This is a genomic window from Collinsella sp. HCP28S3_E12, from assembly GCF_052065595.1.
Taxonomy (GTDB): domain Bacteria; phylum Actinomycetota; class Coriobacteriia; order Coriobacteriales; family Coriobacteriaceae; genus Collinsella.
The window spans coordinates 1-57,671 of sequence record NZ_JBQHTS010000004.1 but is presented as its reverse complement, the minus strand read 5'-3'; the positions used below and the strand labels follow the sequence as shown (position 1 = coordinate 57,671).

At 60.3% G+C, this 57,671-nt stretch carries 44 protein-coding genes and 1 tRNA gene (1 of these 45 running past the window's edge); 32 read left to right on the top strand and 13 right to left on the bottom strand.

Annotated elements, in window-relative coordinates; all coding sequences use genetic code 11:
- Positions 1–714: the 3' portion of a class B sortase gene (locus ACTNBY_RS02540; protein WP_441048758.1), read on the top strand. The gene continues 291 nt to the left of window position 1, outside the view; the window shows 714 of its 1,005 coding nt (coding positions 292–1,005); its start codon lies beyond the left edge, outside the window; its stop codon occupies positions 712–714.
- 142 nt (positions 715–856) lie between these two features.
- Positions 857–1,273 carry a molybdenum cofactor biosynthesis protein MoaE gene (locus tag ACTNBY_RS02535; protein WP_441048757.1) on the top strand — a complete coding sequence of 139 codons (417 nt, stop codon included), beginning with the start codon at positions 857–859 and terminating at the stop codon, positions 1,271–1,273.
- Positions 1,274–1,379: 106 nt separating this feature from the next.
- On the opposite strand, the gene ACTNBY_RS02530 is transcribed toward ACTNBY_RS02535, so the two are convergent.
- On the bottom strand, positions 1,380–2,609 hold the full coding sequence (locus tag ACTNBY_RS02530) for a putative ABC transporter permease (protein ID WP_441048756.1): 1,230 nt from the start codon (positions 2,607–2,609) through the stop codon (positions 1,380–1,382).
- A 297-nt stretch (positions 2,610–2,906) separates the two neighbouring features.
- Between ACTNBY_RS02530 and ACTNBY_RS02525 the strand changes: the two genes are divergently transcribed.
- The 13 genes from ACTNBY_RS02525 to ACTNBY_RS02465 all read left to right on the top strand — a co-directional run bounded on the left by ACTNBY_RS02525 (position 2,907) and on the right by ACTNBY_RS02465 (position 14,053).
- Positions 2,907–4,577, top strand: a complete 1,671-nt coding sequence (locus tag ACTNBY_RS02525) for an amidophosphoribosyltransferase (protein WP_441048755.1) — start codon at positions 2,907–2,909, stop codon at positions 4,575–4,577.
- 156 nt (positions 4,578–4,733) lie between these two features.
- A complete protein-coding gene (gene purM, locus ACTNBY_RS02520; protein WP_441063242.1) occupies positions 4,734–5,837 on the top strand; it encodes a phosphoribosylformylglycinamidine cyclo-ligase in 1,104 nt (367 codons plus the stop codon).
- Positions 5,827–6,534, top strand: coding sequence for a phosphoribosylglycinamide formyltransferase (gene purN, locus ACTNBY_RS02515; RefSeq protein WP_441063241.1), 708 nt, complete (start codon positions 5,827–5,829; stop codon positions 6,532–6,534). The genes purM and purN overlap by 11 nt, the downstream gene beginning before the upstream one ends.
- Before the next feature lie 233 nt (positions 6,535–6,767).
- Entirely contained in the window at positions 6,768–7,112 is a 345-nt protein-coding gene (locus ACTNBY_RS02510; RefSeq protein ID WP_427747588.1) for a type II toxin-antitoxin system RelB/DinJ family antitoxin, read from the top strand.
- Positions 7,109–7,576, top strand: coding sequence for a PIN domain-containing protein (locus ACTNBY_RS02505; RefSeq protein ID WP_427793750.1), 468 nt, complete (start codon positions 7,109–7,111; stop codon positions 7,574–7,576). The genes ACTNBY_RS02510 and ACTNBY_RS02505 overlap by 4 nt, the downstream gene beginning before the upstream one ends.
- A gap of 65 nt (positions 7,577–7,641) precedes the next feature.
- Complete coding sequence (locus ACTNBY_RS02500) at positions 7,642–8,109, top strand: PTS sugar transporter subunit IIA (RefSeq protein WP_427717974.1); 468 nt, start codon at positions 7,642–7,644, stop codon at positions 8,107–8,109.
- 119 nt (positions 8,110–8,228) lie between these two features.
- Positions 8,229–9,452, top strand: a complete 1,224-nt coding sequence (locus ACTNBY_RS02495; protein ID WP_441063240.1) for a peptidylprolyl isomerase — start codon at positions 8,229–8,231, stop codon at positions 9,450–9,452.
- A 54-nt stretch (positions 9,453–9,506) separates the two neighbouring features.
- Positions 9,507–9,950: a GatB/YqeY domain-containing protein gene (locus ACTNBY_RS02490; protein ID WP_427717979.1), complete on the top strand. Its 444-nt coding sequence runs from the start codon at positions 9,507–9,509 to the stop codon at positions 9,948–9,950.
- A 276-nt stretch (positions 9,951–10,226) separates the two neighbouring features.
- The gene (locus tag ACTNBY_RS02485; RefSeq protein ID WP_441063239.1) at positions 10,227–10,958 is read left to right on the top strand and encodes an amino acid ABC transporter ATP-binding protein; all 732 of its coding nucleotides are present in this window, start codon (positions 10,227–10,229) and stop codon (positions 10,956–10,958) included.
- A gap of 8 nt (positions 10,959–10,966) precedes the next feature.
- Positions 10,967–11,842 (top strand): transporter substrate-binding domain-containing protein, encoded by an 876-nt coding sequence (locus ACTNBY_RS02480; protein ID WP_441063238.1) that lies wholly within the window; start codon positions 10,967–10,969, stop codon positions 11,840–11,842.
- A 25-nt stretch (positions 11,843–11,867) separates the two neighbouring features.
- Positions 11,868–12,614, top strand: a complete 747-nt coding sequence (locus ACTNBY_RS02475; protein ID WP_154516699.1) for an amino acid ABC transporter permease — start codon at positions 11,868–11,870, stop codon at positions 12,612–12,614.
- A 3-nt stretch (positions 12,615–12,617) separates the two neighbouring features.
- Positions 12,618–13,256 carry an amino acid ABC transporter permease gene (locus ACTNBY_RS02470; RefSeq protein ID WP_055285379.1) on the top strand — a complete coding sequence of 213 codons (639 nt, stop codon included), beginning with the start codon at positions 12,618–12,620 and terminating at the stop codon, positions 13,254–13,256.
- Positions 13,257–13,429: 173 nt separating this feature from the next.
- A complete protein-coding gene (locus tag ACTNBY_RS02465; protein WP_427717988.1) occupies positions 13,430–14,053 on the top strand; it encodes an AAA family ATPase in 624 nt (207 codons plus the stop codon).
- A gap of 52 nt (positions 14,054–14,105) precedes the next feature.
- Here ACTNBY_RS02465 and ACTNBY_RS02460 read toward each other — a convergent pair whose 3' ends face one another.
- Positions 14,106–15,509, bottom strand: a complete 1,404-nt coding sequence (locus tag ACTNBY_RS02460) for a helix-turn-helix transcriptional regulator (RefSeq protein WP_441063236.1) — start codon at positions 15,507–15,509, stop codon at positions 14,106–14,108.
- 226 nt (positions 15,510–15,735) lie between these two features.
- Here ACTNBY_RS02460 and ACTNBY_RS02455 point away from each other — a divergent pair, with 226 nt between their 5' ends.
- Both ACTNBY_RS02455 and ACTNBY_RS02450 read left to right on the top strand, forming a co-directional pair.
- Positions 15,736–17,748, top strand: a complete 2,013-nt coding sequence (locus ACTNBY_RS02455; RefSeq protein ID WP_441063235.1) for a hypothetical protein — start codon at positions 15,736–15,738, stop codon at positions 17,746–17,748.
- 337 nt (positions 17,749–18,085) lie between these two features.
- On the top strand, positions 18,086–24,694 hold the full coding sequence (locus tag ACTNBY_RS02450; protein WP_441063234.1) for a leucine-rich repeat protein: 6,609 nt from the start codon (positions 18,086–18,088) through the stop codon (positions 24,692–24,694).
- Positions 24,695–25,019: 325 nt separating this feature from the next.
- On the opposite strand, the gene gltA is transcribed toward ACTNBY_RS02450, so the two are convergent.
- The 6 genes from gltA to glmU all read right to left on the bottom strand — a co-directional run bounded on the left by gltA (position 25,020) and on the right by glmU (position 32,773).
- Positions 25,020–26,429, bottom strand: a complete 1,410-nt coding sequence (gltA, locus tag ACTNBY_RS02445; RefSeq protein ID WP_154516684.1) for an NADPH-dependent glutamate synthase — start codon at positions 26,427–26,429, stop codon at positions 25,020–25,022.
- A complete protein-coding gene (locus ACTNBY_RS02440; RefSeq protein WP_006235793.1) occupies positions 26,420–27,259 on the bottom strand; it encodes a sulfide/dihydroorotate dehydrogenase-like FAD/NAD-binding protein in 840 nt (279 codons plus the stop codon). The genes gltA and ACTNBY_RS02440 overlap by 10 nt, the downstream gene beginning before the upstream one ends.
- 359 nt (positions 27,260–27,618) lie before the next feature.
- The gene (gene pth, locus ACTNBY_RS02435) at positions 27,619–28,248 is read right to left on the bottom strand and encodes an aminoacyl-tRNA hydrolase (protein ID WP_441063233.1); all 630 of its coding nucleotides are present in this window, start codon (positions 28,246–28,248) and stop codon (positions 27,619–27,621) included.
- Between the two features lie 348 nt (positions 28,249–28,596).
- On the bottom strand, positions 28,597–29,433 hold the full coding sequence (locus tag ACTNBY_RS02430; protein ID WP_441063232.1) for a hypothetical protein: 837 nt from the start codon (positions 29,431–29,433) through the stop codon (positions 28,597–28,599).
- Between the two features lie 747 nt (positions 29,434–30,180).
- On the bottom strand, positions 30,181–31,167 hold the full coding sequence (locus ACTNBY_RS02425; protein ID WP_441063231.1) for a ribose-phosphate diphosphokinase: 987 nt from the start codon (positions 31,165–31,167) through the stop codon (positions 30,181–30,183).
- 193 nt (positions 31,168–31,360) lie between these two features.
- Positions 31,361–32,773 (bottom strand): bifunctional UDP-N-acetylglucosamine diphosphorylase/glucosamine-1-phosphate N-acetyltransferase GlmU, encoded by a 1,413-nt coding sequence (gene glmU, locus ACTNBY_RS02420; RefSeq protein ID WP_441063230.1) that lies wholly within the window; start codon positions 32,771–32,773, stop codon positions 31,361–31,363.
- Between the two features lie 205 nt (positions 32,774–32,978).
- Here glmU and ACTNBY_RS02415 point away from each other — a divergent pair, with 205 nt between their 5' ends.
- From ACTNBY_RS02415 to ACTNBY_RS02405, 3 genes are read left to right on the top strand one after another with little or no spacing between them, the layout of a single operon-like run.
- On the top strand, positions 32,979–33,857 hold the full coding sequence (locus ACTNBY_RS02415) for an energy-coupling factor transporter transmembrane component T family protein (protein ID WP_427718158.1): 879 nt from the start codon (positions 32,979–32,981) through the stop codon (positions 33,855–33,857).
- Positions 33,858–33,880: 23 nt separating this feature from the next.
- Positions 33,881–35,500 carry an ABC transporter ATP-binding protein gene (locus ACTNBY_RS02410; protein WP_441063228.1) on the top strand — a complete coding sequence of 540 codons (1,620 nt, stop codon included), beginning with the start codon at positions 33,881–33,883 and terminating at the stop codon, positions 35,498–35,500.
- Between the two features lie 4 nt (positions 35,501–35,504).
- The gene (locus tag ACTNBY_RS02405) at positions 35,505–36,218 is read left to right on the top strand and encodes a DUF6580 family putative transport protein (RefSeq protein ID WP_441063227.1); all 714 of its coding nucleotides are present in this window, start codon (positions 35,505–35,507) and stop codon (positions 36,216–36,218) included.
- A gap of 535 nt (positions 36,219–36,753) precedes the next feature.
- On the opposite strand, the gene ACTNBY_RS02400 is transcribed toward ACTNBY_RS02405, so the two are convergent.
- On the bottom strand, positions 36,754–37,572 hold the full coding sequence (locus ACTNBY_RS02400; protein WP_154516667.1) for an exodeoxyribonuclease III: 819 nt from the start codon (positions 37,570–37,572) through the stop codon (positions 36,754–36,756).
- A 136-nt stretch (positions 37,573–37,708) separates the two neighbouring features.
- Between ACTNBY_RS02400 and ACTNBY_RS02395 the strand changes: the two genes are divergently transcribed.
- The 4 genes from ACTNBY_RS02395 to ACTNBY_RS02380 all read left to right on the top strand — a co-directional run bounded on the left by ACTNBY_RS02395 (position 37,709) and on the right by ACTNBY_RS02380 (position 42,445).
- Positions 37,709–38,461, top strand: coding sequence for an NAD-dependent protein deacylase (locus ACTNBY_RS02395; RefSeq protein WP_441063225.1), 753 nt, complete (start codon positions 37,709–37,711; stop codon positions 38,459–38,461).
- Between the two features lie 94 nt (positions 38,462–38,555).
- On the top strand, positions 38,556–40,283 hold the full coding sequence (gene folP, locus ACTNBY_RS02390; protein ID WP_441063223.1) for a dihydropteroate synthase: 1,728 nt from the start codon (positions 38,556–38,558) through the stop codon (positions 40,281–40,283).
- Entirely contained in the window at positions 40,284–40,985 is a 702-nt protein-coding gene (locus tag ACTNBY_RS02385; protein ID WP_427747602.1) for a hypothetical protein, read from the top strand.
- Positions 40,986–41,248: 263 nt separating this feature from the next.
- Positions 41,249–42,445: an ATP-binding protein gene (locus tag ACTNBY_RS02380; RefSeq protein WP_441063222.1), complete on the top strand. Its 1,197-nt coding sequence runs from the start codon at positions 41,249–41,251 to the stop codon at positions 42,443–42,445.
- Positions 42,446–42,554: 109 nt separating this feature from the next.
- Here the strand turns inward: ACTNBY_RS02380 and ACTNBY_RS02375 are convergent, their stop codons facing one another.
- Complete coding sequence (locus ACTNBY_RS02375) at positions 42,555–43,328, bottom strand: type III pantothenate kinase (RefSeq protein WP_441063220.1); 774 nt, start codon at positions 43,326–43,328, stop codon at positions 42,555–42,557.
- A 197-nt stretch (positions 43,329–43,525) separates the two neighbouring features.
- Between ACTNBY_RS02375 and ACTNBY_RS02370 the strand changes: the two genes are divergently transcribed.
- A tRNA-Met gene (locus ACTNBY_RS02370) sits at positions 43,526–43,602 on the top strand.
- Between the two features lie 324 nt (positions 43,603–43,926).
- Here the strand turns inward: ACTNBY_RS02370 and ACTNBY_RS02365 are convergent.
- A complete protein-coding gene (locus tag ACTNBY_RS02365; protein ID WP_441063218.1) occupies positions 43,927–45,369 on the bottom strand; it encodes a C45 family autoproteolytic acyltransferase/hydolase in 1,443 nt (480 codons plus the stop codon).
- Positions 45,370–45,708: 339 nt separating this feature from the next.
- Positions 45,709–46,212: a hypothetical protein gene (locus tag ACTNBY_RS02360; protein ID WP_441063217.1), complete on the bottom strand. Its 504-nt coding sequence runs from the start codon at positions 46,210–46,212 to the stop codon at positions 45,709–45,711.
- Between the two features lie 913 nt (positions 46,213–47,125).
- On the opposite strand from ACTNBY_RS02360, the gene bilR reads away from it, so the two are divergent.
- The 7 genes from bilR to ACTNBY_RS02325 all read left to right on the top strand — a co-directional run bounded on the left by bilR (position 47,126) and on the right by ACTNBY_RS02325 (position 55,936).
- Positions 47,126–49,156, top strand: a complete 2,031-nt coding sequence (bilR, locus tag ACTNBY_RS02355; protein ID WP_441063215.1) for a bilirubin reductase, long form — start codon at positions 47,126–47,128, stop codon at positions 49,154–49,156.
- 454 nt (positions 49,157–49,610) lie between these two features.
- On the top strand, positions 49,611–50,006 hold the full coding sequence (locus ACTNBY_RS02350; protein ID WP_229770663.1) for a helix-turn-helix domain-containing protein: 396 nt from the start codon (positions 49,611–49,613) through the stop codon (positions 50,004–50,006).
- A gap of 285 nt (positions 50,007–50,291) precedes the next feature.
- Positions 50,292–53,174 carry a proton-conducting transporter transmembrane domain-containing protein gene (locus ACTNBY_RS02345; RefSeq protein ID WP_441063214.1) on the top strand — a complete coding sequence of 961 codons (2,883 nt, stop codon included), beginning with the start codon at positions 50,292–50,294 and terminating at the stop codon, positions 53,172–53,174.
- A 12-nt stretch (positions 53,175–53,186) separates the two neighbouring features.
- Positions 53,187–53,780, top strand: coding sequence for an NADH-quinone oxidoreductase subunit B family protein (locus ACTNBY_RS02340; RefSeq protein ID WP_427795592.1), 594 nt, complete (start codon positions 53,187–53,189; stop codon positions 53,778–53,780).
- On the top strand, positions 53,780–54,493 hold the full coding sequence (locus tag ACTNBY_RS02335; RefSeq protein WP_441063213.1) for an NADH-quinone oxidoreductase subunit C: 714 nt from the start codon (positions 53,780–53,782) through the stop codon (positions 54,491–54,493). Before ACTNBY_RS02340 ends, ACTNBY_RS02335 begins: the two co-directional genes overlap by 1 nt.
- 5 nt (positions 54,494–54,498) lie before the next feature.
- On the top strand, positions 54,499–55,587 hold the full coding sequence (locus tag ACTNBY_RS02330; protein WP_441063212.1) for a hydrogenase large subunit: 1,089 nt from the start codon (positions 54,499–54,501) through the stop codon (positions 55,585–55,587).
- 7 nt (positions 55,588–55,594) lie between these two features.
- A complete protein-coding gene (locus tag ACTNBY_RS02325) occupies positions 55,595–55,936 on the top strand; it encodes a 4Fe-4S dicluster domain-containing protein (protein WP_441063210.1) in 342 nt (113 codons plus the stop codon).
- A gap of 1,194 nt (positions 55,937–57,130) precedes the next feature.
- Here ACTNBY_RS02325 and ACTNBY_RS02320 read toward each other — a convergent pair.
- Positions 57,131–57,671, bottom strand: a 541-nt coding sequence (locus ACTNBY_RS02320; protein WP_441063209.1) for a transposase, incomplete at its 5' end; no start/stop codon positions are given.

Sequence of the window (57,671 nt, the reverse complement as noted above, 5' to 3'; positions counted from 1 at the left end):
CTCATCATCGTGGGCATCGGTCTGATCGTTGCCGCTGCCGCCATCTTTATCAATGCACAGATTGGCTACAAGCAGGCGAGCGATTCGTACCAAAAGATCGAGAAGCAGTACGTGAGCGATAAGGATGCGAGCGGCGTGCCGATTGTCGATTTTGACGCTCTTGCTAAGGCAAATCCCGAGATCGTGGGATGGATTTATGTGCCGGATACCAACATCAACTATCCCGTGGTGCAGGCCAAGGACAACTCTAAATACCTCAACACGCTGTTTGACGGTACGTCCAATGCATCGGGTGCGATTTTCTTGGACTTCGAAGATGTCGCGCCGGGCATGGTGGACCAGCAGACGACAATCTACGGCCACCATATGAACGACGGATCGATGTTTAATGTGATCTCGGACACCACCGACCAGGCGACGTTCGACAGCATCGAGTACGTGTACTACATCACGCGCGATGACACGTATAAGCTGAGACCGCTGGCGACCAAGGTGGTTGAGGATACGTACTCCAAGGCGCGCGCGACCAACTTTGAGGGCGACGACGGGCTGACGAATTATCTGTCCGAGATGCTTGACGGTGCCTCTGCCGTGGCGAGCGATGCCACCGATCGTGCCGCTTCGGCAACTAAGGTCGTAACACTTGTGACCTGCCGCTCACTGTCATTTAGCAATACGCGCGCCGTCATGGTACTCACGCCGGTCGAGGAATAAGCGGTTCGAGAGTAGCTAATTTGGGACGGGGCTCTTTTAGCTACCCCGGGTATGCAGAATGATTTTGCTGGGTTAGGTGACTGGGGTAGCTAAAAGAGCCCCGTCCCAAATTAGCTACTCGACGACGGAAAAAGGGGAAGCGATGCTTGAAAGTGGCAAATTGATGCCTTCGGTCGATGTGTGGCTGCGCGAAGCCAAGGCCGACGCTTCGGCGCCGGCGTGTGGCATGTACCTGACGCACAATGGCGTGGTGCGTGCGACACCCAAGTCCGAGGCGCGCGGTGTCGAGACCGATGGCGTGGCGCCGGGCCACAAGGTGGGCGGCATGGTGTTTGGCTTCGATGCCGAAAAGGTGCAGGCCGCTATCGAGTCAACGCGCACGATGCCGGGTATCGGCTATGTGCGCGTATGGCTGGCGAGCGGCGAGCTTGCCGTGGGCGACGATATCATGCTCGTGCTCATTGGCGGAGACATTCGCCCGCATGTGGTCGATGCCCTGCAGGCGCTCGTCGGCACTATCAAGAACGAGTGCGTGAGCGAGGTCGAGCGCGAAGCGTAACGCCTAGCCGGCAACCCGTGTACGTCTATAGCAAAAGCCCGCTGGCAGTTCAGGTAAATCTGCCAGCGGGCTTTGGTGTGTTGGGGCTGTTTTGTGCCGGCGCTCGCTACACGCGTGTGGCGTCCTTGGGGCTCATGGTCATGCTCTGGAAGCGATTTTCCATATACTCGTTATCGAAGTACTTTCCGTAGAACTGCGCAACGGGAATATCGCTGGCCGTGCCGTTGACACGCTGGTACCAGTAGTCGAGCGATTGCAGCGTCATGACGCCGTCGACCAGCATGATGATGGTAAAGATGACGGTGGCTGAGTAGCGATTCTTCCAGGGAATCATGTTAATGAGCTTGAGCAATCTGGGCAGCAGCAGCTTGATCCAGATGAGTCCGCCCAGACCCCACAGGCAGGCGAAGCCCGTGCAGGTGCGACCGCCCGTAAGCACGGCGAGCGGATCGGGCATGCCAAAGAGCTTCATGTGCGAGTAGTTCCACGAGACCACACCGAACGAGGTCTGCATAAACCAGCCCACAAAGACCTCAAAGCTTGCGCCAAGCAGGGCGCTCACCAAAAAGATAATGATGGGGTTCTTTTTGTAGAAGCGGTTGAGCACCATGGTCATGAGTACGGCGCCAAATCCGTAGATGGGGCTGAAGGGGCCAAATAGCATGCCGGCGCGGTTCTGGTAGACGCCTGGATCGTCGACCGTCATGTGCCAGATGTCCTCCAGGATCAGACCGAGCACGCAGCAGACAAAGAATACCCAGAACAGGTTGAAGTAGTTGAGCTTGATGTAGCCCTCGCCGGTCTCATCGCGGCCGAGCATACCCTCGGCGGCGGCGTCGCGATCGAGCATCTCCTGCAAGCGGCGCTGCAGTTCGCGCTCCTGACGAAGTGTTGGGTCAACAGTGGCCGAAAGCGCGACGAGGATGCCGAGCTGGATGGCGGGGCGCAGCAAGAACGGCCCGATACCCTGGAGCATCACGTCGACCAAAAGCTCAACGACGGTAAGTGCGATAAGGATATAGGACAGGCGCGCGGCGTTGCGGCGCTGGTTCTTGATGAGGTCCAGGCCAAAGATGATCAAGATGACCGCGCTCGCCGCCGAGAGCATGATGCCGGCGACGATAAGGCCGACCGCGACGAGCGTGTTGTCGCCGAGCTTGGCGGCGGCGTTGCCGTTGATGAGCGCGGTGATGACCCGCCACATAAAGGCGCCGACCGAAGGGAGCGTGCCTACGCCGGACAGGATGCACAGGACGGCGTACACCTTAATGATGAGGGGAATCTTCTTGACCTCCGTGGCGCTGGGGACGCTGGGGTCGAGTTCGTTTCGATCCATACGGAACCTTTCTCGTTTTGTTGTAGGTTACAAGGATACGCCGCCGACCTGCTAAAAGACAGGACGAATGGCCCAATTGCAGCAATGTAAGCCCTAACGGTGGGCGAGACGCGTCGCGACGGAAACATACGGGACCGTTGGCCCCGAGGGCGGGTTGCCCGATAAAATGTTTGGCCGCAAAACGGATTATAAGCTCGGTGGGCTTTTAAAAACCGCTGTTCATGCGCGGGAGTGCTTGTCTTGCCGTGCGTATAATAGGGCAGGTAACGCCAAATAACGAGGCTCTGAGGGGATGCCATGTCTCAAGAAACCATCCGCGCGGCCGAGCGTGCTACGGGACGGCTGACGACCATGTCGACGTATGATCCGGACTCCGACCAGCTGCATGAGGAATGCGGCATCTTTGGTGTGTGGGCACCCGATCGCGACGTGGCTCGACTGACGTACTTTGGTCTGCGTGCGCTGCAGCATCGCGGCCAGGAATCGGCGGGAATCGCCGTGGGCGATGGCGGCACGGTTATGGTTCGCAAAGACCTGGGACTGCTCGATCGCGTGTTCTCCAACGCCGACCTGTCGACGCTCTCCGGCCAGTTGGCTGTGGGCCACGTGCGCTATGGCACCGCCGGCGCCAAGAGCTGGGAAGCCTCGCAGCCGCATCTTTCCACCATCAACAGCGTCATCATCGCGCTTGCGCACAACGGCACCCTGGTTAACACTGACGAGCTGCGCCGCCAGCTGATCGAGCTCGGCGTGCCGTTCCTCTCCAATTCGGATTCCGAGGTCGCGACCAAGCTCATTGGCTACTTTACCCAGTGTACGGGCCACCTGCGCGAGGGCATTCGCAAGACCATGGAGCTCGTGCGCGGCGGCTACGCCATGACGCTCATCAACGAGCAGGCACTCTACGCTTTCCGCGACCCGCATGGCATTCGTCCGCTGGTGCTGGGCAAGCTCGTGGACGAGGGCCTGGACCAGGCCGACGCCGCATCCGTTTCGCAGCTACCGTCGCAAGACGACGCCGCGAGGGTCGACGCTGCCGCTCATGTCACGCGCGCTGGCGGCTGGGTCGTTGCCTCCGAGACATGTGCACTCGATATCGTGGGCGCCGAGTATGTCCGTGATGTCCGTCCCGGCGAGATCTTGCGCATCAGTGCCGAGGGCCTGGTATCCGAGCAGGGTGTGCCCGCTGCCAAAGAGCCCGCTAACTGCATCTTTGAGCAGGTCTACTTTGCCCGCCCCGACTCCATCATGAATGGCAAGAGCGTCTACGCCTGCCGTTACGACATGGGTCGTCAGCTGGCACACGAGGAGCCCGTCGATGCCGACCTGGTCATCGGCGTGCCCGACTCCGGTCTGCCGCCTGCGGAGGGTTATTCGCGCGAGAGCGGCATTCCCTTTGGCGAGGGCCTCATCAAGAATCGCTATGTGGGCCGTACGTTTATCGAGCCCACGCAGGAGCTGCGTGCCATGGGCGTGCGCATGAAGCTCAATCCACTGCGCGACAATATCGAGGGCAAGCGCCTGGTCGTCATCGACGACTCCATCGTTCGCGGCACCACCATGGTGCAGCTCGTCAAGATGCTGCGCAACGCCGGCGCCAAGGAGATTCACATCCGCATCAACTCGCCCGAGGTCATCTGGCCGTGCTTCTACGGCATCGATACCGACGTGCAGTCGCAGCTCATCAGCGCTAACAAGACGGTCGATGAGATCTGCGAGTACATTGGCGCCGATTCGCTGGCCTTCCTTTCGGTCGAGGGCCTGCTGAAGGTCATGCCCAAGGGCGGCTACTGCGATGCGTGCTTTACCGGCCGTTATCCCGTGGCGATTCCCGAGAGTTTTGGCCGCGACAAGTTTATGGAGGGCTTTAAGCCCCGCAACCTGGATAAGCCGCTGCACTTTGGCGACGACGCCGTGGTCGAGAAATACGATGACCGCAGCTGGGAAGAGAAGCACGGCGAGGCCTAAAACCTGCCATTTAGGGACAGGTTCATTTTGGTAGGTTTTACCTGCTGTTTTGTTGATTTGGCGGCGCGTGTTGTTACCGTGTGCGCCAACTTGAGGGCAACTATGAGCACTGTTTGGCGTCTGTGTGTCAAACGGTAGTGGGAGAGGAAGGCTCAGATGAGCGACAGCAAGCATGTGACGTATGAGGATGCCGGCGTCGATACCGCCGAGGGCGGCCGCGCCGTCGACGCTATTAAGCAAATGGTTAAGGATACCAACCGTCCCGAGGTTATCGGCGGCATCGGTGGCTTTGGCGGCCTGTTCTCGGCCGCCGCGCTTAAGGATATGGAAGACCCGATCCTGATCAGCGGTACCGACGGCGTGGGCACCAAGCTCGTCCTCGCCCAGATCATGGACCGTCACGAGACGGTGGGCCAGGACCTGGTCGCCATGTGCGTCAACGACATTTTGGCTTCGGGCGCCGAGCCGCTCTTCTTTTTGGACTATGTTGCCATCGGCCACATCGAGGCCGAGCACATGGCAAAGATCATCAAGGGCGTGGCAGACGGCTGCAAGCTCGCGGGCTGCGCGCTCGTGGGCGGCGAGATGGCCGAGCACCCGGGCGTCATGGCTCCCGCCGACTACGACCTCGCCGGCTTTACCGTGGGTGTCGTCGACCGTCCCAAGATGCTCGACCCCGCCAACGTCCGCCCCGGCGACGTGATTCTGGGCCTTCCCTCCACCGGCGTGCACTCCAACGGCTACTCGCTCGTGCGTAAAGTCATCGGCGTTGACGGCATCAAGCCGGGTACGCCCGAGGCCGCCGCTAAGGCCGAGGAGCTGAGCCGTCCGCTCGAGGAGCTCGGCGGCGCATCACTGGCAGACGCTCTGCTGGCCCCCACGCGCATCTATGTCAAGCCGATTCTTGAGCTGCTCCGCGGCGGCGCTCCGGTGCACGCCATCGCCCATATCACCGGCGGTGGCATCACCGAGAACCTTAACCGTGCGTTGGCCGACGACGTCGACGCCGTGGTCACCCGCAATGGCGCCGAGATGGGCTGGGACATTCCGCCCGTCATCACCTATGTGTCGCGCCAGGCCGAGCTTGCGCCCAACGAGGCATGCAAGACCTTCAACATGGGCGTCGGCCTGTGCCTGATTGTCGCCCCCGAAGACGAGGCCGCGGTAACCGATGCCCTGGTCGCGCTGGGCGAGAAGCCGTTCCGCGTGGGCGAATGCGTCGAGGGCTCCGGTAAGGTCGTGTACTCCGATGAGCGCTAACGAGCAGACGGCTGCCGCCAAGGGCCTGGGTTTTGCGCCCTATACCCGTCCGACCGGTACCGATACGGCCGAGCCGCTCAAGATCGGCGTGCTCATCAGCGGTTCGGGCACCAACCTACAGGCGTTGATCGACCTGATCGCCGCCGGCAAGCTCAATGCTTCGATCGAGCTCGTGGTGTCGAGCCGTCCTTCGGCCAAGGGCCTGCAGCGTGCAGAGCGTGCGGGTATCCAGACGCTGACGCTCTCCAAGGATGTCTACGCCGACCCTATCGCCGCCGACGAGATTATTGCGCACGAGCTTCTCGAGCGCGGCTGCGAGTATGTGGTCATGGCTGGCTACATGCGCATGGTGCATACGCCGCTGCTGGCGGCGTTCCCCAACCGCGTTGTCAATCTGCATCCGGCGCTGCTGCCGAGCTTTACCGGTGCGCATGCGATCGACGATGCCTTTACGCGCGGCGTCAAGGTGACCGGTGTGACTGTGCATTTTGCCAACGAGATCTACGACAACGGCCCCATCATTGCCCAGCGCGCGCTGGCTGTTGAGGAAGGTTGGGATGTCGACACACTCGAGGAGCACATTCACGCGATCGAGCACGTGCTGTATCCCGAAGTCGTGCAGATGCTCGCCGACGGCCGCGTTCATGTGCTGGAGAGCGGCAAGGTGGCAATTGACCCGGCGCGCCATCGTGCGTAAAAGGATTCGCTTGGTTTTCATTGCACGTAAACTATCAAAAAAGCTGATTGGGGCATGTGGAATCACATGTGCCCCAATCAGCTTAATATCTCTTTGATTTTGGGCTCTGGATAACGTGACGGGCACCATTCCCATTCCAAGAAATCCGATAGGGCCTCGTCCGTGTGTGGGCGGGGCCCTTTTGCGTGGGCTTATCTGTTTGCTATACTGCTAGCAAGTAGAGAGGAGCCGCTATGGGTGCAGCAACGGTGCAGCTCAATACGCGAATCGATCCTATGCTCAAGGCTGGTGGCGATGCGGTCCTGACACGCAATGGATTGGGGCCGAGCGATGCCGTTCGTGCGCTTTGGGCCTATCTTGTCGAGCATCAAGCGTTGCCGGGATTTATGGTGACGGATAAGCGCGAGGCACCCCGCGCGGAGAGCCTGGCTGAGCAGGGGTGTGGCCTCGCTTTTTCATCGCTGGGGCTAAATGCTTCGGATTTTGCGCCAGTTGGATCATCTGCGGAAGACTGGGATGCCGTACGAGATGATATGTATGACACGATGATTGCCGATATTGAGGCGAATTGTCGATGATCGAGGCAAAGCATCTCTTGGTAGATACGAACGTTTGGCTCGATTATTACCTGCAAGAGGGGGCGTTCGACGAAGCGAAGAGATTAGTTGAACTGGCCGAGGCGGGAAAGATTGACCTTCTGTACGCGCCCACGACGGTAAAGGATGTGTTCTATATCCTGCCTCGGCGTCTGGCCCGGCGGAATGCGAATGGGATTAACGTTTCGTTTGCCTCGGCGTCATGGGCCTGTATCGAGCACATGATGCAGGTGGCAACTGCCTCTCCGCTTTCGTTGGCAGAGTGCGAGATGGCGCGCATGCTTGGCAAGCGCATGCCGGATCTCGAAGACAACCTCATCATCGCTTCGGGCGAGACGGCAGATGTTGACTACGTGGTCACGAGCGACCGGCGCATGCTGGAGGCGATGCCCGAGGTGTGCTTGACGCCTGCCCGCGCACTCGAGATGATTGGGATCCTCGGCTAACCTTGCCTGTCTGGTTTCGCTATCATATGGGGCATTGTGAACCTCATGCAACTTTGGAGGACGGTATGGCGGATAACGCCGAGATGCTATTCGCGCCTGAGCTGGTGTTTTTTGATTGGGAGTGCGCAACGCCGGATGAGGTGTTTGCGCGGCTCGAGGGCGAGCTCGCTCCGCGCGGCTACATTGCGTCCGGTTGGCTCGATGCCGTCCGTACGCGCGAGGACATCTATCCCACGGGCCTCGCTATGCCGGCGGCCAATATTGCCATTCCGCATACCGATCCGGGGTTTGTGGCTAAGCCCTATATCGCGGTGATTAAGCCCTCCGCGCCCGTGACGTTCAATGCTATGGCGGGTATGGGTGCCCCCGTGCCGGCGCAGATCATCATCAATCTGGGTATTGCCGAGCCGGGCGGCCAGGTCGAGGCTCTGCAAGCGCTTATGAATATCTTTATGGATGCTGACGCCGCAGCCGACGTGCTCGGCCAGACTTCGTCCCAGGGCATGGTCGACGCCATCCGCCGCCACTTCTAAGACTGGCACCTTTGCACCAAAATGGTGCAGATTGACCTGTCTCCCATGCACCAGGTGTGCCGCGGGGCTGCGTTGTGACACAATGACGTTTGTTCGATTCGTGATGCGAAAGGCCAACTATGGCAAACAAGAAAAAGAACCCCGAGGTCGCGCCGACGTCCGAGCAACGGTCCCGCGCCGCCTCCAGCTCTCGCAAGAAGCAGCGCAAGACGTACGTGTCCAAGACCGTCAAGATCGTCCTGGTGGTTATCGGCGTGCTGGCAATGCTGCTTTCCGTCTCGGCCATGGCGTGCTCCGGTTTGATGTCGCAGACCGAGAACAATAACTCGGGTTACAAACTGACCGGCGGCGTGGCTGCTACTATCAACGGCACCAACCTCACCGAGGACACCGTAACCAAGCAGATCATGAGCATGCGCACGTCCTACGGCTACACCAAGGATGAGGATTGGGCGCAGTATCTGGTTGACAACGACCTGACGCCCAAGAAGTACCGCAAACAGCTCATCGATTCCTATACGCAGCAGATTCTGCTCCAGCAGGCGCAGAAGGAGAACGGCGTGACGGTTTCGGACGAGGAAGTAGAGAAGGCTTGGAAGGACGCCTGCAAGAGCGCGGGCGGCGCCAAGACCTTTAAGGAGACCCTTAAGACCTACGGCTATACCGAGGACACCTACAAGGACTCGCTCAAGGAGAGCCTGGCGCAGCAGAAGCTTAAGGATGCCGTTGCTCCCACCAGCAAGCCCAAGGACAGCGAGATTGTCGATTACATTAACGAGAACCTGTCTAACTACAACGATGCCCGCCGCTCGTCGAACATCCTGATTAAGGTTGATTCCGACGCTTCCGACGAGGACAAGGCCGCCGCCAAGGCCAAGGCGCAGGAGTGCCTGGATAAGATCAACTCCGGCGAGCTGAGCTTTGAGGATGCCGTGAAGCAGTATTCCGACGACACCGGTTCCAAGGAGAAGAAGGGTGACGTGGGCTGGGATAAGCTCACCACCTTTGTCGACAGCTACCAGACGGCGCTCGAGGGCCTTAACAAGGGCGATGTGAGCGACGTGGTCGAGTCGACGTATGGCTACCACATCATCAAGTGCACCGACTACTTCCATGTCGATGGCCAGGTCGATGACATCAATCAGGTGCCCAAGGCTATTAAGAAGTACGTTTCCAATGTGGTGAAGACCCAGGCATCGGGCACGGCATACAACGAGTGGCTGGAGAAGTACACGAAGGATGCCGACATTACCGTCAACCCCATGCCCAAGGACGTGCCCTATAACGTGAGCCTGAAGGGCGTCACCAAGAGCTCGACCGACGATTCGTCGACGACTGAGTAATCAAGGGGCGGTGCTCGTGCGAGTGCCGCCCACACTATTGAGGAGGATTTGCAGATGACCAACGAAGAGCTGCAGCAGGAAATGATTGCCGCCATGAAGGCCAAGGACAAGGTTCGCCTGTCTATCATTCGCCAGGTCAAGGCCGAGGTTAAGAACATCGAGGTCAACGAGCGCCGCGACGTGACCGAGGAAGACGTCAACAGCATGATCAAGCGTCTGATTAAGCAGACAAGCGAGACGTTGGAGATGTCCATCAAGGCCGGTACCGATCAAGATCGTACCGACAACCTGACCGAGCAGGTCAAGATTCTGGAGAGCCTACTGCCCGCGCAGGTTTCGGGCGAGGAGCTCGAGGCTCTGATTGAGCAGGTCATCGCCGAGCTGGGCGCCACGTCCAAGAAGCAGATGGGACAGGTTATGGGGGCGCTCGGCAAGGCCACCGGCGGCAACTTCGATAAACCGGCCGCGGCAAAGATCGTCGGCGGCAAACTCGTGTAGGGACGAGCGGTACATAGTTGGTGTTGAGGGGCGTGACCATTGCGGTCGCGCCCCCTTTTTTGTTGGCCGATGAAGGGCGCCTCCCTTGGCTGGTCATTGGGCGCTCATTGGGGACAGGCTTAAATGAGTGCCCTCTCATTGGGTACTCATTTAAGTCTGTCCCCAATGAGTGGGTTAAAGGTTGCGGGTTCTTTACGGGAATGCAGTGTGGGCTGCGGAAACGTGGTTCTTTCCGTAAAATAGAGCAATTCGTGTAAGCGCAGGAAAGGGATATTCATGGCAGACATGATCGAGATCAAGCATCTCAACAAGTACTTTGGCGACCTGCATGTGCTCAAAGATATCAACCTCACCGTCAAGCGCGGCGAGAAGCTCGTAATGATCGGGCCTTCCGGCTCGGGCAAGTCCACGCTCATCCGTTGCGTCGATTATCTGGAGGAGCCCACGTCGGGCGAGGTCATCATCGACGGTACGCCGCTCACCAAGAAGAATCATCTGGAGATGGCTCGTAAGTACAGCTCCATGGTGTTTCAGCAGTTCAACCTATATCCCAACATGACGGTGCTGGGCAACCTGACGCTCGCGCCCATCAAGCTGCAAAAGAAGAGTAAGGAGGAGGCGACCGAGATCGCCATCGCCGCGCTCAGGCGCGTCGGCATGGCGCATAAGGCCGGCGAGTATCCGCAGAACCTCTCGGGCGGTCAGCAGCAGCGTATCGCCATTGCCCGTGCCCTGTGCACCAAGCAGCCCATCATCCTGTTTGACGAGCCGACCTCGGCGCTCGACCCCGAGATGGTCCAGGAAGTCCTGGACGTTATGATCGAGCTCGCGCAGGAGGATATCACCATGATCTGCGTGACGCACGAGATGGGCTTTGCGCGCCAGGTGGCCGACCGCGTCATCTTTATGGAGGACGGCCGCATCCTGGAGGAGGGCACACCCGAGCACTTCTTCGATAACCCCGAGAACCCGCGCTGCCGCGAGTTTCTGTCCAAGATTCTGCACTAGGCGCGGTGATGGACATGACGGATATGACGAGGGCGGCCGTGTCGCGCCGCCACTTTTTGCAGCTGGCGAGCGCCGGTATGCTCGCGCTGACGGGGACCGCGCTTACCGGTTGCGGCAACTCCACCGGCGGCGAGGACTCCGACAAGGGGTCTAAGCTTGCGGCCATCAAGTCGCGTGGCCATCTGAATGCCGGCGTTAAGAAGGACGTTCCCGGCTACGGCTATTACGACACCGCCAAGGGCCGCTTTGAGGGCATGGAGGTCGATTTGTGCTACCAGATCGCCGCTGCCGTCTTTGGCGTGAGCTACAAGGAGGCCCGTGCCCAGGAGCTTGTCGAGTTTACTGACGTAACGCCCAAGACGCGCGGCCCGCTGATCGATAACGGCCAGCTCGACGTGGTCGCGGCGACCTACACCATCACCGACGAGCGCAAGAAGAGCTGGGATTTCTCGACGCCGTACCGCACCGACTACGTGGGACTCATGGTCAAGAAGCGTTCGGGCTTTACCTCGATTGAGGACCTGGACGGCAAAGTCATTGGCGTGAGCCAGGGTGCAACCACGCAGGGCCTGATCGAGCAGATGATCAAGGACAACGGCTTTAGCTGCAAGCCCGAGTTTAGGGCCTTTAGCGGCTACCCCATCATTAAGAGTTCGCTCGATGCCGGCAATATCGACGTCTTTGCCATGGACCGCTCCACGCTGGCTGGATACATGAACGAGACCGTCGAGCTGCTGCAACCCGAGGTCAAGTTTGGCGAGCAGGGCTACGGCGTGGCGACCAAGAAGGGCTGTGATCTTTCGGCCGTGGTCGATCAGGTGATATGCGATCGCCTGGCCGACGGCTGGCTCGACCAAGAGGTTAAGACCTGGGGTCTTGTATAGGCGCATCGTCCAAGGAAGGAATCAAATGCTCGAAGGATTGTTTGACGCCGACCGCTGGTCGACGACATTCCAAAACATGGGGCCCTTCTGGGAGGGCTTTGGCGTGACGATGCAGGTGGTCGTTGCCGGCCTGCTGCTGTCGCTGGTGTTGGGCACGCTGCTTGGCGTGTTCTCTACCACTCGTTCTCGCGTTCTGCGCGCCATAAGCCGCGTGTACGTGGAGTTTTACCAGAACACCCCGCTGCCCGTGCAGGTGCTCTTTATGTACATGGCCGGTCCGCAGTTTTTGCAGGCCATAACCGGTGCCGACCAGCCGGTGCGTATCGCGCCGTTTGTGCTGGGCTTCTTGGGCGTGGGCCTGTATCACGCTGCCTACATTTCGGAGGTCATCCGTACCGGTATCGAGGCCGTTCCGCGTGGCCAGATGGAGGCGGCCCAGAGCCAGGGCTTCACCCGTGCGCAGGCATACTGGTACATCGTGCTGCCCCAGACGTTCAAGATCATTCTGCCGCCGCTGTGTAACCAGGCACTCAACCTGGTCAAAAACACGTCGGTGCTGGCGCTTGTGGCCGGCGGCGACCTTATGTACCGTTCCGACAACTTTGTGAGTCTGTACGGTTACCTGCAGGGATACATCGTCTGCTGCCTTATGTATTTCATCATCTGCTTTCCGCTCGCCATGCTGGTGCAGTGGCTCGAGCGCCGCTCCAAGGAGCGCCCGCGCGGCGTGAGCCTGGCCGAGCTGGGGCTCGACAACGTAGAGGAGGCCTAGCGAATGGAAATCTTCAACGCGACCAACCTGCTCTACATTTGGGGCGGCTTTGTTAAGACAATCGAGATCTCGGCGCTGTCGATCTTTTTCTCGCTCATCTTTGGCACGGTGCTGGCGCTCGTTAAAAGCTACGCGCCCCGTCCATTCCGTATTTTGGTGAGCGCCTATATCGAGCTGTTCCGTTGCACGCCAAACTTGCTGTGGATCCTGTTCATCTACTTTACGGTGCAGGGTTTGGACATTGTGATTTCGACCATCGCCTTTACGCTGTTTACCAGCGCTGTTATGGCCGAGATTGTGCGTGGCGGCCTCAACTCGATTCCGCGCGGCCAGTTTGAGGCGGCGCAGAGCCAGGGCTTTGGCTTCTTTGCCACCATGCGCTATATCATTCTGCCGCAGACGTTTAAGACGATCATTCCGGCGCTGTTTAGTCAGTGCACGACCGTCATCAAGGACAGCTCGTATCTTTCGGGCATTAACGTGGCCGAGCTCATGTACACGGCAAACGTCGTGATGGCCCACGCGATCGACCTGTCGCAGGTGCTTATGCTCTACGGCCTGGTGTTTGCGATGTACTTTGTGCTCAACTTTGGTATCTCGCTGCTGGTGAGGGCATATCAGCGTCGCATTGTGGCCGCATAGTCCTGCTTCCCCAAGCACGGCACCTTGCCCCTCAATCGTCGCTTGCGTACATTTAGTACGCGGCGCTCCTCTTTCGGGGCAATCTGCCGCACTTGGGAAACCAGGACGAAGGTGGGGGCAAAATGAATGTGACAAAGGGACTGTCCCTTTGTCACATAGAGAAAGGAATCGCGATGAGCGATCTGGAGAACAAGAAGAATCCTGTGGTCATTACCATCGCGCGCGACTTTGGCGCCGAGGGCCACGAGATTGGCCGCATGCTTGCCAACGAGTTGGGAATTCCGCTGTACGACAACGAGCTGCTGGTGCGCGCGTCGATGCGCGCGGGTGAGTCGCTCGATAAGATGGCCGCTTATGACGAGCGTCTGGCCGTGGAGAACATGGCGTTTCTGCCCGACCGCTACGATGCGCGTTCGTACTCGGACAAGTTGTTCCAAAAGATGAGTCAGGTGATTTTGGACCTGGGCGAGACCGAGAGCTGCATTATCGAGGGTCGCCTGTCCGATTACCTGCTGCGTAACAACCCTAATCACATTGCCGTGTTGGTGACCGCACCCTTTGAGGACCGCGTCGAGATCGTGCGCAAGAAGCGTGGGCTCAACAAAAAGAAGGGCGCCAAGCTGGTCAAGCAGCAGCAGAAGGCACGCGAGGCGTTCTATAAGCGCTACAGCGCCGGAAAGTGGAAGATGACGAGCGGCAAGGATATCGTCGTCAACCGCGCCAAGCTGGGCCGCGAGGGCTGCAAAGACGTCATAGCCGCTGCCTACCGCTACAAGGTGGCTCAGCTCGAAGGCTAGCCGACCAAAAGCCATCACAAAGGGGACAGGCACCTTTGTGATGGCTTTTGCTTTAGGCGGAGGGGAAGGCCTTGGTGAGACCGGCGCGCGTCTGCGTGTCGGTCTTTTGGTAGATAGAGCTCAGGTGGCGCTGTACCATGCGCATCGAGATACCGAGCTCCTCGGCGACCTGCTTGAGCGGGCGTTCGTCTTGGGTTACAGCCATGAGCACGTCGACTTCGCGCGGGGTGAGAGCGTGGTTGGTGATGAAGGCCTGACGCTGCTCCTCGATGGTGGGGGCGGCGAGTGCTTCTTCTGCCAGCTGTTCGCGCTCGCGCTCCTGCCCGGTTTGGGGTAGACGGAACAGGCCGGCTGCCACGAATGCCGCGCAGGCGGCGACGAGCAAGACGAGTGCACCGATCATGATGAGGGCAACGTTACCCGAGGTCACGAGGGTAAGCGAGATGCTCGATGTAGTGAACGCGCATACGTTGTTGGCCGCGCGGCCCATGCCGGCCCATAAGGCGGGCGCGTGCATGCGCGGCGCTAGCTGTGTAAACGTGGCGGTGAAGAACGTGACGAAAAAGCCTGAACTCAGGTAAAAGACGATGAGGCCCAAGTTGGGGTCGGCGCCGGCTTCCACGGCCAAGATCGAAATGCAGGAAAGCACCGTGACGCCGAGCATGACGAGTCCCATATAGCGACGCTCGGCAAGGTCAAAGATGATGCCGGCAAGCAGACCGCTCGCTGCCAAAAAGAGGCGTGGCCAGGTTTGCACGGCAATGGTGCCGTGGGCGTTTGAGAACGTGACGACGTTGTCGAGGGTGGAGAACAAGCAGGCGAGAATCATGACGAGTGCGATGCTCCAGCACGCCTGTTTGGCGAGGGCGTGTGAGGGCTCGGCTAAGGGATTGATGGTGCGACTGGAGCCCTTGTCTGTCGCTTGGGGAGCGGCGCTGAGGGCGGAGATGACGATCGTCGCCGTGCCAAGAACGATAAGCTCCGCGATGCCGCCGCAGTCGAGCAGGTTGATCGCGAACTGCATCAGGATGCCTGCGGCATAGGCCGCTCCGGCGCCGGTGGCGAGTTTTGGGTCATCTTGGAACGCCATCGAGAATGTGTGGTGCGCCGCGGCGCCCAGTAGGCCGAGTCCGAGGAATGCGAGACATCCCAGAATCTCGAGCGCAAGCGGGCTTGTGGGGGACTGGATCTGGGTCAATCCCAGGATGGCGATGGGAACAGCGGCGTTGGCGGCTGCCAGTGAATGGCCTTTGCGCTGTGCGAGCCCGAGCAGCGGCGCGTACCCGATAAAGCCGAGCACGCTCGCACCCAGAATAAAGCCCTGTGCGATTACAACGCGTTCGGCATCGGCGAGCAGCCCGACGTTGACGTCGAAGCGAAACTCGGCGGCAAGGAAGGCGAAGGTGAAGAGCGCGAGTGCCAGAAGCGCGTTGATTTTAGACTTGCTCAGGTTCAAGGACGGTCCTTTGGGTGGATGAATAATCGTGTCCTCGATTGTAGCGTTCCCGGGACGAGTGCGGCGATGGCGAAATCATATTGAATTAAATCGCAGGTAGAGGCCTAGGTTCGCATCTACGAACCTAGGTATACGGAGTCATTTGACACATCTTGGTGCTACAGGACCACCGCAAAGGGGACAGGCACCTTTGTGGCGGTATGTCCCTACAACCAAGGAGGGCGTTATGTGCGGAAGCCACTTTGATAAGCAAACTCAGCATGAGCGCACCTGCTCACTGGTTCACGGTACCTGGCGCTGCGCGGGCGTGAGGATTGCCAGCGTTGGTGCGTGTGCGCTTATGGTTGGCCAGCTGTTGCTGCCGAGCGTGGCGCTGGCGACGGAATGTGCCGATCCTGTCGCTGCGGCGGACGAGGTTGCCGCAGCTCCGGTGACGCCGACGGTTGCGGAGGATACGGCGGCTCCGGCGCCGGTACCGGTGGCCCCGGCTGCGCCGATGACTGACGCGGCTCCGGTGGCGCAATCCACGGCAGAACCTCAGCAGGCTCAGCAGGACGCATCAGCGGCAACGGCGAACGATGCGACACCCACTGAACAAAACACTCCCAGCGACAACGCCGCCACACCGGCAAGCGACGCCATCATGCCCTGTGGCGTGACCGATGTGGCAGGCGAGGGCGGCGTTAGGGTCAATACGACCGTGGTTCCCCACTACACGGACTGCGTGCTTCCGAGCAATGTCACACTCGAAAAGGGCCAGTCGTATACCTATGATTTTCCCGATGTTGAGGGCGGCATGCCGGATAAGCCGCTCTGCAAACTTGTCGAAACCAAGTACTACCGGGCCGATGCTGTTTCGGGCACCCTGGCTGAAGTCCAGGACACATCTATGTCCGATGTGACGGCTCACTTTGAGCCTGTTGGCGATCACATGAGGCTGACGCTGACCTTTACGGGTGGCGCGGCAGGCGGCTCGTATCGACTCACGCGCAATGAGGTTCTTTATATTGGCGCGGCACTGACGTATACCGGAACTGACTATGGCACCGACTATGAAGGTGACAACAGCTACGCGGGCAGCTCGATTACCCTCAACGAAACCAGGGACGACTATTACCTCCGCTACGCCATCAATAGCGAAATTACGCTTGATGCATCGGAAAACGAAGCCCTCCATAACCTGAACGTCAACGACGTGAAGACCGACTACGCGCCCGGCGAGGTACCGTGCGCGACCGCGACGATTCCCGCTGCCGATGCCGACAAGTACGAGATCGCGTATGAGTGCTGGGAGGAGATGGAGCTCAATATGGAATCCGGGGAGTCGGTACCCGTTGCCTTCTGGTATTCCGATCCTGCCAAGTATCCGACGGGCGCGAGGAGGATCGAGTACTTCGAAGAGGGCAAGTTCTACATGTACTCCGTTGAGCTGAGGTTCAAGGGCGACAATACCGTGGCCGATGACTGCAATATGAACGTCAACGGCCGTTGGGTGCCCCACATCAAGACCGTCAACGGCGTCTTCGCGCCAAACGCTGACAATATGCTATGCGAGGCTCCGATTGATGAGTGGCGGGCAATCGACCTTATCGAGATTAACGGCGCCATGACCACCTTTAAGGCGGGCGACAGGCCGGTCTTTACGGCGGGTACTCCGGCGGGTTCCGACTCTATTCTCCAGTGCGAGTTCTGGACGGGCAGCGACGGCAGCGAAGTAAATTCCGTTGAGTTTTGGGACCAGAACATCACCAATCACATCGACGCCTTTAAGCCCGGTGTGACCTATCGTTACGGCCTGTACTTTAAGCCGGCGCGCGGTTTCTACTTTACGCCGAACACCAAGCTGATGGTCAATGGCGTGGAGTGTGGATATCAGGCGAGCGAGGCAAGCGAGATCGATCCCGAGAGCGGTTGGATCTACACGCTATGGCTGAGCACCAACCTGACGTTTACGCCCGAGGCCACGCCGGCCCCGGTCGATCCCGAGAAGCCGGCGCCGCAGCCTGAGGTCAAGCCCGAGACCAAGCCTGAGGTGAAACCCGAGACCAAGCCCGCGACAAAGCCGGTCGCGACAACTACCCCGACCAAGACGGTTGAGAAAGCCACGCCGGCCAAGAAGCCCGATATAGCTCTAGTCGCCACGGGCGACACCACCGCGATGACGGTCGCTGCCCTAGGCATCGCCGGTGCAACCGTTGCCGCGGCCGGCATCGCCGCGACCAAGCGCCGCAAGCGCTAGGTTTTTTGGTGGCAGCGCCCATCCTCGGCTTTTGCAAGATCTCAATCTGTAACACCAAACTGCCCAAAACGGTTCTAGATGTTACAGATTGAGATGAGCCGAATGGCCGTCAATCTTACGTCTTGATCTGTAACACCAAGCGGGGAATTTGACCTCTAACTGTTACAGATTGAGACAAACTGGCCGGCCAAGTCCAGAACCACCACAAAGGTGCCTTTCCCCTTTTTGGTGGTTTGCGCAGGTAGAACGGTAGGTTCGTATATATGAACCTACCGTTCGCTTTGTTTTTGGACAACGATTACGCTGGATGACTTTTGGTTTCAGGAAAGGAACGACCATGAGGTGGACTACTGCTCGAGCGCTTTGCCGCCGGCTGACGGTTGCCACGGTGACCCTCACCATGGTGACGGGTTCGTTGCCCGCGGGCGCGTTTGCCGAGACCCTCACCACCGACGGCACTTTTGTGCAGACGGATAACGGCCAGGCAGTCGACGCCGCCCCCGCCGATTCGGCTGACGCCCAAACGCCAGACTCTGCTTCCGCCGACCCCGCGCCCGATGCCGGCGCTGCCGACCCCACAGTGCTCGATACCGGTGACACCCCTACGCCCCCGGCTTCCGAGATTGCATCGGCGGCGGGCCTGACGGGCGCCGGGCAGACCGAGAGCACACCTGCGGGTGCGCTCGCCACCGATCTTGTCGAGGGCAAGGAACTCGCCGAGCAGCAGAAGCAAGAGGAGGCTTCCGGTGCCGAGGCAACCTGGAACGAGAAACTTGAACTCTGGGCAACCTCTAAGGGCGCCACGGGCGTAAAGGGCGAAGACGACGATGGCTACGTGGCCGGCGAGCAGACCCCCGCGCAGTACTACTTCTCGATCGATAGCCTCACCAACGAAATTTCTATCAAGTATGGCGACGCGGGCATTACCACGTTGGAGGTCCCCTCGACCATCGACGGCAAGCATGTCGTAAGCCTTACGGGTATGGGAAGCGCTGCGCTCACATCGATTACCTTCGCTTCGAATTCGCATGTCCGCTCGGTTGGCGGCTTGGGCGGCAGCAGCATCAAGGAAATCGCACTGCCCGATTCGGTTGAGGAGTTGGGCTGGAATGCGTTTACCGGGAGCAAGACACTTCAGACGGTGACCTGGCCCAACAACGCGGCCTTTACCACGATTCCCGAGCAGGCCTTTGAGGGCTGCGAGCAACTTGACGACAATGTGGTGGCAACGCTGCCGCCTTCGGTTAAGACTATCGACTATCGTGCCTTCGCCAATTGCGGCGTGCCGCAGTTCCATGTCTCGGACACAACGGTACTCACCTTTACGCAGATCAACGTGCCGGGCACGGTGGAGCGGATTGAGAGCTATGCCTTTGACGGGTGCTCGCATGTGTCGTCGGTGACGATCGGCGATGGCGTCAAATATATCGGAGCGCACGCGTTTACTTACCTCGATCCCGCGCTGGCCGGTAAGGAAATCGTTGTGCCCAAGAGCGTGCAGTCGATTGATCTGGAGCCGTTCGACAACACGCGTAATACCAGCAGCGCCGGCACCTCGACCACCAACCACAATGCGGTGACCCTGCGCGTCATGAATCCCGACATCAAGCTCGAAGAGGCGGGCCTGTACACCAACAACGTGACGATCGATGGCGTCGATTACCTGATGCCTTTTAGCGAGGGCCAGACCATCTATGCCTATGCGACGGACTCGGCGGGCAACCCCTCGATGATCAAGAAGATTGCCGATGCCGTCGCCGATCGCATGGACTCGGCCGACCCAACGCGTCCCGCCTATACCTTTGAGTGGATGGGCGAGGACGCCCAAATCACGGGCAAACTTCCCCAGGGCGCGGCGGCCGTGCTCGTGCAGGCGGGGCAGTCCACGCCGTTGACGGTTGGCGACGACGGCTCCGTTGCTGCCGACGTCCTCTCCAAGACGGCAGCAACGCTGCGCATTTCGCTCAGCGGTTACTATGACATGGTGATGGCGCGCCCGGGCGACCAGATGACGGGCACATGGAATATCGGGGAGATTAAGGCGGAGGACTTTACCAAGATTCCGGCTTCGCGTGCGATTGAGCTCAACGTGGGCTATCTCGAACCGGTCGCAGGCCAGGATAAGACCGAACGCATTGAGCTCGATAGTCTCGATAACATCGATCTGACGGTGAAGAGCGGCGGCAAGACGCTTAAACCCGCCAAGGGCGACAGGGAAAACGACTACCGTATCCAGGGCACAGTGCTCGTGGTGTCGCAGGCCATTGCCGACGCGGACCAGGATCTGGAGATAACGCTCGAGCCCAAAGACAGCCTCAAGCTGGGTGGGGCGACGGCGACGGTGAAGCCTTCGGTCGGCAAGGTCGATATCGACTTGAAGCCCTGGGGCACGGCGACGGTCACGACCAAGGGCGACTACCAGGGCGCCAACCGCGTGCTGGTGTTCCGTACGTCCGACGGCAGGCTAGTCGCCGACGGCGTCACCTATCTGATGGGTTACGAAGACGATGGCACCACGCCTATCATGAAGGCCGAGACGCCGCGCCTTAAGGCCGGTTCGTACACCATCGTCGCCTTTAACAAGACGAGCTACGACATCCAAGCGACGAGCTATTCCACGTTTAGCCGCCTGGGACTGACCGTGGGTAAGCATATCGCGCAAAAACAGGTGAAGATCGAGGACGGCAAGCAGCTCAACGTGACGCTCGACGTGCCGACGTTTGACGTGGAGACGTATCGTGCCGAGCGCGGGCTGACGGCGGGCTCGGTTATCGCTGATTCGTCCGCGGTCGTTGGCGTGGAGACCGAGCTGCGCATTCATTACGAGCTCAAGGACAGCCAGGCTGCCAAGATTGAGATTCCGCTTGCCAAGGATGCCGTCGAGGATGTGTCCGCAGGCGCTCGCGAAGCCGGCGCAAGCTCCGATGCCATGTGGGCTGACACAACTTGGGAGGGCGACAACCTCGTTCTCGATATGAAGAAGAGCGCGGGCGCCGATGTTTTTGTGCGCTTTAAGCCTAAGTCCTCGGGCACCTATGCCATCTCGCCGCTCATTACGCTGGGCGAGGTGACATTGCCGCTGGGAAGCACCACACTCGAGGTTAGCGGATCGCGCATCGAGGTCGACAACACCGACGTTCACAGCCTGCTGGGCAATGTGGCCTACGTTTATGCAGCGCCGGGCAAGAGCGTGCAGCTCACCGTGGGGACGGGCTCGTCGGCTGCAAAGTACACCGGCAAGACCAATAAACTCGGCCGTGCCAAGATTGAATACGACCTGCCGCAGGATACGCTTGCCGCCGAGCGTGTGACGCTCGAGGCGCGCGTGGGCTCGACCGATGTTGCCGCCGCTGCCGCAGAGGTGACGGCTCGCAACTACGTGCGCTATGTTCCGAGCGCTTCGGTCTGGAGCTTTGATGTGACGTATCGTGGCGGTACGCAAAACTTGGTCAAGGACGGCAAGGACACCGGCAAGAGCCTGTGGACCTTCCATCATCTGCCACAAAAGAAGAACGCCTACTGGACCTTTGACATCACGCTCGAGGTGGGAAACGAAGAGGCCGCCGACACGCTCGACCTGTACGTGGACTGCGTGGATGGCAAGACGGTGACGATTCCTCTGACTCAAAAGTCGCGCGAGGGCACCCGTGTGCGCTATGTGGCGGAGTATGTGGACGAGGGCTACCTTAAGCTGCTCGACGAGTTTAACAAGGCGAATGACTCGACCTATGTGAACTGCGGCAACTTTGAGCAGATCTTTATGCCGCAGACCTACCGCATCTCCAATGCCCAGCTTATGACCATGCTGAGTTTTGACGCCAAAGCTTCGGCCAAAAAGCATTCCGCCGCGGCCGAGGAGCGCCAGCAGGAGTTCTCGAATGCCGTGCAGCAGTGGCGCGAGTATATGATGGATAACTCGTTTAATGATGTCGACGAGGCCTTTAACGACGCGATTGACCGGATGGTCGCCGATGCGTTTGCCGAGGAGGACGAGAACGGTAAAGAGGACGAAGCCCAAGGTGGAGCTGCCCGCAAGGCTCGTCGCGCCCCTGCCGCCAGCGACGGCGAGGGCGATGATGCTGGCAACGAGGAGGCCGCGCAGTTTGCGGCTGAGCTCAAGGCCGCGGTCGGCGGGTCGGCGGCGCTGCTGACCCAGCAGGGCGACAGCTATGGCGTCAATGTGGACAAGATGATCTTTGAGGATGCTTACGGCACCAGCGAGGATTGGTATCAGGAACTCGCGGCGGCCCAGGGTGCGAACCCTGCGGATGCGGCCGCCATCAAGGAGCTCGTCGACCATGCATCGCGAGCGGAGTTTATCGCCCAGCAGGCCGAGGATCTGGTGGGCCAGTCGATGGGTATCGGCCGGCTCAACCAATACGGAAGCTGGAATGACGCAACCGCTGCGGCGCTCAACAAGTGTGCGGGCATTAAGGCCAGCGAATACAACGGCCAGTCGACGAGCGGGTTTAACGATTTGGGCCAGGCGCTCGGCAGCTCGCTGAGCTACAAGGCGGCTGACGACGATACCATCAAGGGCTTTAAGGTCGCCGCGCCCGATGGCGAGCAGACGGCCTATATAGAGTCGGAATTTATCGAGAACTCCAATAACAACAAGAACCAGGCGCTTCTGTTTAATTCGATCGCCATGCAGTGCGATATTCTGGACAACCTGTACGACAACTGGAATGTGGTCCATAGCCTCAACAACTCCAAGGTGCGCGGATGGCTCATGGCCTGGAAACGCAACGGCGACGTGAGCGCCCATATGAAGCTCATCCGCACGATCCGTTCGCTCAAGAGCTATAAGATCGAGTGCGAGATGTTCGGACAGGTCTTTAAGACCGATGCGTGGAAGGCGGCCGGACAGGCGTTTCCCGCGGCGACCCAGGGTATCGGCGTCTTTACCGGCATTTACGGCGTGAACGATGCCAGCAAGAACTGGGAGAACGTGAACGTCCGTATGCAGAAGGTGAAGGGCGAGCGCGAGGGCTATGAGCTTCAGCATACGCGCTTGCTTGCCAAGCCCGAGAAGACCGAGGACGACTGGAAGTGCATTTACGCGCTGCGTGACGCCATGGAGAAGGCGCGTGCGTTTGAGGATCTGCTGTATCGCCAGCTCTGCCACGATAGTACCGATGTGGCGGTGGGCTCCATTATGACGATCGCCGGCGTGCTAACGGCTGGCTCGGCGGGTACCGTGGTGGGCGCCGCCTATGATGCGGCCTCGACGAGCGTGGGCTCGGAGCGCGCGGTTAAGTTGACCAATGCCGAATGCGCCTACGATGTTGCCTGCGAGCAGGTGGAGCGCGCGTGTCAGAATCGTATTACGGTCAACTGGGGCGAGCTGACCGATGCCGAGGTCTACAAGGCCAACAAGGATGGCTTGATCTCGGACGAGAAGATGCAGTCGATCTTCGAGGCGCGTTATCGCAATGTGGCTGCCAAGGCAGCACCCGACCCTGCGGGCGTGGTGTACGAGGGTCTGCTGTCCAATACGGTTGAAGGCGCAACGGTTGAGCTGTGGAGCGCCGACGATGCGGCCGGTACCAATGAAGTGCGTTGGGATGCCGAGGAGTATGAGCAGGACAATCCGCTTGCAACGGGTGCGGACGGTGCATACAACTGGAATACGCCGACCGGCTGGTATCAGGTGCGCGTGACCAAGGGCGGGTATGAGGAAGCGCGTTCGGCTTGGCTGCGCGTGCCGCCGATTCAGACTGAGGTGAACATTGGCTTGGTGTCGACGGCGGCGCCCGAGGTGGTTTCGGCCCATGCCTATACCGATTGCATCGAGGTTGAGTTTGCGCAGTATATGGATGCGAGCGACGATGCCCTGGCCGCATTGTGCGCGCAGGGCTTGGGCGACGTGACGTATACGTGGCTCGACAAGCAGGACGATCCCAATGGCAAGCCGCTGTCGCGCGTGCTGCGTATTCGCTATGCCGATGCGTGTGAGGCGGGCTCGACGGTGGCGCTTGAGCTCGACGGTGCTCGCAACTACGCCGGCACGGCCATGGAGCGCTGGGCAAGTGGAGAGCTTGTCGTGGGCGTTCGTGCCGACAAGCTCAAGCTCAACGTGGAGCAGGCCGTGACCATGCTTGATGGCAGTGACTTTGAGCTGGTGGCGCACGTGACCGATAAGGCGGGCAAGCCGTTTGCGGGCGCCAAGGTTAGTGTTGGGCTGGAGTCCTCGGCTATCTGCTCTGTCGATGCCACCCAGGCCGTGACGGGCGAGGACGGCGCGGCGACGTTTGTGCTGCATGGCGCTCTGCCTGGTTTGACGACGTTGACGGCGGCGGTGGACGGCACGGCGCTGTCCAAGCAGGTCGACGTTCGCGTGTCTGCCGAGGCGGTGCGACCGGCGCGACCGGTGGCGACGATTGGTGCGACGACGTTTGGTGCATGGTCGCCCAAGGAGAACTACATTACAGTGCCCAAGGGCACGAAGCTAGAGCTTTCGGCCGAGGATGGCACGACGATTTGGTACACCACCAACGACACCTGCCCCTGCCGTGACGAAGGCCGCGTAAAGTACACCGAGCCTATTGCGCTCGATAGCAACATGTATGTACGCATTGCGGCACAGCGTCCTGGCATGTCGTACAGCGAGTATTCCGAGCGTCTGAACATTACGATTACGGTGACCGATGAGGCGGCGCCTGAGCCGACGCCCGAGCCGGAGCCGACGCCTGGCGGCGGCGAGCAGGGCGGTGGTGCGGACGGCTCTGGTGGGGCCGGGGTCCCTGCGGGCAGCTCGGCTTCGACGACGACCACGGTGACGACGGACAAGTCCAAGGGTAAGGGCAAGAATGGCAAGAAGTCCGGTGGTACGGAGCTTGCCAGCACGGGTGACTCCGCCGTGATGACGGTCGCCGCCCTAGGCATCGCCGGCGCAACCGTAGCCGCCGCCGGCATCGCCGCGACCAAGCGCCGCAAGCGCTAGGTTTTGGCGGCGGCGCCCATCCTCGGCTTTAGCAAAATCTCAATCTGTAACACCGAGCCAGATATTTGGACTCCAAGTGTTACAGATTGAGATGAACTGTTCGGCCGCCAACCTAACGTCTCGATCTGTAACACGTAGCGAGGGATTTGGTCTCTAAGTGTTACAGATTGAGATGAAAGTCGGAATCGGTTCGCCGGCCAGGTCCTCAACCACCGCAAAGGTGCCCGTTCCCTTTATGGTGATCGGGCAGCCGGCATAGAAAAAGTCCCCGCCGGGCGTATGCCCGACGGGGACTTTGCCGTTTGGTGGTTAGCGCTGTAGGTGACTACTCACCCAGCAGGCTCTTGGTGATCGAAGCGGCGGCCTTCTTGCCGGCGCCCATCGCCAGAATGACCGTAGCGGCACCGGTGACGATGTCGCCGCCGGCCCAGATGCGGGGATCGGTGGTCTGGCCGGTCTCCTCATCGGCAACGATGTAGCCCCACTTGTTGAGCTCCATCTTGCCGCCGATCTTGGCAGCGAAGGGGTTGGCGTTGGTGCCGATAGCCGAGATCGCGACGTCGCAGGGAATCTCCTCGATGGCGCCCTCGATAGGCACCGGGCGACGACGGCCGGACTCGTCAGGCTCGCCGAGCTCCATCTTCTGGACCTTGACGGCGCACACGGAGCCGTCCTCGCCAGCGACAAACTCGAGCGGGGAGACGAGCGGCAGAACCTCGACGCCCTCGGCCTTGGCATGGTGCAGCTCGGCGCGGCGGCAGGGCATCTCGTCCTCGGTACGACGGTAGGCGATGATGGCGTGCTCGGCGCCCAGGCGCTTGGCGGTACGGACGGCGTCCATAGCCACGTTGCCGCCGCCAAAGACGACGACGTTCTTGCCATGCTTGGTGGGGGTGTCGTACTCGGGGAACTTGTTGGCCTTCATCAGGTTCACGCGGGTGAGGTACTCGTTAGCGAAGAAGACGTTGGGCAGGTTCTCGCCGGGGACGTTGAGGAACTTGGGCAGGCCAGCGCCGGTCGCCACGTAGATGGCGTCGAAGCCCTGCTCGAACAGCTCATCGGCCGTGGCCATGTTGCCCACGACGGAGTTGTACTCAAACTTGACGCCCATGTTCTCAAGGCCGTCAATCTCGCGCTTGACGACCGCCTTGGGCAGACGGAACTCGGGGATGCCGTAGACCAGCACGCCGCCGCCGGTGAAGAAGGCCTCAAAGACGGTAACGTCAAAGCCGTTGCGGGCGAGCTCACCGGCGCAGGTGATGCCGGACGGGCCGGAGCCGACGACGGCGACCTTCTTGCCGTTCTTGGGAGCCATCTTGGGCGTGGAGGCGAGCTCGGGGCGGTCACCCAGGAAGCGCTCGAGCTGGCCGATGGCCACGGGCTCGGACTTCTTACCACGGATGCACTTGCCCTCGCACTGGTTCTCCTGCGGGCAGACGCGACCGCAGATGGCGGGAAGCATGGAGTCCTCGCGGATGGTATCGAGGGCGCCGCCAAAGTCCTTCTCGCGGATCTGCTCGATAAAGCGGGGGATGTTGATGTTGACGGGGCAGCCCTCAACACAGAACGGCTTCTTGCAGTTGAGGCAGCGCTCGGCCTCGGCCAGCGCCATCTCCTCGGTGAAGCCCTTGTCGACGGGGCGGAAGTCGCAGGCGCGCTCGGCGGCCGGCTCCTCGTTATCGGGGGTGCGGGGCGACTTCATATCGGCAACGAAACGACCGTTAACTAGTGGCATGCGCAGCTCTTTTCCTCATAGGCCTTGAGGGACTCGCCCTCTTCGGAACGGTAAGCGGCCTGGCGGGCACGAAGGTCATCCCAGTCGACCAGGGTGGCATCGAAGTCGGGGCCGTCGACGCAAGCAAACTTGGTCACGCCACCCACCTCGACGCGGCAGCAGCCGCACATACCGGTGCCGTCAACCATGATGGGGTTGAGCGACGCGGTGATGGGGGTGTCGTACTTCTGGGCGGTGAGGGTCGAGAACTTCATCATCGGAACGGGGCCGACGCAGAAGACCTGGCTCACGGCCTTGTCCTGCAGCAGGCGCTCCAGCGGAGCGGTGACAACGCCCTGCTCGCCGTAGGAACCGTCGTCGGTGGTGATGTGGATGTGGTCCTCGTCGAGGAGCTCGCGGAACTGGTCCTCCATGAGCAGGAGGTCCTTGGTGCGAGCGCCCATGATGGCGTGCACCTCGTGGCCGGTCTCGACCAGGTGCTTGGCGACCGGGAAGGCAATTGCCAGGCCGACGCCGCCGCCAATGACGGCGCAGGGGCCCTCGGCCATCTCGGTGGGAACGCCCAGCGGGCCCACGACGTCGCGCAGCGACTCGCCGGCCTCGTAGGTGGAAAGCATCTCGGTGGTCTTGCCGATCACCATGAAGATGAACTCGACCCAGCCCTCGTCACCGTTCCAGCCGGCCAGGGTAAACGGGACACGCTCGCCCGTCTCGTTGGCGCGAACCATGAGGAACTGTCCAGCGTGCGCATGCTTGGCGATTGCAGGCGCCTCGATGCGGAACTTGAACACCTTCTCCGAGAACTGCGTCTTCTCCAGGATCTTATACATAGAACCCCTCTCTTGTTAGGGCAACCGAACCGTGCCTCCACGGAAATGGACGGCAGCCCGAATAAAACCGTACGCGCACAGGCGTTGTGCAGACATACAGTGTAAATTATACCCTCATGGACATGTTGCTTACGTGTATCTTTGGCAGGCGGGAAAAGTAATCCAGCACAAAGAGACAGGTTTATTTTGGCGGGTTTTATCAGATAAAACGACAAAAGGGGCCGGCCTTGCATATCGGTGAGGCCGGCCCCTTTTGAGGTGTTGGGTATGTATGGCGGCATAGGGTTTATTGCGATGCGGTCGCTGCGGCGTTTTCGCATATAAAACCTGCCAAAATAAACATCCCTTTTTGGTAGGTTTTAGTGCTTGCCGTTGGCAGAGGCGGAGCCGTTGACGTGGTCGCGGGCATAGATTACGCCGTGCACAATCGCCAGGCCGGCGGCGTCGGCGGCGCGAGCGCAGGTGTCCTGGAAGTCCTCGGCCTCGCGGGCGCGCAGCTGCTTGAGCACGTAGTCGGCGACAGGCATCTTGCCGGGAGGGTTGCCGATGCCGGTGCGGATGCGGCTAAAGTCGCGGCTGCCCATCTTGTCGATGATGGAACGCAGGCCGTTGTGGCCGGCGTGGCCGCCGCCCACCTTGACGCGCACGTCGCCGGCGGGAATGTCGAGCTCATCGTGGATTACGAGCAGCTCCTCGGCCTTGATTTTGTACTCGCGGCAAAGCTTGGAGATGGGGCCGCCCGAGGTGTTCATGTACGACTGCGGCTTGACCAGCACAATCTGGCGCTTGCCGCCCTCTTCCTCTGGATCGTTGATGTTGATGAGCGCGACCTCGGCGCCGGCCTGGTTTTTCCAGTACGTGACGCCGGCCTGACGCGCCAGCTCGTCGATCGCCTTAAAGCCTGCGTTGTGGCGGGTCTCGGCATACTCATCGCCAGGGTTGCCGAGTCCGGCAACCATGCGAATCTTAAGCGGCTGTGCAGCTGCCATGTGCTTCCTTTCATCGATTTGTCGCCTGCTATGGTGAGCGACCCCGTTGCTGCTGTCAAATGGAGGGTGATTGAGGCTGCATGAGGGCGTTTGGACAGTCGTCAGAAGCCGGGATGGACAGTTAGTTCAGATTTGTATAAACCAAGAGATCTTTGACTGCCAAAATCGGGGCCACGGAACTGTCACGGCGCTTTGGGGAGCACAATTTGTGCTATTTCAGATCTTTTGAGTCTTCAAATGAGGTGATTGGCGCCGGGATGGCGGCAAACCACCTCGACATGAGCCGTCTGTTTATACAAATCTGAACTAACTGTCCAGCCATGCTCGGTAACACTGGGTAAAAGTCTTTTAGACCGGCGCGAGGCCGATTCCGGCCCGCAGGGTGTTGAGCCAGGTGGCCTGACGCTTGCGATAACCCTTGATGCGGTAGCGGAATCGAACTCCCGCAAGTCGATGCATCGTCTGGGCGAAGGCTTCGAGTGCAACAAGGTCCTTCATTTGGTCACGATTGATAACCAGGACGTGGATACCCATGGCCTTAAGGCCATTGTTGCGATTGCCATCGTGGATGCGAGCGTTTTGAAGCTCATGTCCAATTCCGTTGTATTCGTTGTCGACTCCGGCTGCTGGGCAATATAAGTCGCAGATGGCGTAGGGGATGCCCGAGGACATGTTGACCGCAAGGGTGTCGAAATCGATTCGATAGTTGAGCAGCAGGCCTCCCATGGGCAGGCTGCAACACCCGAATCCGCCAAAGCGCATGGGTGCGCCCAGGACAGCGAACATCAATGATTCCGCTGGGGATGCGGATCCGGCCCGGGCGAGTTTGATAGCTGTGCGAAACGAGGCGTAGGAACTACTTTTGGCAAACCGTGCGACTGCCTCGAGCTCTTCGATGGTTGTGGCGGGCTCGCATTTGTAGTGCGCCTGTTCGTAGCGGGTTTCGGCTTGCTTTTCGGGTGTCGGTTGATCGCCCTGGCAATCGAGATCGTCCATCGTTTCGAAGCTGTTGGCCTCGGGCCACGTGTCGTCGTAGGCGATGGGGTAAGTTGCTTCGGGCGGAAGTGAGTAGGTTCCGAGCAGTTCCATGAGAAGCATCAAGGTTTTGGCAATCGATTCATTTTTGGAACAAAGCATGGCCGTCATGGCGGGAGACGTTGCGTAGATGTCGGCTTCGATGTGCATGATCGCGCCCTGGGGGAGAGGGGCGGTGATGGTGTGCTGGAGGAGCCGTCCGTCGGGTCGTCTGTTGCTGCCGCTCGCAACAAAGAGGTCTAGACGCTCGGAGTCGTCTTCGCTCCAGGCGTCAAGTATTGCAAGGGCCGCAAAGTCTATGGCGTCCTTGTTGGGAACGCAACCTACGAGGGCTTGTGTCTGTTGCTCGTCATCGATGGCGTCCCAGGGAAGGGCGGAGTACGCCCGTCGAGCGCGGCGAATTGCGCGGAGGGCGGAGAGGTGTGAAATTACGGTTGTCATAGCTATAAGGTACTAAGCCGTTGGCGAAATGATATGGCCGTGCCGTTCTTTTCGCTCAAAGGGGCGTCGCGCGCCGCGGGCGGTAACGACATCATACGGAATGCCTTGGAAAAGTGGAGAATGGAGTGATGGGTTGGCCCTGGAGGTATCTACTGAGATGGGTGCTGGACAGTTAGTTCAGATTTGTACAAGGCGACCGGGGTGTATTGCCGCTGTTGAGGGACTCGGTGGGCAAAATGGGGCCAATGGCATGGTGAAGAGATCCATGGGAGGAGGAATCGAGCGGAATTATGCCGGCAAGAGAGCTTTCGATACATTAAATGGCCCAAACGAATGCCCAAATTAATACAAATCTGAACTAACTGTCCAAGGCGGGTTATCGAGGGGCAGAAAAAAGGGTCGGAAGCGAGCCTCCGACCCTTTAAAAACACCAAAGATGATGCGCTGCGCGCTGGATTACAGCGCGAAGTCGCCGCCGACGAGCGTGGAGACGGGCTCCTCGTGGTAAACGGCGGAGATGGCCTGAGCGAACTCCTCGGCGACCGAGATGGTCTTGATCTTGCCGCCGACCTCGACGGGAATGGCGTCGGTGACGAGGCACTCGACGATGGGGGCGTCGTTCAGACGCTCGATGGCCGGGCCCGAGAAGATGCCGTGGGTGGCGCACACGTAGATGTCGCCGGCACCCATGGCCTTGAGCTCCTTGACGTTGGCGCACAGGGTGCCAGCGGTGTCGATCATGTCGTCATTGATGATGCAGGTCTTGCCCTTGATGTCACCGATGATGCCCATGACCTCGGCGGCGTTGTGGCGCGGACGGCCCTTGTGGGCGATGGCGAGGCTGCAGCCGAGCATGTCGGAGAGCTTCTTGGCAGCTTTGGCGCGACCCACGTCGGGGGAGACGACAACCAGGTTGTCGGTGTCGAAGTGCATGTCGTTGTAGTACTGGCCAAACAGCGGCAGTGCAGACAGGTGGTTAACCGGGATATCGAAGAAACCCTGAATCTGGCCCTGATGCAGGTCGAGGGTGATGATGCGGTTGACGCCAGCGCGCTCGAGCAGGTTGGCGACGAGGCGGGCGGTGATGGGCTCGCGCGGGCCGGCCTTGCGGTCCTGGCGGGCATAGCCGTAGTGGGTGATGACGGCGGTGATGGAGCGGGCGGATGCGCGCTTGGCAGCGTCGGTGGCGATGAGCAGCTCCATGAGCATATCGTTGACGTTGCCGCCGGCCACGGACTGAATCAGGAAGACGTCGGCGCCGCGGACGGTCTCGTCGTAGCGGGCGTAAATCTCACCGTTGGCGAACTGCTTTAGCGTAAGGCCCGAAAGCTCGACCCCAAGGTACTCAGCGATCTTCTGAGCGAGGGGACGGTTGGAGGAACCGGAATACACGCGGATGGACTTGCGCATATTCTCCGACTTCTCGGGATCATTAATCGGCATTACCCTTCTCCTTTATATATCGAATGCCATATAGATGCCTTGTTGCATTGTAACCGCGCGGCGGGGTTTATCGGGTCTTGATAACGTCTTTACCGTCAACGGACACGAACCGACCACTCATCCGGTCGCGCAGGTCAGCATAGAAAAAGGAGCCATTCCCATGGGAACAGCTCCTTAGATGCTTGGTAAAACGTTATACCTCGTCGTCCTCGTGCAGACGGCGGCGATAATCGGCGGCCCAGCCCTCAATATTTACCTGACGGGCGCGGCCCAGGCCGAGTGCGTCAGCCGGGACCGGCTCGGTGATGACGGAGCCGGCGGCCACGAGTGCGCCGTCGCCGATCTGGGCAGGCGCGACCATCATGGTGTCGGAACCGATGAAGGCATCCTTGCCGATGACGGTCTTGTGCTTGTGCACGCCGTCGTAGTTGCAGGTGATGGAGCCCGCGCCCACGTTGACGCCGGAACCCATGGTGGTGTCGCCGATGTAGGACAGGTGCGGCACCTTGGAGCCCTCGCCGATCGTGGACTTCTTGATCTCCACGTGTGTGCCGGCCTTGGAGCCATCGAGCATGTGGGTGCCCGGGCGCAGGTAGGCGCGCGGGCCGCAGTCGACGCCGTTCTCGATGACAGCCTCGATGGCGATAGTCTCATCGATGGTGCAGCCGCTGCCAACGGTGGTGTCGGTGAGGCGGCTGTTGGGGCCGAGCTGGCACTCCTCGCCCACGGTGACGTGGCCGATCAGGTGCGTCTGCGGCCACACGATGGTGTCGCGGCCGATGACGGCGTCAGGGCCGATCCAGGCCTGCGTGGGGTCGATGAAGGTAACGCCTTCGGCCATCCAGTGCTCGTTGATGCGGTCGCGCGCGATAGCGGTGAGTTGCGCGAGCTGGATCCGGCTGTTGACGCCCAGGCCGTCGCGGTAGTCGTCGCAGTGGAAGATGGAGACTGCCTGGCCGTGGCCCTTGAGAATCTCGAGCATGTCGGGCAGGTAGTACTCGGACTGCGCGTTGTCGTTGCCGATCTCGCTGATGTGGGCGGCGAGCTGCGCGCCGTCGAAGGCGTAGCAGCCGGCGTTGCACTCGAGCAGCGTGGCGGCCTGCTCGGGCGTGCAGTCCTTCTGCTCGATGATACGCTCGATCTGGCCGTCGGCGCCCAGCTTGATGCGGCCGTAGCCAAAGGGATCGGGCGGGGTCATGGTCATGACGGTGCAGGCGAGCTCGCCGCCGGCGACGGTCTGCGCGAACTTGGCGACGGTGTCGGCGGTGATGAGCGGCAGGTCGCCGTTGAGCACGACGACGGGGCCTTGCATGATGCCGCATGCCTCGAGCGCGACCTTTACGGCGTGGCCGGTGCCCAGGCGCTCGGTCTGTTCGACGCACTCGACCTTGGTGGCGCTGTTGGCGTAGGCGCCGTCGATAAGCGCGCGCATCTCGTCGGCGTGGCTGCCGATGACGACCACGACGCGGCTGCAGCCGGCCTTGATGGTGGCGTCGACGATCCACTGGACCATGGGCTTGCCCAGGATCTTGTGCGAAACCTTGCAGTGGTTCGACTTCATGCGGGTGCCCTCGCCGGCGGCGAGGATAATTGCGGTTGCGTCCATGTGATCTCCTGTTACGTTATAGAGACGTGCGTTTGGAAACGATACACGGCGCAATATGATACCGCAGGCATATGATGAGCGCGTAACGATTGGCGCATGGCGGCCGATGTCGGTTCCGCCGGCGTGACGTTTGCGCTGGTTGTGCATGGCAGCGGCACTGCGGCGTTGGCGTTTGAGCGAGGGGATGGGGGTGTCCGTGGATATCATGCGAGAGGAATCGGGCAACGAACCCGTCGCGGCATTCTCGATGTCGCATCCGGCGGTGCCGGCGCTCTACATGGTGCTGACGCTGGGGCTCACCATGTTCTCGATGCAACCGGTGCTGCTTGCGCTGTCGCTTGCGGGCGGGCTGGCGTATGGGTTTGCGACGCGCGGCGTCGCACGCACGTTGGGGGCGCTTCGCTGGCAGCTGCCGGTGATTTTGATTATCGCGGTGCTCAACCCGTTATTTAGCGCTTCGGGCTCGACGGAACTGTTCCGTATTGGCATGCGTGCGGTGTATCTGGAGAGCATGGTATACGGCCTGTGCATGGGCGGGCTGTTTGTGGCGAGCGTGCTGTGGTTTGAGGCCGCGGCGTCCATGCTTAGCTACGACAGGGTGCTTGCGCTTTTGGGTAACACCGCGCCGGTGATCGCGCTCATGATCTCGATGTGTATGCGGCTTATCCCGCAGTTTTTGCGTCGCGGTCGCACGGTGCTGGCGGTGCAGGATGCGATTGATGTGCCGGGCCGCGCGCCGGCCGACCCCGTGCGTTCGCGCCTACGGGCATCGAGCGTGTTGATGGGCTGGGGCATGGAAGATTCGCTGGAGCGTGCGGACGCCATGCGCTCCCGTGGGTGGGGCGCCGCGGCGCGTCGCACGACGTACGCGCGGTATCGGCTGGCGCGCGGCGACGTTGCCGCGTTGGTTGGGCTTGCGCTGTTTGGCGTGGCCACGGCGGCAGTGGCGTGGACCGCGACGATGCAGTATTCGTTTTACCCGCAGCTTTCGGTGCCAGCGCCGTGGCCTGGCTATGTTGTATACGCGACCTGGATGGCGCTGCCCTGCGTGGTGCATGCGATTGACGAGAAGAGGTTTGGCTGATGGCTCGGTTGGACGGGAGCATCATGGCGGACGCGGTGTGCGGCTCGGATATGCCGGCGATTGAAGTGCGGGGCCTGCGCTTTGCCTACCCCGGGGCCGAAGTGCCGGTGTTCGAGGGGCTCGATTGGCGTGTTCCCCAAGGGACGTTTGCGTTGCTTGTCGGTGGTACCGGGTCGGGCAAGTCGACATTACTCTCGTTGCTCAAGCCCGAGATTTCGCCGGCGGGCGAATGCTCCGGCGAGCTGCGCATGCTGGGCGAAAGCGTTGCCGACATGGACGTTCGCGCGTCCGCGGAGCGCGTGGGCTATGTGTTTCAGGACCCCGAGAACCAGATTGTGTGCGAAACCGTGTGGCACGAGATGGCGTTTGGCCTGGAAAACTTAGGCATGTCGCGCGACGAGATGCGTCGTCGCGTGGCCGAGACCAGTTATTTCTTTGGGGTGGAGGATTGGCTCCACCGCGATACCGATACGCTTTCGGGCGGACGCAAGCAGCTGCTGTCGCTGGCAGCCGTGCTGGCGTTGCGCCCTCGCGTGCTGCTGCTCGACGAGCCCACGTCCCAACTGGATCCCGTTGCCGAGAAAAATTTTCTGCATGCGCTGTTTCGCGTGAATCGCGAGCTGGGCTGCACGGTTGTTGTGGCAACGCACCAGCCGCGCCCGATGCTCGAATACGCGACGTGCGCGTATCGGATTGAGGGCGGGCGCGTAAGCGAGGTCGCTGACATCGCCTCCTTGGGGCATCGCGAAGAGCTGTTTTCTGGCGAGGTGCCAGGGTGGGGTGGCTCGCGGCGTGCAAAAAACGGAGTTTTCAGCAGCGCCAGTGGCCGGCCGGGCTATTTGGACCCGCGCGTGGGCGCTCCGGGCGAAAAAAAAAGACCGAAATCGGACAAATCGGCTGAATTTGAGGCGCAAATCCTGTCGCAAGACGACTCGGGGGCGCCGTCGTGCGCCGGTGGATGCCGAATACTCCCTAAAATGCACGCTGGGTCGGCTACCACCCTGGCAGGGGGCTGGTTTCGCTACGATCGAGCGTCCGGCTGGGTGCTGCGCGGGCTCGATGCGTCGTTTTCGGCAGGCGCGGTGCATGCTGTTGTGGGCGGTAACGGCTGCGGTAAGTCGACAATGCTTTCGGTGCTGGCCAAGACGGTCAAGTTGCAGCGTGGGCATATGGAGCGCGGGGCGGCCTCGGCGGCACTGCTGCCTCAGAATCCCAAGGCGCTGCTGGTTGCCGAGACGGTGCGCGAGGAGCTGATGGAATGGGCTTCGACCTGCGGATATGACGAGGCTATGGCGCGAGAGCGCGCGACGAGTCTGGGATTGTCCGGCTTGGATGGGCGCCATCCGTACGATCTTTCGGGCGGGCAGCGCCAGCTGCTTGCGTTGGCAAAGCTGCTGTTGATCGGCCCCGAGCTGCTATTGCTCGATGAGCCCACCAAGGGTCTGGACCTGGCCAGCCGTCGCATCATCGCCCGCGCCCTGCGCGACCATGCGGAGGCTGGCGGTACCGTCATCATGGCAACGCACGATCTGGATTTTGCCGAGCAGGTTGCCGATGACATTGCCATGATGTTCGACGGCGAGATTGCCTGCATGGAGCCGCCCGCCGACTTTTTTGCCGACAATGTGTTTTATAGGGCGTGATGGGATGGCGGATTATCGCGTCCTGCGCATACTCGCAAAACTGGAAATCCCGCTGCTGCTGGCGGTGCCGGCTGTAATGGCCGCAGCATTGTTGGCGGGCATTGAGCAGGCAGCGCTTGCCATGCTTGTCGTGGTGGCGCTGGTGCTCGCGCTGTTCTTTGCGGGTTACGAGGCATCTCGTCCGGGTTTGCGCCAGATTATGCCCTCGCTGGTTCTGGCGGCGTTGGCCGCGGCGGGGCGCATCTTGTTTGGGCCCATTCCCGACTTTAAACCGGTGAGCGCCATCGCCATTATCGCGGGGGCGACGCTTGGTCGCCGCAATGGTTTTATGGTTGGCGCGCTGGCGGCGCTGACCAGCAATTTCTTTTTTGGGCAGGGCATGTGGACACCGTGGCAGATGTATGCCTGGGGTCTGGTCGGCTATGTTGGCGGCGCGCTGGCGCATGCGGGGGCGTTCGACCGTGCCGATGGAACCGTGCGCATGCCGGCGCTGATGGCGTACGGCTTTGCGTCGGGCCTGCTCTATGGCGCCGTGATTAACGCCTACGACATCATCGGTTTTGTGCAACCGCTCACGTGGGCGGGCGCCGTGGCGCGTCTTGCCACGGCGGTACCGTTCGATATCACACACGGCCTTGCGACCTGCGTGTTCTTGGCCGCTCTCTACAAACCTTGGTGTCGTCGCATTAACCGTGTCGTCGTGAAATACGGGCTGTAGTGGCGGCTGCGCCGGGGCGAGAATCAATACTGTCGAAGTGCCATTTTAAAACTATGCCGGTTTACGGGGCTAGATTGGCACAGGCAGACCATGCCGGCTTTTTCCGAAAATAGACGATCCGTCTACCTGCGGTTTTATTTTGCTTGAATTGCGTTTGGTTGGGGATTTGCGATTCAGCCCCGTAAACCGGCATAGTTTTGGAATGGCCGGCTGACATGATGGGCGTCGTGGCCCTTAGAGAGCCAAATCGATCCGTTTTCTTCCGCCCCCAGACGTCCCCAGGGAATCAGTTGACGGCGCTTGCCACGAAACTAGCCCATCTACTACGTTTAGCTTGATACCCTCGACCATGACCGCGTTTTATGAAAAACCGCAGGCTTTCTACCTGCGGTTTTCTTTTTGCGTTGTTCGCCGTGGTTGAGGGTAGTGGCTTAAACGTAGTAGATGGGGCAGTTTCGTAGCGGGTGTGCCGCGTGGATTCCCTCGCGAGGTGAACATGATCCGTTTTGCTTCGTCCCCGAGGGGTCGGCTGGGGCTAGAGCTCTAGGGTGAGGGTGACGGGGCAGTGGTCGCTGCCAAAGATGTCGCCGCGGATGCCGGTGTCGCGCACGTTGCCGGCGATGGCGTCGCTCACCAGGAAGTAATCGATGCGCCAGCCCGCGTTGTTCTTGCGGGCATTAAATCGGTAGCTCCACCAGCTGTAGACGCCCTCGACGTCGGGATTTGCCGCGCGCCAGGTATCGGTAAACCCGGCGTCGAGTAGCTCGGTAAACTTACCGCGCTCCTCGTCCGAAAAGCCTGCGTTGCCGCGGTTGGACTTGGGGTTCTTAAGGTCGATCTCCTCGTGCGCGACGTTAAAGTCGCCGCAGGTCACCACGGGCTTGCCGGTCTCGCGCTCGAGTCCCGCCAAAAAGCCGCGATAGGCATCGTCCCAGGCCATGCGCACATCGATGCGCGCGAGCTCATTTTGGGCGTTGGGCGTATAGACGTCCACAAACCAAAACTTGTCGAACTCGAGCGCGCAGACGCGGCCCTCGGTCGCGGCCTGCGCCACGAGCTCGGCTGCCGCGCCCTCGCCGGCGTAAGGCAGCAGCGCATCGGCGCGCAGCACGCGCAGCGGTTCCTGGCGGCTAAAGACCGCAGTGCCCGAATAGCCTTTACGCTCGGCGTAGCTCCAGGTTTGGTGATAACCGGGCAGGTCGATATCGGCCTGGCCCTCCTGCAGCTTGGTCTCTTGCAGCGCCAGGATATCGACATTGAGCTCCTGTGCGATCTGGATAAAGCTCGGGTCCTTTTTGAGCACGGCGCGCAGACCGTTGACGTTCCACGAGGCGAAAGTGTAAGTCTGAGGCATGGTGTCCTTTCGACGGGGTTTGCAGGCTTAAGATTAGCGCAAAAGGGGCGGTGGTGGGCTCCGCGCGTGCTGACTCAAAGGCCGCATGCTGGGATGTCGCCCGACGCTGCCCGACCAACAAGGACGGAGGACTCATATGACGCAGGCGATATCGGATCCCAAGCGGGCCTCCGCCGCACTGGCGGAGCTGTTTGGTACCCACAAGCGTGTGGTCTTCTTTGGCGGCGCCGGCGTTTCCACGGCGAGTGGCATTCCCGATTTCCGCAGCGTGGACGGCCTATATCACCAACAGTTTGCCTACCCTCCCGAGACCATGCTCTCGCATAGCTTTTACGAGGCGCATCCGGCCGAGTTCTTCGACTTCTACCGCACCAAGATGATCTCACTTGGCGCCAAGCCCAACCGCTGCCACACCAAGCTGTCCGAGCTGGAGCGTGCCGGCAAACTTAATGCCGTGGTGACGCAAAACATCGACGGTCTGCATCAGATGGCGGGCTCGCAGCGCGTGTTCGAGCTGCACGGATCGGTCCATCGCAACATTTGCCAGTCGTGCGGCGCGGTCTATAGCGCCGAGTGGATTTGCGCCCGCGGGCACGAGGACGCCGCGGGTGTGCCCGTGTGCCCCGCGTGCGGCGGGCGCATTAAGCCCGATGTGGTGCTCTACGAGGAGCCGCTCGACGAGCATGTGCTGACCGACGCCGTTGCCGCCATTGCCGCGGCCGATGCCCTCATTGTGGGCGGGACCTCGCTCGTGGTGTATCCGGCGGCGGGTCTTACGCGATACTTTACCGGCGATACGCTGGCCATATGCAATCTTGCTCCCACCGATCAGGATGCAAATGCCGACCTGCTGATTTCTTGCGACATCGCTGCCGCGTTTGCGTTCTAGCCCGCGTGCGCGGATACAATAGAAAGACTAATTGCAAAGCGACCCCGCCGCCTGCGCCCGAGCGTGGCGGCGCGGGCATTTTAGGAGGATGTTCATGGCGAACGATAGCAAGACATGGCGGTGCGGAAAGTACGAGCTCAGCTTTGACCGTCCGCGCATCATGGGCGTCCTCAACGTGACGCCCGATTCGTTTAGCGACGGCGGGGAGCATTTCGACCCGGATGCCGCCATCGAGTACGGCCTGGCGATGCTCGATGCCGGCGCCGACATCATCGACGTGGGCGGCGAGTCCACGCGCCCCGGTTTTACCCCGGTCAACCCTGACGAGGAGGCTCGCCGCGTGCTGCCCGTTGTGCGTGCGTTGGCCAAAGAGGGCGCCATCGTCTCGATCGACACACGTCACGTGGCGGTTGCCAAGGCGGCCGTGCGCTGCGGCGCCTCGATCGTCAACGACGTGACGGGCTTCACCGACCCCAAGATGGTCGAGTTTGTCGCGACGAGCACCTGCGGCGTCATCGTGATGCACGCCGGCGAGGTCGCCGCGCCCGCTCGCACGCATGCAACGGTGCAGCTCGATACCTCTGCCGCGGCGTTTGTTGCCGAGAAGGCGCGCGAGGCGGCTGCCGAGGCCGCGCGCGAGGCCGAGAAGCCCGCCCGCCGTCGTCGTGGCAAGCTGCTGGGCGAGCCCAAGACGGAGGCCAAACTGCCGGGTGGCGTGGTGCAGCCCTCGCTGCCGTTTGGCGATCCGGAGCCAGCGCCCGAGCCAACGGGCGAGCAGAAGCAGGAGACGCCGGCCGCCGAGCAGGCTACCCCTGCCGCCGAGGCCGCCGCGACCCCTGAGCCCGCGCCGGAGCCCAGCGATCACTTGGCCGCCATGATGCGCCGCAGCGCCCGCCGCGAGGAGGCTTATGTGCCCACCTCGCAGCTCCGCCGCTTTACCCTGCCCGATTCGGCGCCCATCATGCGCCGCGTCATGGGCTTTCTGTCCGATCAGGCCCGCGCGCTCATCCACGCCGGCGTGTCACGCGACCGTATCTGCATCGATCCGGGTTCGGGTTTTGGCAAGACGGCCAACGAAGACATCGTCATCCAGCGCGAGACCGCCAAGATGGCATCGCTGGGCTATCCGCTCATGTGCGCCGTGTCGCGCAAGCGCTTTGTGGGCGCCGTCTCGGGCGTGACCGAGGCCGCCGAGCGCGATGCCGCCACATTTGGCGTGTGCCTGGGCGCTATCCAGGCCGGTGCCAACATCGTGCGCGTGCACGATGTCACCGGCTTTGCGCAGTTCCTGAACGGCTACTGGGCTGTTGCCAAGCCGCAGCCGCGTCGCGCGTTTGTGGCCGCGGGCTCCAACCTGGGGCATCGCTGCGACAACATCCGCGCCGCGCGCGACATGATCGCCGAGATTCCGCTCACCTGTGTGTCCAACTGCTCGCGCATCTACGAGAGCGAGCCGGCCTACGAGACACGCCAGGACGCGTTTGCCAACGCTGTCATCGAGATCAAGACCGAGCTGGCGCCGCTGGTGCTGCTCGACGAGCTTATGAAGATCGAGGCCGAGCTGGGGCGCGACCGATCCAAGAAGGCCAAGGTCAACGGCCCGCGCACCATCGACCTGGACCTGCTGTGGATGGATGGCGAGACCCATGGCGGCAAAAAGCTGCGCCTGCCGCATCCGCTCATTGGCGAACGCGACTTTGTGCTGGTGCCGCTCGAGGACCTGATGCACGACCCGGCGCGGTTCTTCCGCTACAACGGCGTCGAGGTCAAGGAGCCCGAGGATCGCGTGGGCCATATCGTGGGCGAATTGGGGCGTATGTAGATGATCGAGATGAATGCTGTTGCCGCCGGTACCGAGCTCGACGCGGCACGTGACGCGGGCCGCGAAGGCGTGTCCGCGGGCTGGTGCGCTTGGAGCGTGGGCGAGGCGTCGTTGACGTTTTCGCTGGTCGTGCGCCCGGATGTGAATATGCACGCCTTCCATGGCCTGCCGTTTGTGGCGGCGATGGGCATGATGGACGCGCTCGCGGGAACGGCATCGACGCCGGGGCTGGGTCTTGCCGGTAAGGTGGGCATTCAGTGGCCGAGCGATATTGTGTGCGGCGCGCCCGCGTTTGAGACGTCGTTTGCACGCGTCGCCGTCAACGGTGGCGCCGGTGCTGCGGGTATGTTCGGTGCCGTGACGGTGGATATTGAGCGCGCGGCGCTGGGCGAGCTCGGTGTGGACGTGGCTGACGAAGCGCTGGTCGAAGCGCTGACTACCGCCGTGCTGGCCCGCGTGGACGCCTGGGCGGTTGTCGCCAACACGCCGCAGGGCGCCGCCGGCCCGCTGGCTCCCGTGCTGGGCGAGTACTTCGACATGGTGCCGCTGCTGGGCCGCCAGGTTGCGGCGGTGTCGCCCAACGGCTTGCCGCTTGCGGTTGGTGTGTTTGCGGGCCTGGACATCTGGGGTCGCGCGACCATCAAGACCGATGCCGGCGAGCAGGAGTTTCCGCCCGAGGCCGTACGGATTCGCGGGCTGTAACGCGAGATGTCCGCGCTCAAAGATAATGATGACAACAAGACCCTCCCCGGCAGAGTGAACTGCCTCTGCCGGGGAGGGTCTTTGCGCGACTACAGGGTGGCATCGCGGCCCTATTCCTCAAAACTGAAAATTTTTCGTTTTTGAGGAATAGGATTAAGGCAGCTCGGCCTTTCGCGAGGTATATTCGCTATAGAGCCTATTCCTCAAAACTGAAAATTTTTCGTTTTTGAGGAATAGAGATAAAAGACCGCGAGGAGGCCCCGATGAAACTCATCAATAGAGCGTCATATATGGACACGTTGACGAGTCTTATTGGCGTGCCGGATATCAAGGTCATCACGGGCATCCGCCGCAGCGGTAAATCAAAATTGCTCGAGGCCCTCCGCGATTACGTGGAGGCAAATCTGCCTAATTCGAATGTCATCCATATCAACTACAACCTCGATGAGTTCGAGAACCTGCTCGAGTATCACGCGTTGCTCGCTTATGTAAAAGATCATCGGGTGCCCGGCAAACAAAATTTTCTGCTTATCGATGAGGTTCAGATGTGCGAAGGTTTTGAGCGTGCGATCAACAGCCTTCACGCATCCGAGCATTATGACATCTTCATTACCGGATCGAATGCCTTTTTGCTGTCGAGCGATCTGTCGACGCTCTTTACGGGGCGCACGTTCGAGATCGAGGTTTTCCCATTCTCGTTTGAGGAGTATCGTCTCTATGGCGACGAGGGCGAGGTCGACCGTGACTTCGATGAGTACGCGAGAACCGGCGGTATGTCTGGCTCCTACCCTTATCCACTGCAGGAGCAGCGCTATCAATATCTCTCCAACGTCTTTAAGACGCTCATTGTGAGAGATATCGTGCAGCGGCATAACGTGAGAAACGAATCGGCGCTGCTGCGCATTGCCGATTACATGATGGACAACGTTTCCAACATTACGTCGGCACGCAACATTACCGATGCATTAAATGCGGATGGACTAAAGATTACGAACAAGACGGTCGGTGCGTACATGGGGTACCTGTGCGATGCGTTTGCCTTCTATAAAGTTCGCCGATACGACATTCGCGGCAAGAAATACCTTAAGAGCGGCGAGAAGTATTACCTGGCGGACCACGCGTTCAAATACGCGCTGCTCGGTACACGTGATATGGATTGGGGGCGCGTATACGAGAACATAGTGGCAATCGAGCTGCTGCGCCGCGGATACGAGGTATACGTCGGCGTGCTCTATAAAAAGGAAATAGACTTTGTAGCAATCAAGCGAAGCGAGAAGCTCTACATTCAGGTGAGCGACGACATCAGCTCGGATAAGACATTTGAACGCGAGATTTCGCCACTGCTGAGCATTGGCGATGCGTATCCCAAGATGATTCTCGCCCGCACGCATCACGAGGCCACGGATCGCGACGGAGTGCAGATCGTGGACCTGGCGAGGTGGCTGTGCGGCGAGGCTTAGCGTGCTTCGAGCCTATTCCTCAAAACTGAAAAATTTTCGTTTTTGAGGAATAGGCTCGATGCGTTGCCTAGTTCGCCGCTCGCGCTCGTGCTCGACTTAAGCTCCTGCCCTATCCCAGCTCCTGCATGCGGCGGTAGATTTCGCAGATACCCTTAATGGTGAGCTGTCCATCGACCACGTCGAAGGCATCGGTCGAATCGGCGACGATGCCGGCGAGGCCTCCCGTGGCGATAACGGTGGCATCCTCGCGGCCCAGCTCGTGCTTCATGCGCGCGACCAGGCCTTCGGCCATAGCGGCGGTGCCCACCACGGCGCCGACCTTGATGCACTCCTCGGTATCGCGGCCGATGGCGTGCTCGGGCGCCTCGAGCGGCACGCTGGCGAGCTTGGCGGCGCGGGCGGCAAGTGCATCCATGGAGATGCGGATGCCCGGCGCGATCGCTCCGCCAATGTAATAACCGTCCTCATCGATGACGTCGATATTGGTTGCGGTGCCAAAGTCCACCACGATCGCCGGTGCGCCGTAGAAGGTCTCGGCCGCAACGGCGTTGGCAACGCGGTCGGCACCAACGGCCTGGGGACGCGCCGCGCGCAGCTTGGTCACGGCGGCCGTCTGCGGCCCAATGACGATGGCGTCTGCGGCAATGCGGTCGGCCACGGCATGCCATTCGCGCGAGAGCTGCGGCACCACGCCCGCAAAGGCGATAGCGTCGACCGCGTCGAGCGAAAGGCCGTACATCTTAAAAAAACCCATCAGGCGCACATGGATCTCATCTGCGGTATAGGAGCGGTCGGTGGGCATGCGCCACGACTGCACCAGCTCGTCTCCGTCAAACAGGCCCATGGCCGTCTGCGTGTTTCCCATATCGATAGCGAGCAGCATGTCTACTCCCGGTTTCGGCATAAAAGGACGCGCACCATTGTATACGTGCTGTCGACGGCGCTCGGCTGCGATTCGTTTACGGTGATATGGGCTGAGGGGTTTTAAATATGAAGGAATTATGCTCTACGAGATTTTCCTTGCCGTCCACCGAACTCCCGAGTAATATTCTTTCTTGCGCATATGAGGCGCCCAGACATTGCGGGGTGGAGCAGTCTGGTAGCTCGCCGGGCTCATAACCCGGAGGTCGTAGGTTCAAATCCTGCCCCCGCGACCAAGACTTTTAACAGCTCAGAGGCATTGTTCTCTGAGCTGTTTTTCTTTGGATAAATAGCACGGCGAGCTAGTTGCTGCGCGGGCATTTTGGATCCCCCGTGTCAATCTCTGCTCCTTGGAGGTCGTTGGTTCGAATCCGGCCTCCACGATCAAAACTCCGGGTCAGACGCAGGAAAGCCTGGCAGCGCGAATAAACGAAAAATACCATCATGCCGAGATGATCGGCATGATGGTACATCTTGGAAGTGATCTCGAGCGTTATCTTTAGGGAGGGTTCGAGATCACTTCCGCTTTCTTTAAATGACGAGCTGAGCGTTACGCAAGATTATTGAATAATTACATTTTCAGTAGTATAGGATGCCTGTGCGTATCGCTGAGCATTGGCAAACTGCGAAGTAGCAAGGCCATACATAATCGCAGCCTGCTCCTTATCGCCTTTCGCATTGGCGCAATCAGCCATAGTGGTGTAATTGCATCCCGTGTGCACCGCCTCAGCAGCCTTATTGTAATACTCCATGGACTCGTCATCCACTGAGCCCTTCTTATACAATTCAGCTCCTGCATTTCTTACCGCAATACGCGCGTCGATTTCTGCGCTCTTATTAGTGGCCTGCATGTTCTTTCCGAGGGTAAGCTTGTAGTAATTAGCTGTACCATAGGGAACGTCTGAACGGAATTTCTCGTCATGACCTCTCAAGACATACATTTCCTGATCAGTTGCATCAAAAATTGTCCTGAAAATTGTCTTGAATTCTATGTCATCGCCTTCTGGAGAGTGGAACTGATAGAAACCACCGAAGTCCCAATTTTCCTCACTCCATTTGCCCTCGTCATAGTAACGAATGCTTCCGAGTCCGTTCGCGAGCGTGAGTGGGGTAACGCTGCCGCTCTCGTCTTGCATAACCTTTTCTAGAGTATTGGCTCTTGGCACGCTATCCGGATATGCCTCATATGAATCATTCATCCAGAGCTCATCCTTGAAATGATTCGCTGCAATTAGATAGTCCGTCTCACCGTAGTCACCGGCTTTGCGTACTACATATGCATTATCTTTTTGCTCGATGAGATACGCATTTCCCTTGTTGTCGGAAACGTTGATGTTACCCGTGTGAATCCACTCAGTTTTCGTAAGCATTTTGACTGCTTCGTCTGCCGTATCGCACTTTGTGGCTGTGTACCAATAAGCAAACAAAGTATCGAGGAAGGTGCCTTCCCTATCGATTGTCTTAGCATCATCGCTTGGCGATGCCGTAGGCCCTCCGGCATAGGTAATAATAAGGCCCTTAGAGTTCATGAACGCATTTCCCTGCAATCCACCTGATGCAATGACTGCATTGCCATGTTTCGGATAAGAAACCATGCTCGAGAACATTGCGGCGGGTGTTGTGCTGACTGCATCAAGATTAGCAGCTCCAAGATGATGACCATCCTGAGTCATACTTCCCCAAGCAGATACATTCATACATGTTTTTGAACGCTCTGGATCATTTGAGCTCTCTGGATCAAAATGCATCATGAGGTCATAGTTAAGAACAGATGAGCCCATAACTGCAACTACTGCATCTTCCTTTGAGACTCCTGCCCCCTCAGCTACTCCCGACAAGAAATCAAATACAGATGGATCATCCTCTTCATAATGTTTCAGAATCTTACCCATGGCTTCGTTATATGCGGCATCGTCTGCCTCTGCATAAATTGAAGCCATTACAGCTGTCCAGTTACTTTCTAACTGATCCTTTTGCTGTAAGCCATACTGCTTTCCCTTCAATAGTACGTCATATAATACCAGTTGCAGCGTCCGCATCATTCGCTATGAACATTGCCGCCGTGCCCAGTAGCCTTCAGGCGTCCCGAAGGCCGGTGCGTCGCCGCTGACGGGCACGATGCGCTTTTTCACGAGTCTAAAGATGCATAATCTACGGACTTTTCTTTCTCTTGTCATACTTTTGAAAGTGTTCGTAAGAGGCTACCGATCCATTGGAGGCGTAGAGAGTCCAGGTGATGCGCGGACTCATCCCATCGAGCAGGCGGGTGGAGTCTGGCCTTCCAAGTGGGATGAGCGCCGTCGGGGTGATCTTGCCTAAAGATATTGGACTGTTTAATAGGACTAAACATAAGAAAACTCGATTATCAGGGGCGGGTGCCATAAGGCACACCGCCCCCCTTTGTGCGTATGGCGCCAGGACCATGCGCTCGAAAGCGTTGCCCAAACGCATGGTTCATCCGCACAAAGCCCATGGTCGCTATGGGCAAACATCGGTGCGCCTGCACATGGTTTTGAGCCTGTTTTCGAGCGAAAGTATGGCTGTCGATACGCATGCAATTCGCATGAAACCCGGGCTCGTCCGAGAGCCCTATAAAGGAGGATTCGCATGAGATTGCGCTCGATCATCAGCGCCCGGCCCAGACACGTGCCGTGAACCTTGATCGCACCGGTCATGGTGTTGAGGCAGAACATGTCGTTATAGCGTGTGAGCGGGCCTGTCGAGCGGGCAATCTTCTCGTCTAGATCGCGTTCGATGATGTAGCGCACGGCTTCGTCCTGCAGCATATCGCCTTCGGAGAGCTCGGCGCGGGTGATGGCTGCAAAAAAAGGGGGGGTCGTCGGCATCGTCGAGCTCAAAGCCACCGCGGGCGGCATAGCGGTAGACGGGATCGACGACGAGCACCGGGTTGCCCATAACGGTAGAGGCTGTTTGCGTGAGGCTCTTGAGCCCCGCGTCGCTCAAGAGCGCCTCGAGCAGCGCTTGCTTTGCGGTGGACCTATCGGTGGTACTCGGTTGCATGGGTGTCCCCTCTGCCGCGTCTTCGCCGTAGTCGACGCGTGACCAAATCATTATCGCAGGATGCGCAGTATTAGGTTGTTTAAAAAGGTGAGTGTGGCGGTCGTTTCCTCGAACGGGGACGGTGTTGCTGCTGGGGTTTGTCTCGATCTGTAACAGGTGGGTCCGATTTTGGTCTGTAGATGTTACAGATTGAGATTTCCGGCGAGCGGGGCTCCGTTTGTCTCGATCTGTAACACGAGGGACGGATTTTGCCGAGTTGTTGTTACAGATTGAGATATTCGGACGGACAGTTGCCGTTTGTCTTGATCTGTAACAGGTAGGGGTCAAAAGTGGGTCTAGCTGTTACAGATTGAGATGTTTGGTCGGACCGAGTTTGTTCGTCTCGATCTGTAACATCTGGGGTCGTTTTTGGCCTGTAGGTGTTACAGATCGAGATTTTCCGACGGAACGCTTCCGTTTGTCTTGATCTGTAACAGGTGGAGGCCAAAAGTCGGTCTATATGTTACAGATTGAGATTGTTGAGGATGGGTCGAGAGGAATATCTCGATCTGTAACAGTAAGACCCGGTTTTGCTGGGTAGCTGTTACAGATTGAGACAAACCGACGGGCCGCCCCGCCCCATCCGCCTGCCGCTGCCTGCTATCCGCCGATTTTCGTTGTGCCGCTGTACCCCCATGCCATATCCTCTAAACAACTACGCGGCACCATCGCCGCCGCGTCTACAAGAGAGGAATGTCCATGACCGCACCTGCGTCCAAGCTGCTCCAGCCCATTACGGTTGGCCCCCTTGAGCTCAAGAACCGCATTATGTTCCCGCCGCTGACCACCGGCTATGAGGAGCGCGACGGTTCCATCGGCGAGCGCAGCCTGGCTTTTTACGAGCGCCTGGCCCGTGGCGGCGTGGGCTACATCGTCATCGGCGACGTCGCTCCCGTCATGACCGCAAGCCCCACGCCCAAGCTGGCAACCGACGCCCAGATCCCCACGTTTAAGGCACTGGCCGACGCCGTCCACAAGCACGGTGCCAAGGTCGCGCTGCAGCTGTTCCACCCCGAGTACGACGTGCCCGGTGTCGGCCGCATGGTCATGGGCTCCATGGCTGCAGCCAAAGCCGCGCAGGAGGCCAAGGCCGCCGGCGACGAGGAGACCTTTGCCGCCAAGATGGCCGAGTCCAACGAGATCCGCAAGCAGGCATATGCCAAGCTGCACCACGACATGCAGCACTTTGTGAACGAGGCGAGCGTAGAGCAGCTCACCCAGATCAAGGAGGCCATCGCTGCCTCGGCCGCTCGCGCACAGCAGGCCGGCATCGACGCCATCGAGGTCCACGGCGACCGCCTGGTGGGTTCGCTGTGCTCCGCGATCCTCAACAAGCGAACCGACGAGTACGGCGGCTCGTTCGAGAACCGCGTCCGCTACGCGCTGGAGGTCGTCGCCGCCATTAAGGAGGCCGCGCCGCAGCTGATGGTGGAGTACAAGCTCCCCGTGATCATGGAGAACCCCGATGGCACGCCGCGTGGCAAGGGCGGCCTGCAGCCCGACGAGGCCTGCGAGTTTGCCAAGCTGCTCGAGGGCGCGGGCATCGATATGATCCAGGTTGCACAAGCCAACCACACCGGCAATATGGGCGACACCATTCCGTCCATGGGCGCCATGCCCTACAACTGGACGCTGCCCGTGGCCGAGCGCGTCAAGGCCCTGGTCTCCGTGCCGGTGGCAACTGTGGGCCGTGTTGTCTCGGTCGAGGCCGGCGAGAAGATCCTGGAAGACGGCGCGGCCGATATCATCGCCTATGGCCGCTCGCTCATGTGCGACCCCGACATTGCGCTAAAGGCCGCCACGGGCGAACCCATCCGCGAGTGCCTCAACTGCAACAAGGGCTGCGTCGATGCGATTCAAAACCGCAAGTACATCTCGTGTGTGCTCAATGCCGAGAACGGCGACGAGGCTGCCATCGCCATTAAGCCGGGCGAGGGCGACAAGAAGATCGCCGTTGTGGGCGGCGGTATTGCCGGTCTGGAGGCCGCACGCGTGGCGGCCAAGCGCGGCTACGACGTGACCGTCTACGAGGCGAGCGATCATCTGGGCGGCCAGATTGTGCTGGCGGCCGCGCCTCCGCGCAAGGACGAGATCATGCGCTCGGTCGAGTATTACGAGAAGATTCTGCCCGGCCTGGGCGTGAAAGTTGAGCTCAACCATGCCGCTACGGCAGAGGACCTCAACGCCGCCGACGCCGCGATTGTGGCTGTGGGCGCGCACGACGTGGTCATCCCTGTTCCGGGTGCCGATTCTAAGAAGGTCGTCTCGAGCTGGGACGTGCTGGCCGGCAAGGTGGAGCTTACGGGCCGCGTCGCCGTCATTGGCGGTGGCCTGGTGGGCACCGAGACTGCCGAGTACCTGCTGCAGCACGGCTGCGAAGTGGCGATCGTGGAGATGCTCGACAAGATTGCCGCAGGCGAGTCCGAGACCATTCTGCCGCTGATTATGAGCGACTTTTCAGAGCACAACGTGGAGCAGCACGTGAAGACCCGTCTGACCGCCATTACCGACGAGGGCGTGGAGGCCATTCGCACTGCCGATGACGGCGCCGAGGAGCCGGTGAAGATCGCCTGCGATTACGTGGTGATGGCCGTCGGTTCCAAGGCCAACGCGTTTGACTTGGATGGCGTTACGGTGCCCGTGACCTGTGTGGGCGACTGCTCGGGCGAGCGCACCGCCGACATTGCGAACGCCATTCGCACGGCATATCACGCGGCCAACGAGCTGTAGTTGAACATCGCGGCCAGGCGGGGCGGTAGCACGGATCTGTCTCGCCCGGCCGCGTCCCATCGGGTGTCAATCGGGGCGGGGCCTGCAAGCGCAGCAGGTCCCGCCCTTTTTGTTTTGCCCCGGTGGACGGCAATGCGCGCTAATCATGGGGAGTGAGGCGTCTACTGCCCTGCAGACTGCTCAAAATTATTGGAGGAGGGGTTAATAATCATATCCTCTATTCCAAAGGATATAAAGAGATGCCAATTTTGCTGGCGAGCGAATGACGATTAGCTGCGAGCTAGTTACCAGCGTAAATAATCAATAAAGAAATGTCGTAAATTGGTGTCAAATTCCCAGATAGCGCCGCGTCTATTTTAATTAACTGCTTTGAGCAAACAGTAAAATGCTACTATCTAACTTGCACGTAAGAAAGCAATTTAACGTTTAAGGCTAAGAAGTAGAAGTGGCAGGTATGTCAGAAACAACAAGGACTCGCACGCATGCGCCCGAGATTAGGCAGCGCGCTGTCGAGATCCTCCAAGAAGGGGTCGGCCATCGCGCGCTCGCCGCAGAGCTTGGCATCCCCCAGGCCACAGCCCGTCAGTGGGCCCGTGCGTATGCCGTGGGCGGCGCCGACGCCGTTCTCAATGCGGGCTCTCATCACCACACATATTCGTTTGACGTTAAGCTTGCCGTGGTTAAGGACCGCTTGGAACATGGTCTGACGGTGCGTGAGGTCATGGTCAAGCACAAGATCCCCAGCGAGTCTTCGGTTAAAGCTTGGTGCCGACAGTATCGCGACGGTGGCGAGGCCGCCTTGGTTGATAAGCCGCGGGGTCGTAAACCGCGCGTTAAAAAGGCGGAATAGCGAACGGGATGGTGCGTCCGCAGGGGCGCATTTTTCTTGCCGCGCCAACTTTTTGGACCGCCGCGAGTCTATCGGGACATCCTTCAAAGTGGTCAATAAACCGCGCGCAGTGGCCCGTGCGCCCGCCGCTACGATAGGGGGAGCGTCGCCTCTCTGCTCCAAAGCGGACATGCCCTTACCCCATACGCCTAAAACCCCCAGTTGACCGAAAACCTGCCGCCTGAACCCCCAATTTGAGCTATAACGTTAAATAATTGCAGCGTTTTTGCATGGGGGAGTGATGGTATGACGCTACTGTATTTCCTTACCCTGTTTCCGCTGGTACCGGCGATGGGCATGCTGCTCGCGCGCAGTGACCGAGCCCGCGATGCGGTAGGGCTTGTAGGCTCCGGCATTATTATGGCGGTGACCGTTGTAGTTGCCGTCTTATTTTTTGGCACGGGTCCGCAGGGCTTTGAGGTTGCCCCCGGCACCTCGCATGTGCTCTCGATCATCAGCTCCGTCATCGACGTAATTCTGTGCGCCGTCATCCTGTACAACGCGTTCAAATATAGGAACGCGTTTACCGGCGTGCTCGGCGTGGTGCAGCTGGTGGGTTCGGTTGCCTTCGCTGCCATGACGCTGCCCACGGCCGAGGTCGTCACCGCCACGCCGCTCTACCTGGACTATATGAGCGTGATCATGGTGCTCGCCGTTGGCATTGTCGGCAGCCTGATCTGCGTGTATGCCCTGGGCTACATGAGGGACTTCCAGGCGCACGATGAGCACGAGGCCGCGCTGCGTGGGCAGACCGCGCCCGACCGACGCCCGCAGTTCCTGGCGCTTATGTTCCTGTTCCTTTCGGCCATGTTCGTCATCGTGACGAGCGACAACCTGGAGTGGCTGTTCTGCGGCTGGGAAATCACCACCGTGTGCTCGTTTCTTATGATTGGCTATACGCGCACGCCCGAGGCTATCAAAAACGCCTTTACCCAGATCATCCTCAACATGCTGGGCGGCATCGCGTTTTTGGCGGGCCTTATGTTCCTGCACGTCAACGGCGTGCCGCTGACCATTTCGGGCATGATCGAGCTTTCCGGCGCCGGAACCGCGCAATCCGCGCTGCTGGTGCTGCCGGTCGTCTTGCTGTCGATCGCCGCGCTTACCAAGGCCGCACAGATGCCGTTCCACACCTGGCTGCTCGGCGCCATGGTCGCCCCCACGCCCACGAGCGCCCTGCTGCACTCGTCCACCATGGTCAAGGCCGGCGTGTTTTTGATGGTCAAGCTGAGCCCGCTGTACGCCACCTATCCCGTGACCGGCTTTATGGTCACGAGCGTGGGCGCCATCACGTTTTTGCTCGCCGCCCTCATGGCCGTCTCGCAGAGCAATGCCAAGCGTGTGCTCGCGTACTCCACCATTTCCAACCTGGGCCTCATCAGTGCCTGCCTGGGTGTCGGCGCGCCCGAGGCCGTGTGGGCCGCCATCTTCTTGATCTTGTTCCATACGGTGGCAAAGTCGCTGCTGTTCCTGTGCGTGGGCACGGCCGAGCATCATATCGGCAGCCGCAATATCGAGGACATGGACGGCATGTTCAGTCGCATGCCGCACCTGACGCGCCTGATGATGCTGGGCATCATGGGCATGTTCGTGGCGCCGTTTGGCATGCTCGTGTCTAAGTGGGGCGCCCTGGTGGCGTTTGCGCAGACCGGCAATGTGCTCATGATCATGGTGCTGGCCTTTGGCTCGGCCGCGACGTTCTTCTTCTGGGGCAAGTGGCTCGCCAAGCTCTCGGGCGTGGATTCTACGGCCGAAAACGTGGAGGGCAATGTCCATAAGACCGAATGGATAGCGCTCAACACTATCGCCGCGCTGCTGATTCTGTGCTGTGTAGCGTTCCCGATTATCTCGAGCGGTCTGGTGTCGCCTTACTTGGCCATGGTGTTTGGCCGCGTGCCGTATGTTATTGGCAAGGATGCCATGTATCTAATGGTGGTTATCGTGGCTTTTATCGCCGTGGTGCTGCTGACTTCATTCCGCGTGAGCGACAAACCGCACGTAAACGTATATCTTTCGGGTGTGGGAACCGACAATTACCGTCATTTCCGCGGCTCGATGGGACACGAGGTGAAGGCCGAAAAGCGCAATTGGTACCTGGAGGACGCCCTTGGCGAGAATCGCATTGGCCCCGCGGGCAGCATCGTGTGCTGCAGCATCATCCTGTTCGCGCTGCTATGCTGCGTATGGATTGGTCCCGATACGCTCGCCATGGGCGAGCCCTCGGTGCTGCGCGGCAAGTATTTCGAAGGCTCGGGCGTCGTGGGCATCTTTATAGGCACCGTGGCGTTTGCCCTGCTGGCGCCTTTGGTTGGTGGCCTGATCGACGGCATCGACCGCAAGCTGTCCGCCCGCATGCAGGGCCGCGTGGGACCGCGTCTGCTGCAACCGTTCTACGATGTAGCCAAGCTCCTGCGCAAAGCCCCTGCCAGCGTAAACACCGTGGACGATACCTACATGGCGTGCGCGCTCATCTTTACCGTGGTGGGCGGCGGCATCTTTGTGTCGGGTTCCAACACACTGTTATGCGCCTTTATGGTTACCCTCGCTGCGATCTTTGTGGTGCTGGCGTCCGCCTCGACGCAAAGCCCGTTTGCCCAGGTCGGAGCCGACCGCGAGCTGCTGCAGGTCATGAGTTACGAGCCCGCCGTTTTGCTGATGAGTGTGGGCCTGTACCTTGCCACCGACAGCTTCGATTCCATCGCCGTGACGGGGCAGTCGGCCCCCATCATCGTGTACAGCGCGCCCATCTTCCTCGCACTGCTCGCGGTGCTTACCATCAAACTGCGCAAGTCGCCGTTTGACCTTTCGTACTCGCATCACGCGCATCAGGAGATCGTCCAGGGCGTCGCCACCGAGATGAGCGGCGGCACGCTGGCCAAGATGACCCTTATGCACTGGTGCGAGACCGTGCTGTTTTTGATGTGGGTGGGCATGTTCTTTGTTTGGGACAACCCGGTGAGCTGGGTCGTCGCCCTGGTCGTTATGGTCATGACGTATTTTGCCGAGGTACTGATCGATAACACCTTCGCCCGTAGCACCTGGCGCAGCTGCTTTAAGCTCGGCTGGGGTGTGGCGCTGGTGTTTGGCCTGCTCAACCTTATGCCCATCCTCGTCGACGTGTTTATTTAGGAGGCGGCATCCATGGATCATAAAATGTCGCGTTCGCCGTGGGTTATTCATTACGACGGTTCGAGCTGCAACGGATGCGATATCGAGGTGCTGGCCTCGCTCACGCCGCTGTTCGATGCGGAGCGCTTTGGCGTGGTCAACACCGGCAACCCCAAACATGCGGACATCTTTTTGGTGACGGGGTCGGTCAACGCCCAGAACTTGCCCGTCGTGCGCCAGATCTACAACCAGATGCTCGAGCCCAAGTGCGTGGTGGCGTGCGGCATCTGCGCGTGCTCGGGCGGCGTGTTCCGCGATGCGTACAACGTGATCGGTGGCGTGGACCGCGCAATTCCCGTGGACGTGTACGCGCCCGGATGCGCCATTCGCCCCGAGACGGTGATCGACGCCATCGTGGAGGCGTGCGGCATCCTGGACCAGAAGGAGGCTGTGATGCGCGCCGGCGGCGACCCGCTTACCGTGGGCGGTGCTGCTACCTGGGATGGCGGCGTTGAGCTGGGCGAGGACGGATTTGTGGCCGCGGCTGAGGCCGGCGACGCGCCCGCCGCTGGCGACGCACCTGCTGGGACGCCCGCCGCGTCCGCCGCTGCAAGGGGGGCCGAGTAATGCAAAAGGCAATCTATACCACCGTCGAGCTCGATGCGCTGCTGTCGCATGTCCAGGCGCTCAAGGGTTCCGGTGCCCGCTTTGTACAAATGCACGCCGAGCGCAACGTAGACGACGGCTCGTACCGCTTGGTCTATACGTTCATCAACGTTCGTGCTGCCCAGGAGCAGATCGCGCAGGACGGCAGCTATGCGATTGAGAACCTGGTGGTTGAGGGCATCGACCAGTACCAGGAGATTCCATCCATCAGCTCGTACTACCCTGCGGTGTTCCCGTTTGAAAATGAGGCACACGACCTGTTTGGGCTTGCCATTACCGACATGCAGATCGACTTTAAGGGCTTTTTCTACCAGGTTTCGACTGCCGAGCCCATGAGCGTTATCACGCCCGAGGTGAAGGCCGCGCGCGAGAAGGCCATGAAGGTCCGCGCGGCCGCCGAGGCCAAGGCGCGCAAGGCTGCGGCCGAGAAGGCCGCCGCGGCTGCTGCAGGGGAGGGCGCTGCGAGCGTCGGCGATGCTGCGGGCGCTGCCGTCGCTCAGCCCGCTGCGGCTGCCGGCTCCGATGCTCAGCATGACGAGGCTGCCGCCAAGGCCGCGCTCAAGGCTGCCGAGATGGAGGCAAAGCTCGCCGCCATGGATCCCGAGAAAGCGGCCAAGGTTCGCGCGGCGCTTGCCGCCAAAGCCGCCCGCGATAAGCAAAAAAAGGAGGCGTAAGGTCCATGGCACATCGCTCCGTTATTCCGTTTGGCCCGCAGCACCCGGTGCTGCCCGAGCCGCTTCACCTGGACCTGGTGCTCGAGGACGACCGCGTTATCGAGGCAATTCCGCAGATCGGCTTTGTGCACCGCGGACTCGAGAAGCTCACCGAAAAGCGTGACATGCACCAGTTTGGCTACATCGCCGAGCGCATCTGCGGCATTTGCGCCGTGGGTCACAGCTGCGGCTATGCCAGCGCCTGCGAGCGCATGCTCGATATCGAGGTGCCCGGCCGCGTGCAGTATATCCGTACCATTTTGCACGAGCTTTCGCGCATTCACTCGCACCTGCTGTGGCTGGGCCTGCTCGCCGATGCCTTTGGCTTCGAGGCGCTGTTCTATCGTTCGTGGACCCTGCGCGAGCAGATTCTCAAGATCTTTGAGAGCACGTGTGGCGGTCGCGTGATTCTGTCGATTAACGAGATCGGCGGCCTTAAGCATGACATTGAGGACTCCGAGCTGGCGGGCATTGTCCAGACGCTCGATGCCATGCGCCCCGACTACGAGGCCCTGGTGCATACGTTTTTGGACGACAACAGCTGCGGCGAGCGCCTGCATGGCGTGGGCGTGATCAGCAAGAAAGACGCGCTGGACATGTCGATGGTCGGTCCGTTTGGGCGCGCCTCGGGCGTGGACTACGACGTGCGCATGTTTGGCGACGGTGCCTATGCGGACCTGGCTGCGTTTGAGCCCATCGTTGCCACCGATGGCGACTGCTATGCCCGCTGCCAGGTGCGCTGTGCCGAGGTCACGCAGGCCATGGACATCATTAAGGAGCTTGTGGGCAAGATTCCGCACGACGGCATCGGCGGGCGCACCAAGCTTACGCCGGCCGATGGCGCACGCGGCGAGGTTGTGATTGAGCAACCGCGCGGCGAGGCGTACTACTATGTGCGCGGTAACGGCACCAAGAATTTGGACCGTTTCCGCGTGCGCACGCCGACGTCGCAAAACCTGGCGGGCCTGACGCATGCACTGCAGGGCGTGCTCATTGCCAACGTGCCCATGATTATCCTGACCATCGACCCCTGCATTAGTTGCACGGAAAGGTAGGCGCGGCATGAGTTTGATGACATTTGCCAAGACGGCCTTGGGCTCTATGGTCAAGCAACCGGTCACGGTGCGCTATCCGCAGGAGGAGCTGACGGTGCCCGAGCGCCTGCGCGGGCATATCGTCAACGATATGGACGTGTGCATCTGCTGCGGTATGTGCGCACGTCGCTGCCCGGCGGGCGCGCTTGCGGTCGATCGCAAGGGTGGTACCTGGTCGATCGACCCGTACGCCTGCGTGGTGTGTGGCGAGTGCATCGAGAGCTGCCCCAAGCACTGCCTGACTATGGACACCGCGCGCACTCCAGTCGCGGCGGACAAGACTCCCACGGTAGAAACCAAGCCGGAATAGCACTGGAATAGAGCTGGAATAGGGGCCGGTGGGGCAAAAATGCCCCGCCGGCCCCGCGCGTGAACGCGCGGTTGGGCCGCCACGAACAAAACCATGCCGAATTACGGGGCTGAATAGCGAACCTCCGACCATACGGTAAATTGCAAAACCAAAACCGCAGGTAGACCGCTTGCTGTTTTTGAAAAAATGAAGGTATGGATGAGGGCTCCGGCTTTTGCCCCGTAATCTGGCATAGTTTTGAAATGGCGCCATATTGGTACCAGACCCTGATCCCCCGGGGATGGAGGAAAACGGATCATTTTGGCCTTGCGAGGGCTGCCACGTGACCCGTCTGCCACGAAATGGGCCTATCTACTACGTTTAAGCCGTCGCCCTCAACCATGGCAAATAATGCGAAATAAAAACCGCAGGTAAAACTCCTGTGGTTTTTCATGAAACGCGGTTATGGTCGGGGGTGCAGGACTAAACGTAGTAGATGGGCCGATTTCGTGGCGGGCGCCGTCAGCCGATCTCCGCGGGCGGAAGAAAACGGATCACTTTGGTCCTGCGAGGCTTGCGGAGGCATTCGTGCAGGGGCGCCCGAACAAAACTATGTCGGTTTACTACGATAAATTCGACATCCCCGACCATGACTGCATTTTTCCAAATATTGCAAGCGTTCTACCTGCGGTTTTGCAAGCTCGCAATTTGCTGTGGTTGAAGGTGGGCGATTCATCGTAGTAAACTGGCATCGTTTTGAAATGGCATTAAACCGGTAGCAGACATTTTGTTATGCCGGGGCGGTCGGTCTTCGGGCAACTACCCTCGCAGGTAGGCGATGGCGATCTGCGTGCGGTTGCGCAGGCCCATTTAATATGAGAAAGCCATTGTCAATAGGCGTGTTTGTTCGAGCCCGGTTTTAAACCGGGCTTTTTCGTTTCCCGTCGGGAGGGCCCGCGCACGCTGCACGTTTAGTCGACGCTTGCCTGGCAAGCTAATATCCGCGGGCTCTTGCGGGCGCGCTGCCGGCGGTCAGCCCGGTATGTCCGCGCACCCCACCGCATTTCGATTCTCCGTCCGGCGCGCTCGTCCGAAACCAGTCTTGTTCACGGGCGCGGCCCTTGCCTTGGGCTGCCCAAAAAAGGGTCGTGAACGCGCGCCGGCGATGCGTCGAGGCGCGGGCCCTCCCGGCGGGAGGCTTGTTGTCCGACGGGGTCAGCCGAGGGTCCCCTCCGCCCGGCGCCCGATCTCCCAGACCCAGCAGGCGAGCTCGCGCGCGACGGCGGCGTTTGCCTTGCACGGGCTCTTGCCCGCCGCCGCCAGCGCCTCGCGGCGGCGGCAGAGCCTGGCGGTGCAGTCGTCGGCGCGCGCCCGGATCGCCGCGGGGACGTCCGCGCCGGGCGCCGGGGCCTTCGGGCGGGGCGAGCACGTCAGGTAGTGCCACGCCGACTCCACCAGCGCCGTCCTGGCGAGCCGGTTGCCCGTCTTGGTTATCCCGCCGCGCCGCTCGGTCTCGCCGCTCGAGCGCTCCGACGGGACCAGCCCGCACCAGCTCGCGAAGGCCGGGGCCGTCCGGAACCTCGTGAAGGAGCCCGCCTCGGCTGCGAGCCTGAAGGCCGTCAGGGTGTCGATTCCCTTGATGCAGGAGAGCGCCTCGACGGCCGGGCGCCACCGGTCGGTCCGGGCGAGGGCGAGCACCTTCTTCTCGAGCTGCCGGCGGTCCGACTCCGCGCACCTCGCGGCCGTGACGTAGTAC

Bases quoted from the DNA above. Each gene is read 5' to 3' on its own strand.
- ACTNBY_RS02535 (WP_441048757.1), top strand. From the start codon at position 857: ATGCTTGAAAGTGGCAAATTGATGCCTTCGGTCGATGTGTGGCTGCGC.
- ACTNBY_RS02530 (WP_441048756.1), bottom strand. From the start codon at position 2,609: ATGGATCGAAACGAACTCGACCCCAGCGTCCCCAGCGCCACGGAGGTC.
- ACTNBY_RS02525 (WP_441048755.1), top strand. From the start codon at position 2,907: ATGTCTCAAGAAACCATCCGCGCGGCCGAGCGTGCTACGGGACGGCTG.
- purM (WP_441063242.1), top strand. From the start codon at position 4,734: ATGAGCGACAGCAAGCATGTGACGTATGAGGATGCCGGCGTCGATACC.
- purN (WP_441063241.1), top strand. From the start codon at position 5,827: ATGAGCGCTAACGAGCAGACGGCTGCCGCCAAGGGCCTGGGTTTTGCG.
- ACTNBY_RS02510 (WP_427747588.1), top strand. From the start codon at position 6,768: ATGGGTGCAGCAACGGTGCAGCTCAATACGCGAATCGATCCTATGCTC.
- ACTNBY_RS02505 (WP_427793750.1), top strand. From the start codon at position 7,109: ATGATCGAGGCAAAGCATCTCTTGGTAGATACGAACGTTTGGCTCGAT.
- ACTNBY_RS02500 (WP_427717974.1), top strand. From the start codon at position 7,642: ATGGCGGATAACGCCGAGATGCTATTCGCGCCTGAGCTGGTGTTTTTT.
- ACTNBY_RS02495 (WP_441063240.1), top strand. From the start codon at position 8,229: ATGGCAAACAAGAAAAAGAACCCCGAGGTCGCGCCGACGTCCGAGCAA.
- ACTNBY_RS02490 (WP_427717979.1), top strand. From the start codon at position 9,507: ATGACCAACGAAGAGCTGCAGCAGGAAATGATTGCCGCCATGAAGGCC.
- ACTNBY_RS02485 (WP_441063239.1), top strand. From the start codon at position 10,227: ATGGCAGACATGATCGAGATCAAGCATCTCAACAAGTACTTTGGCGAC.
- ACTNBY_RS02480 (WP_441063238.1), top strand. From the start codon at position 10,967: ATGGACATGACGGATATGACGAGGGCGGCCGTGTCGCGCCGCCACTTT.
- ACTNBY_RS02475 (WP_154516699.1), top strand. From the start codon at position 11,868: ATGCTCGAAGGATTGTTTGACGCCGACCGCTGGTCGACGACATTCCAA.
- ACTNBY_RS02470 (WP_055285379.1), top strand. From the start codon at position 12,618: ATGGAAATCTTCAACGCGACCAACCTGCTCTACATTTGGGGCGGCTTT.
- ACTNBY_RS02465 (WP_427717988.1), top strand. From the start codon at position 13,430: ATGAGCGATCTGGAGAACAAGAAGAATCCTGTGGTCATTACCATCGCG.
- ACTNBY_RS02455 (WP_441063235.1), top strand. From the start codon at position 15,736: ATGTGCGGAAGCCACTTTGATAAGCAAACTCAGCATGAGCGCACCTGC.
- ACTNBY_RS02450 (WP_441063234.1), top strand. From the start codon at position 18,086: ATGAGGTGGACTACTGCTCGAGCGCTTTGCCGCCGGCTGACGGTTGCC.
- gltA (WP_154516684.1), bottom strand. From the start codon at position 26,429: ATGCCACTAGTTAACGGTCGTTTCGTTGCCGATATGAAGTCGCCCCGC.
- ACTNBY_RS02440 (WP_006235793.1), bottom strand. From the start codon at position 27,259: ATGTATAAGATCCTGGAGAAGACGCAGTTCTCGGAGAAGGTGTTCAAG.
- pth (WP_441063233.1), bottom strand. From the start codon at position 28,248: ATGGCAGCTGCACAGCCGCTTAAGATTCGCATGGTTGCCGGACTCGGC.
- ACTNBY_RS02430 (WP_441063232.1), bottom strand. From the start codon at position 29,433: ATGCACATCGAAGCCGACATCTACGCAACGTCTCCCGCCATGACGGCC.
- ACTNBY_RS02425 (WP_441063231.1), bottom strand. From the start codon at position 31,167: ATGCCGATTAATGATCCCGAGAAGTCGGAGAATATGCGCAAGTCCATC.
- glmU (WP_441063230.1), bottom strand. From the start codon at position 32,773: ATGGACGCAACCGCAATTATCCTCGCCGCCGGCGAGGGCACCCGCATG.
- ACTNBY_RS02415 (WP_427718158.1), top strand. From the start codon at position 32,979: ATGCGAGAGGAATCGGGCAACGAACCCGTCGCGGCATTCTCGATGTCG.
- ACTNBY_RS02410 (WP_441063228.1), top strand. From the start codon at position 33,881: ATGGCGGACGCGGTGTGCGGCTCGGATATGCCGGCGATTGAAGTGCGG.
- ACTNBY_RS02405 (WP_441063227.1), top strand. From the start codon at position 35,505: ATGGCGGATTATCGCGTCCTGCGCATACTCGCAAAACTGGAAATCCCG.
- ACTNBY_RS02400 (WP_154516667.1), bottom strand. From the start codon at position 37,572: ATGCCTCAGACTTACACTTTCGCCTCGTGGAACGTCAACGGTCTGCGC.
- ACTNBY_RS02395 (WP_441063225.1), top strand. From the start codon at position 37,709: ATGACGCAGGCGATATCGGATCCCAAGCGGGCCTCCGCCGCACTGGCG.
- folP (WP_441063223.1), top strand. From the start codon at position 38,556: ATGGCGAACGATAGCAAGACATGGCGGTGCGGAAAGTACGAGCTCAGC.
- ACTNBY_RS02385 (WP_427747602.1), top strand. From the start codon at position 40,284: ATGATCGAGATGAATGCTGTTGCCGCCGGTACCGAGCTCGACGCGGCA.
- ACTNBY_RS02380 (WP_441063222.1), top strand. From the start codon at position 41,249: ATGAAACTCATCAATAGAGCGTCATATATGGACACGTTGACGAGTCTT.
- ACTNBY_RS02375 (WP_441063220.1), bottom strand. From the start codon at position 43,328: ATGCTGCTCGCTATCGATATGGGAAACACGCAGACGGCCATGGGCCTG.
- ACTNBY_RS02360 (WP_441063217.1), bottom strand. From the start codon at position 46,212: ATGCCGACGACCCCCCCTTTTTTTGCAGCCATCACCCGCGCCGAGCTC.
- bilR (WP_441063215.1), top strand. From the start codon at position 47,126: ATGACCGCACCTGCGTCCAAGCTGCTCCAGCCCATTACGGTTGGCCCC.
- ACTNBY_RS02350 (WP_229770663.1), top strand. From the start codon at position 49,611: ATGTCAGAAACAACAAGGACTCGCACGCATGCGCCCGAGATTAGGCAG.
- ACTNBY_RS02345 (WP_441063214.1), top strand. From the start codon at position 50,292: ATGACGCTACTGTATTTCCTTACCCTGTTTCCGCTGGTACCGGCGATG.
- ACTNBY_RS02340 (WP_427795592.1), top strand. From the start codon at position 53,187: ATGGATCATAAAATGTCGCGTTCGCCGTGGGTTATTCATTACGACGGT.
- ACTNBY_RS02335 (WP_441063213.1), top strand. From the start codon at position 53,780: ATGCAAAAGGCAATCTATACCACCGTCGAGCTCGATGCGCTGCTGTCG.
- ACTNBY_RS02330 (WP_441063212.1), top strand. From the start codon at position 54,499: ATGGCACATCGCTCCGTTATTCCGTTTGGCCCGCAGCACCCGGTGCTG.
- ACTNBY_RS02325 (WP_441063210.1), top strand. From the start codon at position 55,595: ATGAGTTTGATGACATTTGCCAAGACGGCCTTGGGCTCTATGGTCAAG.